This is a genomic window from Floridaenema aerugineum BLCC-F46 (assembly GCF_041929345.1).
GTDB classification, from domain to species: Bacteria; Cyanobacteriota; Cyanobacteriia; order Cyanobacteriales; family Aerosakkonemataceae; genus Floridanema; species Floridanema aerugineum.
This window is the reverse complement of the sequence record NZ_JBHFNQ010000169.1, coordinates 1-40,730: the sequence shown is the minus strand read 5'-3', so window position 1 is coordinate 40,730 and position 40,730 is coordinate 1. Positions and strand designations below refer to the sequence as shown.

General features: G+C 40.3%; 46 protein-coding genes. 28 read left to right on the top strand and 18 right to left on the bottom strand.

Annotation, left to right across the window (positions count from 1 at the left end; translation table 11 throughout):
* Positions 1-146: 146 nt before the first annotated feature.
* A complete protein-coding gene (clpB, locus tag ACE1CC_RS22170) occupies positions 147-2,780 on the bottom strand; it encodes an ATP-dependent chaperone ClpB (protein WP_413272608.1) in 2,634 nt (877 codons plus the stop codon).
* A gap of 117 nt (positions 2,781-2,897) precedes the next feature.
* The gene (locus ACE1CC_RS22165; RefSeq protein ID WP_413272607.1) at positions 2,898-3,164 is read right to left on the bottom strand and encodes a YciI family protein; all 267 of its coding nucleotides are present in this window, start codon (positions 3,162-3,164) and stop codon (positions 2,898-2,900) included.
* A gap of 36 nt (positions 3,165-3,200) precedes the next feature.
* Here ACE1CC_RS22165 and ACE1CC_RS22160 point away from each other — a divergent pair, with 36 nt between their 5' ends.
* The 6 genes from ACE1CC_RS22160 (at position 3,201) to ACE1CC_RS22135 (ending at position 5,907) form a co-directional block, all read left to right on the top strand.
* Positions 3,201-3,749, top strand: a complete 549-nt coding sequence (locus ACE1CC_RS22160; RefSeq protein ID WP_413272606.1) for a 2'-5' RNA ligase family protein — start codon at positions 3,201-3,203, stop codon at positions 3,747-3,749.
* A gap of 176 nt (positions 3,750-3,925) precedes the next feature.
* Positions 3,926-4,126: a hypothetical protein gene (locus ACE1CC_RS22155; protein WP_413272605.1), complete on the top strand. Its 201-nt coding sequence runs from the start codon at positions 3,926-3,928 to the stop codon at positions 4,124-4,126.
* Positions 4,127-4,190: 64 nt separating this feature from the next.
* On the top strand, positions 4,191-4,673 hold the full coding sequence (locus ACE1CC_RS22150) for a DUF29 domain-containing protein (protein WP_413272604.1): 483 nt from the start codon (positions 4,191-4,193) through the stop codon (positions 4,671-4,673).
* Positions 4,674-4,714: 41 nt separating this feature from the next.
* Positions 4,715-4,909 carry a hypothetical protein gene (locus ACE1CC_RS22145; RefSeq protein WP_413272603.1) on the top strand — a complete coding sequence of 65 codons (195 nt, stop codon included), beginning with the start codon at positions 4,715-4,717 and terminating at the stop codon, positions 4,907-4,909.
* Between the two features lie 247 nt (positions 4,910-5,156).
* The gene (locus ACE1CC_RS22140; RefSeq protein WP_413272602.1) at positions 5,157-5,471 is read left to right on the top strand and encodes a hypothetical protein; all 315 of its coding nucleotides are present in this window, start codon (positions 5,157-5,159) and stop codon (positions 5,469-5,471) included.
* A 1-nt stretch (position 5,472) separates the two neighbouring features.
* Positions 5,473-5,907: a type II toxin-antitoxin system VapC family toxin gene (locus ACE1CC_RS22135; RefSeq protein WP_413272601.1), complete on the top strand. Its 435-nt coding sequence runs from the start codon at positions 5,473-5,475 to the stop codon at positions 5,905-5,907.
* Between the two features lie 182 nt (positions 5,908-6,089).
* Here ACE1CC_RS22135 and ACE1CC_RS22130 read toward each other — a convergent pair whose 3' ends face one another.
* The 3 genes from ACE1CC_RS22130 to ACE1CC_RS22120 form a co-directional block, all read right to left on the bottom strand.
* Positions 6,090-6,329: a hypothetical protein gene (locus ACE1CC_RS22130; protein WP_413258741.1), complete on the bottom strand. Its 240-nt coding sequence runs from the start codon at positions 6,327-6,329 to the stop codon at positions 6,090-6,092.
* A gap of 2 nt (positions 6,330-6,331) precedes the next feature.
* On the bottom strand, positions 6,332-6,706 hold the full coding sequence (locus tag ACE1CC_RS22125) for a GIY-YIG nuclease family protein (RefSeq protein ID WP_413272600.1): 375 nt from the start codon (positions 6,704-6,706) through the stop codon (positions 6,332-6,334).
* 206 nt (positions 6,707-6,912) lie between these two features.
* Positions 6,913-7,158 (bottom strand): UPF0175 family protein, encoded by a 246-nt coding sequence (locus ACE1CC_RS22120; RefSeq protein ID WP_413272599.1) that lies wholly within the window; start codon positions 7,156-7,158, stop codon positions 6,913-6,915.
* A 154-nt stretch (positions 7,159-7,312) separates the two neighbouring features.
* On the opposite strand from ACE1CC_RS22120, the gene ACE1CC_RS22115 reads away from it, so the two are divergent.
* Positions 7,313-7,852 (top strand): Uma2 family endonuclease, encoded by a 540-nt coding sequence (locus tag ACE1CC_RS22115; RefSeq protein WP_413272598.1) that lies wholly within the window; start codon positions 7,313-7,315, stop codon positions 7,850-7,852.
* A 50-nt stretch (positions 7,853-7,902) separates the two neighbouring features.
* Here the strand turns inward: ACE1CC_RS22115 and ACE1CC_RS22110 are convergent, their stop codons facing one another.
* Both ACE1CC_RS22110 and ACE1CC_RS22105 read right to left on the bottom strand, forming a co-directional pair.
* On the bottom strand, positions 7,903-8,529 hold the full coding sequence (locus ACE1CC_RS22110) for a Uma2 family endonuclease (RefSeq protein ID WP_413272597.1): 627 nt from the start codon (positions 8,527-8,529) through the stop codon (positions 7,903-7,905).
* A 95-nt stretch (positions 8,530-8,624) separates the two neighbouring features.
* Entirely contained in the window at positions 8,625-9,896 is a 1,272-nt protein-coding gene (locus tag ACE1CC_RS22105) for a ribulose bisphosphate carboxylase small subunit (RefSeq protein WP_413272596.1), read from the bottom strand.
* 201 nt (positions 9,897-10,097) lie between these two features.
* Between ACE1CC_RS22105 and ACE1CC_RS22100 the strand changes: the two genes are divergently transcribed.
* From ACE1CC_RS22100 to ACE1CC_RS22090, 3 genes are all read left to right on the top strand, one after another.
* On the top strand, positions 10,098-11,009 hold the full coding sequence (locus ACE1CC_RS22100) for an RpnC/YadD family protein (RefSeq protein ID WP_413272595.1): 912 nt from the start codon (positions 10,098-10,100) through the stop codon (positions 11,007-11,009).
* Between the two features lie 389 nt (positions 11,010-11,398).
* The gene (locus tag ACE1CC_RS22095) at positions 11,399-13,231 is read left to right on the top strand and encodes an AAA family ATPase (protein WP_413272594.1); all 1,833 of its coding nucleotides are present in this window, start codon (positions 11,399-11,401) and stop codon (positions 13,229-13,231) included.
* Between the two features lie 4 nt (positions 13,232-13,235).
* Positions 13,236-15,029: a hypothetical protein gene (locus ACE1CC_RS22090; protein WP_413272593.1), complete on the top strand. Its 1,794-nt coding sequence runs from the start codon at positions 13,236-13,238 to the stop codon at positions 15,027-15,029.
* 91 nt (positions 15,030-15,120) lie between these two features.
* On the opposite strand, the gene ACE1CC_RS22085 is transcribed toward ACE1CC_RS22090, so the two are convergent.
* Positions 15,121-15,255: a hypothetical protein gene (locus tag ACE1CC_RS22085; protein WP_413272592.1), complete on the bottom strand. Its 135-nt coding sequence runs from the start codon at positions 15,253-15,255 to the stop codon at positions 15,121-15,123.
* Between the two features lie 457 nt (positions 15,256-15,712).
* Here ACE1CC_RS22085 and ACE1CC_RS22080 point away from each other — a divergent pair, with 457 nt between their 5' ends.
* A complete protein-coding gene (locus tag ACE1CC_RS22080; protein WP_413272591.1) occupies positions 15,713-16,633 on the top strand; it encodes a hypothetical protein in 921 nt (306 codons plus the stop codon).
* 105 nt (positions 16,634-16,738) lie between these two features.
* Positions 16,739-17,251, top strand: coding sequence for a GNAT family N-acetyltransferase (locus ACE1CC_RS22075; protein WP_413272590.1), 513 nt, complete (start codon positions 16,739-16,741; stop codon positions 17,249-17,251).
* A 12-nt stretch (positions 17,252-17,263) separates the two neighbouring features.
* Here ACE1CC_RS22075 and ACE1CC_RS22070 read toward each other — a convergent pair whose 3' ends face one another.
* The 4 genes from ACE1CC_RS22070 to ACE1CC_RS22055 all read right to left on the bottom strand — a co-directional run bounded on the left by ACE1CC_RS22070 (position 17,264) and on the right by ACE1CC_RS22055 (position 20,417).
* Positions 17,264-17,932: a Uma2 family endonuclease gene (locus tag ACE1CC_RS22070; protein WP_413272589.1), complete on the bottom strand. Its 669-nt coding sequence runs from the start codon at positions 17,930-17,932 to the stop codon at positions 17,264-17,266.
* Between the two features lie 121 nt (positions 17,933-18,053).
* Positions 18,054-18,389 (bottom strand): ribulose bisphosphate carboxylase small subunit, encoded by a 336-nt coding sequence (locus ACE1CC_RS22065; RefSeq protein WP_413272588.1) that lies wholly within the window; start codon positions 18,387-18,389, stop codon positions 18,054-18,056.
* Between the two features lie 65 nt (positions 18,390-18,454).
* Complete coding sequence (gene rcbX, locus ACE1CC_RS22060; protein ID WP_413272587.1) at positions 18,455-18,850, bottom strand: RuBisCO chaperone RbcX; 396 nt, start codon at positions 18,848-18,850, stop codon at positions 18,455-18,457.
* Positions 18,851-18,986: 136 nt separating this feature from the next.
* Positions 18,987-20,417: a form I ribulose bisphosphate carboxylase large subunit gene (locus ACE1CC_RS22055; RefSeq protein WP_413272586.1), complete on the bottom strand. Its 1,431-nt coding sequence runs from the start codon at positions 20,415-20,417 to the stop codon at positions 18,987-18,989.
* Positions 20,418-20,675: 258 nt separating this feature from the next.
* Here ACE1CC_RS22055 and ACE1CC_RS22050 point away from each other — a divergent pair, with 258 nt between their 5' ends.
* The 4 genes from ACE1CC_RS22050 to clpP all read left to right on the top strand — a co-directional run bounded on the left by ACE1CC_RS22050 (position 20,676) and on the right by clpP (position 24,391).
* Positions 20,676-21,800, top strand: coding sequence for a ligand-binding sensor domain-containing protein (locus tag ACE1CC_RS22050; RefSeq protein ID WP_413272585.1), 1,125 nt, complete (start codon positions 20,676-20,678; stop codon positions 21,798-21,800).
* A 265-nt stretch (positions 21,801-22,065) separates the two neighbouring features.
* Complete coding sequence (panB, locus tag ACE1CC_RS22045; RefSeq protein WP_413272584.1) at positions 22,066-22,839, top strand: 3-methyl-2-oxobutanoate hydroxymethyltransferase; 774 nt, start codon at positions 22,066-22,068, stop codon at positions 22,837-22,839.
* Between the two features lie 70 nt (positions 22,840-22,909).
* The gene (locus tag ACE1CC_RS22040) at positions 22,910-23,623 is read left to right on the top strand and encodes a hypothetical protein (RefSeq protein ID WP_413272583.1); all 714 of its coding nucleotides are present in this window, start codon (positions 22,910-22,912) and stop codon (positions 23,621-23,623) included.
* 129 nt (positions 23,624-23,752) lie between these two features.
* A complete protein-coding gene (gene clpP / locus ACE1CC_RS22035; RefSeq protein WP_413272610.1) occupies positions 23,753-24,391 on the top strand; it encodes an ATP-dependent Clp endopeptidase proteolytic subunit ClpP in 639 nt (212 codons plus the stop codon).
* Between the two features lie 66 nt (positions 24,392-24,457).
* On the opposite strand, the gene ACE1CC_RS22030 is transcribed toward clpP, so the two are convergent.
* Complete coding sequence (locus tag ACE1CC_RS22030) at positions 24,458-25,303, bottom strand: hypothetical protein (protein WP_413272582.1); 846 nt, start codon at positions 25,301-25,303, stop codon at positions 24,458-24,460.
* Positions 25,304-25,979: 676 nt separating this feature from the next.
* On the opposite strand from ACE1CC_RS22030, the gene ACE1CC_RS22025 reads away from it, so the two are divergent.
* The 4 genes from ACE1CC_RS22025 to purU all read left to right on the top strand — a co-directional run bounded on the left by ACE1CC_RS22025 (position 25,980) and on the right by purU (position 30,878).
* A complete protein-coding gene (locus tag ACE1CC_RS22025) occupies positions 25,980-28,322 on the top strand; it encodes a ribonuclease R family protein (RefSeq protein WP_413272581.1) in 2,343 nt (780 codons plus the stop codon).
* 109 nt (positions 28,323-28,431) lie between these two features.
* Complete coding sequence (locus ACE1CC_RS22020) at positions 28,432-29,067, top strand: flavin prenyltransferase UbiX (protein WP_413272580.1); 636 nt, start codon at positions 28,432-28,434, stop codon at positions 29,065-29,067.
* Between the two features lie 162 nt (positions 29,068-29,229).
* Positions 29,230-29,940, top strand: a complete 711-nt coding sequence (locus ACE1CC_RS22015; RefSeq protein ID WP_413272579.1) for a LapA family protein — start codon at positions 29,230-29,232, stop codon at positions 29,938-29,940.
* Between the two features lie 83 nt (positions 29,941-30,023).
* A complete protein-coding gene (purU, locus tag ACE1CC_RS22010; RefSeq protein WP_413272578.1) occupies positions 30,024-30,878 on the top strand; it encodes a formyltetrahydrofolate deformylase in 855 nt (284 codons plus the stop codon).
* A 114-nt stretch (positions 30,879-30,992) separates the two neighbouring features.
* Here the strand turns inward: purU and ACE1CC_RS22005 are convergent, their stop codons facing one another.
* Complete coding sequence (locus ACE1CC_RS22005; RefSeq protein ID WP_413272609.1) at positions 30,993-31,457, bottom strand: ABA4-like family protein; 465 nt, start codon at positions 31,455-31,457, stop codon at positions 30,993-30,995.
* Positions 31,458-31,686: 229 nt separating this feature from the next.
* Between ACE1CC_RS22005 and ACE1CC_RS22000 the strand changes: the two genes are divergently transcribed.
* Positions 31,687-31,896: a hypothetical protein gene (locus ACE1CC_RS22000; RefSeq protein ID WP_413272577.1), complete on the top strand. Its 210-nt coding sequence runs from the start codon at positions 31,687-31,689 to the stop codon at positions 31,894-31,896.
* A 77-nt stretch (positions 31,897-31,973) separates the two neighbouring features.
* Here the strand turns inward: ACE1CC_RS22000 and ACE1CC_RS21995 are convergent, their stop codons facing one another.
* Both ACE1CC_RS21995 and ACE1CC_RS21990 read right to left on the bottom strand, forming a co-directional pair.
* On the bottom strand, positions 31,974-32,399 hold the full coding sequence (locus ACE1CC_RS21995; protein WP_413272576.1) for a DUF4112 domain-containing protein: 426 nt from the start codon (positions 32,397-32,399) through the stop codon (positions 31,974-31,976).
* Positions 32,400-32,504: 105 nt separating this feature from the next.
* A complete protein-coding gene (locus ACE1CC_RS21990; RefSeq protein WP_413272575.1) occupies positions 32,505-32,792 on the bottom strand; it encodes a YkvA family protein in 288 nt (95 codons plus the stop codon).
* 183 nt (positions 32,793-32,975) lie between these two features.
* On the opposite strand from ACE1CC_RS21990, the gene ACE1CC_RS21985 reads away from it, so the two are divergent.
* Together ACE1CC_RS21985 and ACE1CC_RS21980 are read left to right on the top strand one after the other, a co-directional pair.
* On the top strand, positions 32,976-34,142 hold the full coding sequence (locus ACE1CC_RS21985) for a pyridoxal phosphate-dependent aminotransferase (RefSeq protein WP_413272574.1): 1,167 nt from the start codon (positions 32,976-32,978) through the stop codon (positions 34,140-34,142).
* 14 nt (positions 34,143-34,156) lie between these two features.
* Positions 34,157-34,762, top strand: coding sequence for a class I SAM-dependent methyltransferase (locus ACE1CC_RS21980; protein WP_413272573.1), 606 nt, complete (start codon positions 34,157-34,159; stop codon positions 34,760-34,762).
* A 284-nt stretch (positions 34,763-35,046) separates the two neighbouring features.
* Here the strand turns inward: ACE1CC_RS21980 and ACE1CC_RS21975 are convergent, their stop codons facing one another.
* Positions 35,047-35,238 carry a hypothetical protein gene (locus ACE1CC_RS21975; RefSeq protein ID WP_413272572.1) on the bottom strand — a complete coding sequence of 64 codons (192 nt, stop codon included), beginning with the start codon at positions 35,236-35,238 and terminating at the stop codon, positions 35,047-35,049.
* A gap of 351 nt (positions 35,239-35,589) precedes the next feature.
* On the opposite strand from ACE1CC_RS21975, the gene ACE1CC_RS21970 reads away from it, so the two are divergent.
* From ACE1CC_RS21970 to argB, 3 genes are all read left to right on the top strand, one after another.
* Positions 35,590-37,083 carry an NB-ARC domain-containing protein gene (locus tag ACE1CC_RS21970; protein WP_413272571.1) on the top strand — a complete coding sequence of 498 codons (1,494 nt, stop codon included), beginning with the start codon at positions 35,590-35,592 and terminating at the stop codon, positions 37,081-37,083.
* Positions 37,084-37,094: 11 nt separating this feature from the next.
* The gene (locus tag ACE1CC_RS21965) at positions 37,095-37,661 is read left to right on the top strand and encodes a shikimate kinase (protein ID WP_413272570.1); all 567 of its coding nucleotides are present in this window, start codon (positions 37,095-37,097) and stop codon (positions 37,659-37,661) included.
* Positions 37,662-37,756: 95 nt separating this feature from the next.
* Positions 37,757-38,662 (top strand): acetylglutamate kinase, encoded by a 906-nt coding sequence (gene argB / locus ACE1CC_RS21960; protein WP_413272569.1) that lies wholly within the window; start codon positions 37,757-37,759, stop codon positions 38,660-38,662.
* Between the two features lie 48 nt (positions 38,663-38,710).
* Here argB and ACE1CC_RS21955 read toward each other — a convergent pair whose 3' ends face one another.
* Entirely contained in the window at positions 38,711-38,875 is a 165-nt protein-coding gene (locus ACE1CC_RS21955; protein WP_413272568.1) for a hypothetical protein, read from the bottom strand.
* Positions 38,876-38,917: 42 nt separating this feature from the next.
* On the opposite strand from ACE1CC_RS21955, the gene ACE1CC_RS21950 reads away from it, so the two are divergent.
* Entirely contained in the window at positions 38,918-39,442 is a 525-nt protein-coding gene (locus ACE1CC_RS21950; protein WP_413272567.1) for a hypothetical protein, read from the top strand.
* Between the two features lie 30 nt (positions 39,443-39,472).
* Complete coding sequence (locus ACE1CC_RS21945) at positions 39,473-40,276, top strand: DUF3153 domain-containing protein (protein ID WP_413272566.1); 804 nt, start codon at positions 39,473-39,475, stop codon at positions 40,274-40,276.
* Positions 40,277-40,730 lie beyond the last annotated feature (454 nt).

Sequence of the window (40,730 nt, the reverse complement as noted above, 5' to 3'; positions counted from 1 at the left end):
TACGTTGTTGGGCTTTAGCCCTACTGTAGCGCTGAAGCGCAACAGGTACGTTGTTGGGCTTTAGCCCTACTGTAGCGCTGAAGCGCAACAGGTACGTTGTTGGGCTTTAGCCCTACTGTAGCGCTGAAGCGCAACAACGTACCTTGTCAATTTGTGATTGTTTGAGGTTGTAGTATGAGGGTTTCTTTCTTACTAAATGTCAGGCTATTATCCTGACAATCAACTACAATTGTGTCACCAGCAACAAACTTGCTTTCTAACAACAAAGTTGCCAAGGGATTTTCTAATTGTCGTTGAATTGCCCGTTTTAAAGGACGTGCTCCATAAACCGGATCGTAACCCGCTTCTGCTAAATGATCTTGGGCTTTTCCTGTTAGTTCAATGTTGATTTTTTGGTCAGCTAATAAGTAGTGAATGCGTTTTAATTGAATCCCAACAATTTGCCGTAATTCGTTGCGACTTAAGGTATGGAACAAGATAATATCATCAACGCGATTTAAGAATTCCGGGCGGAAATGTTTTCTTAATGCGTCCATTACTTGTTTTCGCATTTCTTCATAACGGGAATCATCGCCGCTAAAATCGAGAATGCGATCGCCGCCAATATTACTAGTCATCACAATTACAGTATTGCGAAAATCTACCGTTCTTCCTTGCGAATCTGTAATCCTCCCATCATCTAAAACTTGCAACAAAATATTGAAAACATCGGGGTGGGCTTTTTCCACTTCATCTAATAATACAACTGAATAAGGTCGTCTCCTAATTGCTTCCGAAAGTTGTCCGCCTTCTTCATATCCCACATACCCAGGAGGCGCACCAATTAACCGAGAAACGGCGTGTTTTTCCATATACTCGGACATATCAATTCTTACTAAAGCGTCTTCTGCATCAAACAGAAATTGCGCTAAAGCACGGGCTAATTCGGTTTTTCCGACACCTGTCGGACCCATGAATAAAAAGGAACCAATTGGTCTTCCGGGGTCTTTCATTCCCGCCCTAGCGCGACGAATTGCTGCTGCAACTGATGATACTGCTTCCTGTTGTCCGATGACTTTTTGATGTAATTGTGCTTCTAATTGCAGTAATTTTTGCCGTTCTGATTCCAACAATCTACTAATCGGAATTCCTGTCCATTTCCCCACAATTTCGGCAATATCTGATTCGGTAACTTGTTCTCTTAAAAGAGTAGAACCTTCAGCTTGGACTTTTAAAAGTTCAGTTTCTTTTGCTTCCCTTTCCCGTTGCAAACCTTCTAATTTTCCGTATTTTAATTGCGCTGCTTTGTTTAAATCATAAGCCCTTTCTGCTTGTTCGATTTGCACTCGCAGATGTTCTTCTTCTTCCTTCATGGCATTAATTGCTTCTAGAAGTTGCTTTTCTCCTTGCCATTGGGAAGAAAGGGTTTCCTGTTCGGTTTTTAATTCCAAAATTTCATCTTCAATTCGCTGCAATCTTTCTTGAGAAACTTGACTTTCTTCCCCTTCAATGGAAAGTTTTTCCATTTCTAATTGCATCACACGGCGATCGATCGCTTCCAATTCTTCCGGTTTAGAAGTAATCTCCATTTTCAATTTAGCAGCTGCTTCGTCTACTAGATCGATCGCCTTATCCGGCAAAAATCGATCGGTAATATAACGTTGAGAAAGAGTCGCCGCCGCCACTAACGCTGAGTCAGTAATTTTAACGCCGTGATGCACTTCGTAACGTTCTTTCAACCCCCGCAAAATCGAAATTGTATCTTCTACAGTTGGTTGATTAACATAAACTTGTTGAAATCTGCGTTCTAAAGCGGCATCTTTTTCGATGTATTTGCGGTATTCATCCAAAGTAGTCGCACCAATACAACGCAACTCTCCTCTTGCTAACATTGGTTTTAGCAAATTTCCCGCATCCATCGATCCTTGACTATTTGCACCCGCCCCAACAACGGTGTGTAATTCATCAATAAATAGGACAATTTGCCCTTCGGAATTAGTAACTTCTTTGAGTACCGCCCGCAGTCGATCTTCAAATTCTCCGCGATATTTTGCCCCCGCCACTAAACTCCCCATATCTAAGGAAATTAAGCGGCGATTTTTCAAAGATTCTGGAACATCACCATTGACAATTCTTTGGGCTAAACCTTCAGCAATTGCCGTTTTTCCTACCCCCGGTTCCCCAATTAAAACCGGGTTATTTTTCGACCTTCTCGATAATACTTGAACCACGCGACGAATTTCATCATCTCGCCCAATCACCGGATCGAGTTTGCCTGATTTTGCCTGTTCGGTTAAATCCCGTCCATACTTTTCCAAAGCTTCATAACGATTTTCGGGATTTTGATCTGTTACCTTTTGATTTCCGCGAATTGTTTTAATTGTTGCTTCTAACTTTTTGCCATCTACATCATAAGCTTTCATCAACCTGCGACCTACTCTTTCGTCTTCGGTAAAAGCTAAGAGTAAATGTTCGACAGAAATAAAAGTATCTTGCCAAGTTTCCCTTGCTGACTCGGCGCGATCGAGCATGACATCTAAACTTTTGCCTAGATATAATTGGTCTACTTTGGGAAGTTTTGGCTGAACTTTTGTATAAGATTCTAACTGTTGAAACAAGCGGTTAGGTTCCACACCTGCGCGGTTGAGAATGCGCTGAGTTAGTCCTTCTTGTTCTAAAAGTGCGATCGCTAAATGTTCTACCTCTAGGTATTGATTTTGAAAGCGTCGCGCCACTTCTTGAGATTTGACGATCGCTTCCCAAGCTTTATCGGTAAATTTAGTAGCATCAGTAGGTTGCACAGTAGCTCCTTTTATTAATAAAATTTTCCGTTATCACCCGCAAATACATCTTAATGAAAATTGGCGATATTTTACCTTCCCTTTTCTTTTTCCCAATCCCCAATCCCCAATCCCCATTCACTCTACTACTACACACCATTGATGCAATTTGTATTTAACACAACCGTTTTTCACCAAAGGATCTTGCTCAACTATTGATTTTGCCTCATCCATTGAAGCTGCTTGGAATAGTAACATTCCGCCGCCGCGTTCTCCCCAGTAACCTGTTTTCGCTTGGTGTCCTTTAGCGATTAAATCTCGGACAAAAGCTTTATGTGCGGGTATAGATTGGTCAAAGGTAACTTGATCGACAATTCCTTCTTCTATTTTGACAAACCAAGGCATATTAATGTTATGAGATGTCAGATTTGGTATTAACGAATGGTGAGTTCTAGAAGTTTGTTTTTTATTGCTTTGCTACCGCCTGTCAGTATTCAGGAGGAAGTTAATCAGATTAAGCAACACTTTAGCGATCGCTACGCCAGCAGTCATGCTCAAAAATCCCCTCCCCATATTACCCTACAACCGCCCTTTGAGTGGAACCGGGAGTCTGTCGGAGTTTTAGAAGAGTGTTTGAGTGGGTTTGTGAGCGATCGATCCCAAGTACCCATTACTTTATCAGGATTTGCCGCCTTTCCGCCCAGAGTCATCTTTGTGAATGTCTTAAAAACGCCCGAACTCTTGAATTTACAAGCAGATTTAGCTAATCACCTAAAGATAACCTTGGGTATTGTAGACGAAAGATCTCAGGGAAGACCATTTGCGCCACACATGACTGTCGCTTTTAAAGACTTAACTAAACAAAATTTTAAAGCCGCTTGGCCTGAATTTCAGGATAAACCTTTTCAAGCAGAATTTACTGCTAATCAGTTAACTTTGTTAATTCATAGTAATAGACGATGGAATATTTTCAAAGAGTTTCCCTTCTGAAAAAACCAGATTTATTAAGCTGTTACGCATTTAAAAGTCATATTGTAGGGTGCGTCAGAAGGGGATATTTTCCTTTCTATATAAGGCTTTACCGTCTGACGCACCCTACTCGTTAATAAGTGATTTAAATGCGTAACAGCTTATAATGAAATACAAGCTTATCAAGAGAGTAAATTATGAAATCAGAGTACGATTTTTCCCAAGCCGAACAAGGCAAGTTTTATCATCCAGATGCTAAATTTCATTATCCCATTTATCTCGAACCGGATGTGGAACAGTTCGTCACAAAAATTGCTGAAAATAAAAACATTGACGTGCAAGTTTTGGTCAATGAATGGCTGAGAAATAACATTAAATTTATTCAAAGTATTGAGTAAGTTTGAAAGCTGGTTTTAGGAGCTTATATGCTAAGTAATTTAGAACAGACAAATGGAGTAAAAAATGACAAATATTCAATCAATGACAATTGCAATAAAATCCCTTTACGAACAAGATCTTTGTCTGTGGATACAAGCAAATATAAACTTATTAAAGGAGGGAAAATTTGCTGAAATAGATTTAGAAAATCTTCTAGAGGAACTGGAAAGTACGGTGAGAAGTGAGAAAAATGCTTTAAAGAGTAATTTAAGATTACTTCTCATGCACTTACTCAAGTATAAATATCAACAAGAAAACCGAACAAATAGTTGGGTTTACACTATTAGAGAACATCGTAAACGCATCCGAGATGCCTTCAAAATCAGTCCCAGTTTATATCGGTTTTTTGAAGAGATTTTTAATGAATCTTATCAAGATGCTAGGGAACTAGCCGCAGATGAAACAGGGTTATCTATTAAGATATTTCCTCCAGAGTCTCCCTTTACTGTCAAAGAAGTTCTTAATCCTGATTTTTTACCAGATGATAATCCCGAAAATATTCAATAATTGAATGAGATGTCTTTTTGGGCGATCGCTTTTTTCAATAATTGAAAGTACAACGTACAAACTTGCTTAAGCAGTTGAAGTATGAGAAAAATGAAGATAAGATAAGCAAGCTTGAGGTTGAACTTGCTGATGTCGAAAATGAAATCGATTTGATTTATGTTGCACGAGAAGGAGAAGCTCATATAAAATGGCTGACCTCCGAATTTGGCGAGGATGTTTTTCCTGATCGTGACTAATTTATTGGATGATTTTAAGTGTTCTGAAGTTCAATCCTGGCGGTAGGTATCTTTGCCAACTCACCTGTAAATTGTAGTTGTTATTTGTAGTTAACAACTATTACAAAGTACAGAGTAGTAGGGTGAGTAATATTACTTAATTTGAGAGGCGATCGCACTTTACCTTTTTTCACCCAAAGAGCGATCGCCCTTTGCTATACAGTTAGAAAAGCTATAATGGCAAAAGCCATAAATATTGAAATTTAAAATGCCAGAACCAAAATTAGAAGAAAGAATTGCTCAATTAGAAGCTGAAGTAGCTCATCTCAAAAGTTTAATTTCCCCCAGCAGTACTACTTCAAATCCTTGGTGGCTAAAAATCACAGGAACCTTTGCTAACAGTAAAGCTTTTGAGGAAGCAATGCAGCTAGGTAAGGAGTATCGCCAGTCTCAGCAAGAGGATGACGAACAACGAATCCCACCCTATACAGGGGGGATAGTGTCATTATTACATGAAAAATTGAGTCAAGAAATCGCTCTTCAGTCTCAACAACAAGATTCCGAACAGTCTTCTATCGATTAAAATGTACCTTTTAGATACTGACTATCTGACCATTTTAGAACGGGGCGGACAGGACGCACAAATTTTACTAGCAAGACTATCCAACATCAATCCAAATGAAGTAGTCGCTACGACAATTGTTACTTATGAAGAGCAAACACGGGGTTGGCTTAGTTACATGGGTAAATCACGTTCTTTAGAAGCTCAAGTGGAAGCATATCAGCAATTACAACAACATATTGTTAACTTCTGTAGCATACCAGTGATAGGTTTTGAAACAGCAGCCGCCGCCATATTTCAAAATCTTAAAAAGACCTATCCTCGCCTTGGTTCAATGGACTTAAAAATAGCTGCAATTGCGATCGCTAATAATGCTACGCTACTAACTCGTAATATGTCTGACTTCAGTAAAATTAAAGATTTGAAAGCTGAGGATTGGACAATTAGTAGTCCGTAGGGTGCGTCAGACAATCAAACTATTGATTAGATATTTAACTTAAACATCTGACGCACCCTACCACTTTATTTAAAATGCGATATGCCTACGGCACGCTACGCTAACGCACTTTAGCTTTTTTTACTGAAAGAGCGATCGCTCCTAAGTTTTTTATTGATAGGCGATCGCTCTTCGATGCCCAATTATACAACCTCATTTTCGTTTAGAGGTAAACCAATCTGAGGCTTACAGTCTGTAAACGTCAATGAATCAGGGTCAAGGAAGTCGGCTAGTGCCATCTCTAGTACCATTTCGATGGAGTAGTCAATCTGTTTGGCATAATTCAAATAAGCATCGCGAATGCGTTCCGGTAACACTGCCAACAACATCAATGCGGCATCATGGCTGAGATGCTTCCTATCAGTTTGTGGGAGAGTTTGCATAGTTACGACCTTTCATCTCTACTAGGATATCTCGCATTGTATGGGGGCTGTGTCGCATGAATCAGAATGCTTTCTAGCTCATCTCCCAATTTTAGAACATCAACCATTGAGAGCGGTACGAACGCGATCGCAATGTCTCGATGGTCATAATCATCCAACCATGACCAGGTGCAGGCTTTGTGTCCGCCTCTAAATCGCTCTCGAAGTTTTTTAGCTTTGCCAATATAAAGTAGCCCATGCTCCCGATGCTTGACGGCATACAGTCCAGGTGACAATGGGAGATCTCGAAATTCACGGGTGATTAATGCACAGGACTCAAACGGCACAGATAAGAGCGTTTGCAGTAATCTTTCGGCTTGCTCCTCAATTTCATTCAAAATCAGCCCTCATGCTCTTCAACCGATCGACAATGTTCCATTTTAAGACTTACGTGCTGAATACCGTGCAGGTAAAACTCAAGAATTAGACCCCGAAACAACGCACTTTATCTATTCTCCAGCTAACCGCAAAGTTTCTGTATAAAGGTGATCGTGAATCCAAAACCCATTAGCTCTCATCAGAGGTGAAGTGTGACTAACAATAATCATCGCCATCTCTTAGCTGCTAAACTGTTCACATCCTCTCTCAGTTCAGTAATATCATAATGAAGGGGTATTTGACGACTGGCAAGAAGGCGTTGAAATTGAAGTTGATTCATCTGAGCAAAACGGCTGGCTTGTCCTAAAGTAAATCGCTCTTGTTGAAACAGTAATATGGCAATTTCTGCAAGCATTTCTGATTCAGTCATTTGCAGAGTTTGTAAGGTTTCATCGGAAATTACAATACTCATAGTTCTAGCTATTTACAAAATCTAATTAAAGAGATGTACATCTCTTCTATTTTAATCGGGTTAGCGAATGCCTCACGCACTTTTTAGTAGATAATCAATCCTAGTAAGTGCGTTAAAATTTAACCACTCACTAATATGAGTCAAAAGAATTCTTATGACTAGTTCTATGCAACAACTCACATTGCAAGACTTCTTGAAGCGTCCCAATATTGAGGAGTCGCCAGCTTGGGAGTTTGTGGAGGGACAAGCAAATCAAAAACCGATGCCAACAGCTTATCATAGCATTTTACAAAAACGACTGACTGCGGCGATCGATCTATCAAATTCACCCTATGAAGCTTTTCCAGAACTGCGCTGCACTCTCAGCAACAATTCTGTGGTTCCTGATATTACAGTTATCCACAAAAGTCGGATTCCTGTCGAGAATACTGCTGTTGAAGGCGCACCAGATTGGATGATTGAAACCCTCTCTCCTGACCAAAGTACTACTAAATTGATTGCCAAAATTCAAATCTGCTTGAATGAGGGAGCAAAGCTAGGATGGTTAATCGATCCTACAGAACAGCTGATATTAATATTGTTACCTGATGGTCGGATTTCTTTGCTCAAAAATAGCGATCGCTTACCTGTATTACCGAACATAATGTTAGATTTGACAGCTATGCAGGTGTTTGCTTGGGTGCGCGATCGATGAAGTTGTTGTAATCTGAAATCTGCCATAATAATCTACAATTGAGTTGCCAATTACCCTGGTTGCAATCCAAATCGAAAAACTTGTTCAGCAGTTAAATTAAAGTTAGGAAATCCTGGTGATTGAATCGGATTATTTTCCTGAAATTGACTAACTTGATACTCACCATCAACCAGTTGATAAACAGAAAAAGTCGGCTGTTTGGGATTACCAATAAATCGCCTACCACCTAAACCTAAATAATCAACTATCCAATATTCAGCAATTCCCATTTCTTCATAATCACCAGCTTTTGTAAGATAGTCATCGCGCCAATTAGTACTGACTATTTCGACAATCAAACGCACTGACGAACCCATTGTAATAATAGATCCTTTTGCCCAACGTGGTTCATTTGCCACAGCTTGTCGATCTAAAACAATAATATCCGGTTCGTAACCAGACTCATCACGAAAAGGTTTAACTACGCATTCTTTAGGAATGAAGTAAGGAAGTTGATTATTGCGACATTGAAGACCTATTTCTAAGCTGAGAAAGCCCCCAAGTTCTGAATGTTCACCTGTTGGTTTTGGCATTTCAATAATTACTCCGTTGTGCAATTCATAGCGGTGTTCTGATTTTTCGGGATACCAGTCTATGAATTCGTCAAATGTGACCTTTTTGCGGATAGATTGTGTCATAATAAAGCCTTTTTTATTACTATAACAGCAATTTTCAAGGTTAGCGATCGCTTCCTTTCTTGTAGTAACTTAGGAGCGATCGCATTAACATTAACTTACTTATTCGGGCGGTGAATAATTTTTTCCACTACCCGCTTTTTCGCTTTTGGATCGATACCAATTAAACGCACATATTCGCCATTATGTTCAGCTAAACATGATTCTACAGCTGCGATCGCCTCCGACTCCCCAACAATTCCCGAAGCACAACTTTGCCAAGAATTGATCCGAAACCTCCGTTCATCCACAAATTCCATTCCCAAACGATAACCTTGTGCCAAAATTTGTCGCACCTGTTCAACAGTTTCCGAATCCAATTTATTGCTAGAAACTTGCCCATTACCATTACCATAATTACTCTTAACAACTTCAGGTTTCGCAGCTTTCACTTCTTCTTTAACCACTTGCGGACTAACCGTTACCTTGGGCACCTCATTATTACTAAACCGCCGCAAAACATTATACTCTTGCACCAATTTTAAATCCTGAATTCGTTGCTGTTCTTGCGCCATTAAATTACCAAATTCAATCAGCCGAGATAAGCTAAAATTAGGCTTTTTAAAACTTGGTGGCCCTTCTACACTATTTACCACACGAGAAGAAACCTTTTCAAATCCAACTTCATGAATAAATTGGCGAATTTGTTCATCATAAATTCTCGCCCTCAAAGCACTAAAAAAGTCAACTGATTGATTCAAGAAAGTATCAACAAATTGTTCAATTTCTCTTGAAGAAAGACCATCTTCTGAAAAAATACCACCAACAATACCAATTTTATCTTCGCGGTTTGGTTCCCAGTAGAACTTCTCCATCCGTCCATCTCTAATTAATGGCGCATAGAGGGTAGAAAAGTCATTTCCAGTAACAATAATTGGCACGCGATGTAAAGGAGTCGAATCATAACTTCCGGGAAGTTGGACGTTAGTTGGATTATCAGCAATATTCATCAGTGTAGCGTTCACTAATTGAGTATTTACTGTATATTGAGTGCCTTCATCAAATCTACCTGCGCCAGCATCTAAATCATTAATCATTAAGGCAACCATCTTGCCTCGAACTTTAATTAATTCCGCTGCTTCTCGATAACGTAAGCGCAATAAACGTGCTGGATCTCCGGCATCTGGACTTTCTAATTCGCCGCCAGAAATGTGAATTGCTTCGATACCCATGCGCTCAAAAACTAATTCACATTGAAAGGATTTTCCTTCTCCTTTTCGTCCATGAATTCCTAAAATCAGGGGAACTCGCACCCCAGGAATTTCCAGAAAGTTTTTGGTGATATGAACTGCTAATTTGTCAAGGAACTTGGGAGAGATATAATAAGCCATTGGTCTGTTTTTTTCGGTTTGCGATTCGCGCTTTTGCTCTTTGTTAAAATTTTATAACAAATCGGCTAGTTGGGGAGATTTAAGTTTAATAATTTTGAACCGCAGAGACGCAGAGAACGCAGAGTAAGAGAGAGAAAGGTGTAAGGGATAAACGGAGTTATTGATGAGTATGATTGAGAGATAATTGAATTGGGGAATTAGATGACGCGCCAGCTTCACGACCAATTTGCTAAACAATATTTGCAGGAGTTATTAGCGCCTTTGGGACAGGTGGAAACTAGTCTGGATGTATCACCAGAAGTCCGTCAGGTTGATGTTTGGTTTGTTCCAGCAACTTCGCCTTCTATCCAACCACAAGTGTTGGGTTTGTTGGGACAAATGGCATCTTCTGCTTGTTCGTTTGAACCGTTTCGGAATCAGCCTAATCCTGTTGAGGTGCGAAATTGCTTGCTTAAATTGTATTCGCTACATGGCGAACTTTTACGTAAAGCGAGAAGAGAAAACAATTCTCTTTCCGAAGCGGAACTTCCTGTTTTGTGGATTTTATCGCCTACCTGTTCGACAAGTTTGCTGAATGGTTTTGGCGCAAAATTAGATAGTTCTGGAAATTGGGTTGAAGGGGTTTACTTTTTGCCAGAATATCAGAAAGCGGCATTGGTAGCGATTAATCAGTTACCAACTACGGGGGCAACTTTGTGGTTGCGAATTTTGGGACGTGGCGAAACTCAAAAACAAGCAGCACGAGAAATAGAAATGCTTCCGAATAACCATCCTTTTAGAAGGAATATTTTGGAAATTGTTGGTAGGTGGTACGTCAATTTGCAAATAAGTCAAAATTTAAATGATGAAGATAGGGAGGTACTTATGAACTTATCAGCAGCTTATCTGAAATGGCGAGAAGATACTTTACAAGAAGGACGGCAAGAAGGACGGCAGGAAGCACAGCGAGAGATGGTGGAAAATTTACTGCAAATTCGATTTGGTTCGCTGGATGAGGCGTTAGTTGGGGTGATACCGTCAATGTTGAAATTACCGTCACAAGAATTGACTCGGTTGTTGTTGACGCTTTCTCGTGAGGAGTTGTTGGAACGGTTTGGCGGGGAGTTTAATTGAGTGGATTTCAGTTGCATCAAGTAGACTCCAGAAACCCGGTTTCTTCAAGAAACCGGGTTTCTTTGTACCTCACTCACCTAAAAAGGGCTGTATTAATTTGAACGACGAATACAGGATAAAGTTTGAGGACGCGAAGGAATAGGGTAACAAAGGCGATTACACTGTTAACAGAAGAAATAAGTATATGGTGTGATTTTTAACTTAAGTTAGGGAACAATAAGTTTGATGAACGAGTGAGTAAGGTTTTTTGGAAGAGGTTAACAAGCCGTTAGCAAAAGATCTCAAGTTACACGAGATTAGGTAATCGCTCAGCTACTAACCACCAAGGACTAATCAACTCCCAGAAACCAGTAAATCAGAACCCAGTTATCACCAGTTGGAGTAATTCTATGGAAGCTCACCCCTATGAACCTTTTGCAAACGAAACCTGGATTATTGATCTAATTATTCTTGAAAAGCTTGAAATTCCTGGTCAAGTGCGCGAAAAATGGCGGGCCGGCCCCCTTGCTATTTATCCTTTAGTTGATTCTTTACGATTAAAAGACGGAACTTCTGTTAAGCAATTCTTTCTGGTTCCTTCTAAACTTGATATTTCCTGCGATCAATACGTCAAATTCTACTGGGATAAGCCCGGTGAACGAGGATTTGATAGCCAAGGAAAAGCAGGTGACCCAAGGGGTGTAGTTATTCAAATAGTCACTAAGGAAGAAGCAGAAAATCTTCAAAAGCAAATGCAGGAGAGTTTGGCCTATGAACTACGTTGTCAACTGCAAGACAAGCTAAATCAACTCCAGCAAGAGCAAAAAAGAGTAGCTCAGCAGGTAGAAGAGTTGGCACAAATCCGCACACAGGAGTTGAGGAATAAAATAAAAGCGGAAGAGGAGAATTTAGCACAAGAAAAGACATTACTTGATGCGGAATGTCAACGCTTGAATGAGCAGCAAAAATATCTTGAGTCCCTAGCTGAAGATGTAAAGAACGCTAAGGATATCTGGATTGCCTTAGAGCCATACCGTGCTGCTGTACCACTCGTTATTGACTCTAAGCTGTCTGAAACGACTGAGCCATGTCCACTGCCTGAAAATTTAGGGACAGAGTGGAATCAGATGCTGCATTCAAGCGGATTATCACTTCCTAAATACGTTTCTACAAGTTACCTGCTAGCACTGTTTAGTTCATTTTACTCAGGTAGCTTGATACTATTAAACGGTTCTGTTGGTGTTGGTAAAACCAGTCTAATTCAACACTCAGCCTCGTTACTTGGCGGCCAGAGTAGAATCATTCCAGTCCGTCCGGCTTGGCTTGACCCTTCTGATTTGCTGGGTTTTTTCGATCCGCTTAGCGAAACTTTTCGTCCCACCCCATTTTTAACAGCTTTGAAAGATGCTAATAACCACTATGACCGACTTCATCTAGTATGTCTGGATGAACTTAACCTGGCCAAAATAGAGAATTATGGTGCTGACTTACTATCTGCTCTAGAGTATTCACGTTCTGAGCAGGAAAAACAAGGGCTTCAGATCTATTCCTCAAACATTGAAACAGAGTTGTGGGAAGAGGCTAGGCTATTACATGAGGAACAACAAAGAGATTATAAGCAAATACAACGACTCAAACGGCTAGAAATCATTTTAAAAGATTATGCTTCAAACTTCCCGATTCCAAAAAACATAGTATTACTTGGTACTCTCAATTCCGATGAAACGACTTATGACTTGAGTCCAAAAGTCATTGACCGTTCATTTGTAATTACTTATCCTCTAGCAGACTTAACAGCCGAAATTTTTTCACAACCAGTCGATCCTAAGTCGATTGCAAGGAATATTTCCGTTTCTTCTTTGAGAGAAAGAATTAAAGACATGATCGGAAATACAATCGACGGTTGGGAGATAATCGTAAAATGGAATAAAGAGTATCTTACCAAACTAGGAATCCCTTTGGGACACAGAGCAAAAAAAGAATATACCGTCTTTAGTGCTACTGCAAATTGCTTGGGTCTGACTCAAAATGACTGCCTCGGTTACTTTTTATTTACCAAAGTACTGCCGAGAATCTCCTTCTTTAAAGGCACCGACTCCAATAATCTCAATAGAGAAGAACTATGTAGCAAGTGGTTTACGGAACTAGCAGTATATCGAGACTTTGGTGTAAGTGCGCTCCTTACTCAGATGCAAGACCAATTGGAGGATGATAGACGACGCAATGTTCGCTACTGGGGTTAAATTTATGATGACTGAACAGCAACTAACCAATATTAATGAAGAACAACTAAAGCATTGTATAGCTGAAATCGGGTTACTAGCACTTTCAACATCAAGTTGTGTCACCAGGCAAATGACAGTACATGAAGGAATAGAAAATAGTAGCTTAGGAATTTTATGGTGTCCTAGTGCTAAGTTATTGGCTACTGCAAATGCTTTGCTTGACTTAGCTAAAGTGGTCAAGGATAACTGGGATGTCCTAGAACAACGTCCTTTAAAAAGTTTTATTACCCAAGTTGCTTCGGTAGACATTAAACGGGTAAGTTCGTCTCCTCAATCCTTGATCCAAGCTAAGTTAAATCCCTTCAAGAGACAAACTCTTACTTTTACCCGTGTTGAATCGAATCAATGTACAGAAAATGAGTTTCTTTGTTATGTATTAGATGTTTATCTTAAGGATTTGGTAAATGGTATAGCAAAGGTATTAACCTCTTTAAAGATCGAGGAGATTGTTATACCTAATATTTCTCGAAAATTCCAAGATGAACGTCCTAATTTTATGACAGACTTAAGAAAGCGTGTCCAAAAAAGAAACTTTTTCATAGGAGATGAGAAAAGACGCATTACAGAAACCGTATCACAGCTTCATAATTGTGCGGAATGGGCAAGTCAAGCAAGAAAGGCTGGCTTTCTTGAAGAAGTGACAACTCCTGATGAACCACCCTCTCCATCTTTACGATTAACAGGCTCACCCATTTACGGTTCTATCTTTGAGCAATACTCAAACTGCCGTATCGGTAGCCTTGCTGCAATTGAACAAGTTATTTATTTATATAGATGCACTTATCAGGGTCAAGTGCGTCCTACATGGGAAATTTACAAAATTTGGTGCGTTGCTCGAATGTACAGCACATTTATAATATATGCAAATATGCAACCACCGAAAGGCGAACCTACCATATTTGAGTGTATCCAGACTAAAAGAGGAACACTTGAGTTGCCAAGAAATAAAGCCTTCAAACTCCAAGGAAAGTTAAATGATGGAACAGAGTTTAGTATTACTTTCTGGTACCAGCCTGAACTATTAACCCATAATGGTGAGTTGAGAATGCCAGATATTAAGGTAGAAGTAGCTACAAATGGATATAAACGACTCTATTGCTTTAATGCTGAAGATCGTAACTATAAAGAACAAGGCTCCGATCAATTTATTGACGATGTTCTTGAAATTGCTAGAAACAAATACTTAGCACCTCTGGGAATGACGGCTAGTTTTATCCTACATACGGATAGACAAGTTAATTATTGGGGTGAAGTACCTTTCAACAGAATCTTACAAGAGAAATTTAATCTTACTACAGAAACAGTCAATGCTAATAGATATGTGAATCATCAATATGGAGCAATTTCGCTGATACCTGGCTTAAATGCGGATGAGCAGTTTCAAAAAATACTCCAGCTATTATTCAAATACCATAACAATTCGCTGAAAACAGCCTGCCTTGCCTGTGGATATCAGCTTGAGTGGGGTAAAGATGTTGTACCTAGTTGGAAACCAAGTTTGATTAGTGAAGTAGAACTCATAAGTAGAACCCTAAATGGTAGTAGCAGAGCAGGAAACGGCACAGGCGTATATTGTTCCTGTCCTAAGTGCGGTGATTTTTGGGTAGTCCAGATTTGCTGGATAAACCATCACCCTCTTCTTAAGCTTATAGATTGCTTTCACAGACATTCTGACCATCCAGAATGGAAAGGCAAGTGGATGTACATTTGTCCTGTGTGTGGTAGCGATCCCTCTCCAGAAGATTTAGGTTATTAGCTCGAAATCATTTTCAAAGAACAAAAAAAGCGATCGCTTCTTTCCAACAGCTTGATTGTTGGAAAGAAGCGATCGCCCGACTGTTGATTACTTATTCGATGTTGCTCAACTCTTTCAGTTGGTTCATTAAAGCCTTGGCTATCTCAACAGGAAGTTGAATAACTACTTCATTATCCTCATAGACACCACGTTCAGTAACACCTTCTTCGTAGACAGCGTTAGTCACTTTGATTGCAACATAACTCTTGCCAGCCGCCGATTGTACCTCTATAGTGGTATCTATCTTACAGCCTGTGTCGAAAGTGTACTTACTATTAAAGCTTGCCATGAAAAAGTCTCCTTCTATCAGTAAGAACTAATTATTCCTAGCACTCTTTACTTGGCATTTTTATTGCATTTACTTTCCTATTTGCCAGGAATGCTATTGCCCCAAGTAGTTTCCCTATACTGACTTTAGTACTACCGCCTAACTCGAAAGCGTACTTTACCTGGAAGTTTGGCATTATGAAATCTTTCATCATTCAAAGTTTCTATCCGTTCTAGCATCTAGCTCACCACATTTTCTTAGCATCCTATCTCTTTTTTATACAGATGCGATCGCTCTCCCCATAGCCACAAATTTAGGCGATCGCCCTAAAATTGTATAATATTTAACATCTGCAAAAATTCCCCTATATCTAACAATGACTCGCTTCATCCACGATCAATTTGCCAAAGACTGTTTAGAAGAATTACTAACACCTTATGGACAAGTCAAACCCGCGCAAAAAGTCTCATCAGAAACCAGGAAAATCGATTTAATGTTCATTCCTAACACTCCCTCAGCCACCCTCTCACAAGATTTAGGATTATTAGGAAGATTGGGAGAAACAGCCGCAATTTTTGAACCGTTTCGCAATCCCGTTGAACCAGAAGAAATTTGTAGTTGTCTCCTGAAAGCTTTAGAAGTTAGAGAAAGTATTCAACGACAAGCAAAGCGCAAAAATTCTCCCAATGAAACCATCAGCTTACCCCATTTATGGATACTCACCCCAACTGCCTCAACCTCAATCTTAGAAGGATTCCGCGCTATACTAGAGGACAATTGGGGCGCAGGAGTTTATTTCCTACCTCATTATTTGAGAACAGCTATTGTCGTAATTCATCAATTACCTAAAACCCCAGAAACTCTTTGGTTGAGAATATTGGGAAAGAAAAAAGTCCAACAGCAAGCAATTGATGAATTGTCGGCATTACCAGCAGGCAATGTATGGCGAGAAAGAATCTTGGAATTGTTTTATCAATTACGAGAAAATTTAAACGTTAATCAAAGTTTAGAAGCAGACGATCGGGAGTTAGTTATGAGATTACAACCTTTGCTTCAGGAAAAGTTAGCCCAAGTTGAACAACAAGGCATTCAACAAGGTATCGGACAAGGTATTCAACAAGGTATCGAACAGGGAGAGCGTTTAATAGTGGAAAATTTATTAAAAGCAAGATTTGGAGAATTAGATACAGAATTATCTGCTTTAATTGACTCGATTTTGACTTTCCCTCCTGAAGAATTTACTCCTCTATTATTGCAATTGTCTCGTGAAGAATTGCTAGAAAGGTTTGGATCTTAACTAATAAAGTGCGATCGCACCCATCAGCAACTAAGACAACAACTACTCAAAAGTGCGATCGTCTACAATAAATACTATTAAATTTAGATAAGTTGATTTTTGTAAATGAACATTAAACCACTATCTTACGAAACACTTTCAGAAGCTATTTCCTTGGTAGATAATATTTTCCCCTACCAGAAAGATACCATGTATGAAAATGCTAGAATTGCTTTTTCTGCTAGCCTCGATCAAGATAACCCATCATCTAGATCGCTTCTTGAGCAAATGCAAATAACGGAAGCAAACTACTGGGTTGCTATTGATGAAAGTTCAGGTAAAGTAGTAGGAACTACTGGATTATATACCTACGCTGAAGACGAGGCGGAAGCATATTGGTTGGGTTACACTTGTGTAGATCCAGATTGTCGCGGTCAAGGAATCGGGGCGAAACTGGTTGATTTTGCGATTGAAAAAGCGCGATCGAATGACAAAAAATTTCTCCGCTTATACACTTCAAATGTTCCAAATCAAGCAGTTGCTCAAATTCTTTACGAAAAGCGTGGTTTACTGATTATTGGGGAAGAACAGATTCAGGGAAGTAAATTTAAAAAAATCTACCGTGAACTGAAGTTATAGCACTTTTATTGATTAGCGATTCCCCAACTGTTCAATAAAAGCTTGATGTTCCGGCGTTGCCAAACCTAACTGTAACGCTGAGTTAACTTCAACTAAATTACCCGCTAATAAAGCGGAAACTGCTAACCATAACCCAGGGAACACTTCACTTTTAATTATTCCAGCTTCATCTGCTTGTAAAGCAATATATTCTCCTTCTCTTAACCGAAACCAATCAATTCTCTGCTCATAAACTTGCCAAATTAAATATTCTTGAACTTGGTTACGACGATAGACTCTTAATTTTTCTCGCAAGTCATAAGAAGCACTACTTGCAGCTATTTCAGCAATGAATTCTGGCGCACCTTCAACATAACTATCTTCGCTAACTGTTGACTGTCCACCAACGTCAATTCGCAACAGTGCATCCGGTTGCGGTTCGTTATCTGGATCGAGGCGCACTGTAGTATCAACTAACAAATCAACCCCAGGCGTAACTATCTTATATGAAGATAACCATCCTACGATATCACCGTGAGGTCTACCGTGAATAACTCTAACTGGCGATCCCATGTATACAACTCTTTCGATTAATTCGGCTTTTTTTAGGTGCGGCATTGCTTCGTAGCGACTTTCAAATTCGGTGCGAGTTAGGCGATCGCCATTTTCCAAAGGCAAAATTTTCGGTACAATTCCTCTCATAGTTCGACCTCTATTATTTGCTTTCATTAATGGTTTCTATATTAACCAATAAAAAATCGGGGCAATTTAAAAATTACCCCTACTTAAAACTTGTAATTATTCAATTACGCAATAGCAGAAATTAGTATCTGCTGGTGGTTGGTTTGTGAACGATGAAGCTCAGTACTTGGCACTGCTTCACGTTATCAAAACCCATCACGCGAATGAAGCAATTGGAATATTCAGAACGGCAAGCTTTGATTTCGTTCAAAATTTCATTGGTGCTGGTAGCGTTGAACAAAGGTAGCTTCCACATTGTCCAATAGTGCTGTTCAGGTGCAGAGCTTTCGCTGAATTCTACACCAGGGATGAAGCCATTATCCAAAATGTATTGGAGTTGGCGAGTAATTTGAGCATCAGAGAGCGGTGGCAAGTAGGAAAGAGTTTCGTAACGACGCTCTTTAGGTAAAGTTTGCATGGCTGTCTAAAAATCCTTAATTTACGAATGTCTGGAAAACTGTTGATTTAGCGATCGGAATTTTCCTAATTTGGCTCAGAAGAATCCCTTTCCTGTTCTGGATATGTACTGGAGTCCGAAATGCTCAGTTGCGTGATTCGCTCTAAATGCCCGCGCCGATGTTCCATATTGGCTTGCTCAATATTACTGCGAACCATCTCCGGTAAAAAGTCTGTTACTTCCTCTGCAAAATGTTGTCGCAAAGTCATTAACCGTAAAGCTAAATCCTGTTTCTCATGCAGCAACGCTTCTAGAAACGCTTCTCCATCTTGAACGCTGTTCCTAGCGGCAAAGTCATTCAACCAATACGCTAGAGGAGGATTCGTTTCATTAAGCTGAGCCAATACAGTCCGCAGCGCTTGGTAAGTCAAATAACTACTCAGCACTTTAGCTGTGTCTTTCGCAACTTTTTTTAAGTCCATGTCGTGACTCCAGCCTGAAATATTTGAGATTTTAGATTTTAGATTTTAGTTTAGGTATTACTACTGAGCAACAAAAAATGTTGTCAGATCTAGATATACCAAAAACCGCCAATCTAAAATCCTGAATCCAAAACTATTACAGGGTGTCTACGGCTTGGAACTCGAACTTGATTTCTTTCCACAGTTCACAAGCAGCAGCCAACTCAGGAGACCACTTGCAAGCTTCGCGGATCACGTCGCCGCCTTCACGCATCAAGTCACGACCTTCGTTACGTGCTTGAACGCAAGCTTCCAAAGCTACGCGGTTAGCGGTTGCACCAGGAGCATTACCCCAAGGGTGTCCCAGAGTACCACCACCGAATTGTAAGCAAGAATCATCACCGAAGATTTCTACCAACGCTGGCATGTGCCATACGTGGATACCACCAGAAGCAACGGGCATTACACCAGGCATGGAAGCCCAGTCTTGGGTGAAGAAAATACCACGAGAGCGGTCTTCTTCAACGTAGTTTTCGCGCATCAAGTCAACGAAGCCCATTGTGATGCCTTTTTCGCCTTCCAGCTTACCTACAACGGTACCGGAGTGTAGGTGGTCTCCACCAGACATCCGTAAGCATTTAGCTAATACGCGGAAGTGAATTCCGTGAATCCGTTGACGGTCAATTACCGCGTGCATAGCGCGGTGAATGTGTAGCAGAACACCGTTGCGACGGCACCATTTTGCTAAGGTGGTGTTAGCTGTGAAACCACCTGTTAGGTAGTCGTGCATGATGATTGGGGTGCCGATTTCTTTGGCGAATTCTGCCCGTTCCATCATTTCTTCGCAGGTGGGGGCGGTAACGTTCAGGTAGTGACCTTTGATTTCGCCTGTTTCTGCTTGGGATTTTTCGATCGCTTCTTGAACAAACAAGAATCGATCGCGCCAGCGCATGAATGGCTGAGAGTTAATGTTTTCGTCGTCTTTGGTGAAGTCCAAACCGCCGCGCAGACATTCGTAAACTGCACGTCCGTAGTTCTTCGCCGACAAACCGAGTTTGGGTTTGATGGTGCAACCTAACAAAGGACGACCATACTTGTTCAACTTGTCACGCTCAACCACGATACCGTGTGGAGGGCCTTGGAAGGTCTTCAGGTAAGCGACTGGAATCCGCATATCTTCCAAACGCAATGCCTTAAGAGCTTTAAAACCAAATACGTTACCTACAATAGAGGTAAGCATATTGGTTACAGATCCTTCTTCAAACAGATCTAGAGGATAAGCAACAAAGCAGAAATATTGATTATCTTCACCAGGAACTGGTTCGACATCATAACAACGACCTTTGTAGCGATCTAGGTCTGTCAACAAGTCAGTCCATACTGTTGTCCATGTACCAGTAGAAGACTCAGCAGCCACAGCAGCGCCAGCTTCTTCTGGAGGAACACCGGGCTGAGGCGTGACACGGAAACAAGCGAGAATATCTGTATCTTTTGGTGTGTAATCTGGAGTGTAATAAGTTAGCCTGTAATCTTTTACCCCTGCTTGATACCCAGATTTGCTCTGAGTCTTAGTTTGAGCGTAAGACATAATCTACTGTTCCTGGGAATGACTTGAATTTTTATCTGCCTTATTTGGCTGTCGTTTTAAACTATATCAACAAATGTATTCTTTAAACTTCAAATTTTTTTTAGATTTTCATAACCTTAAGTTATATTTTGATTCAAAGTATAAATTTTTGTTGCAACATTGATCCAAAAAGTAACATTTTATGTTTAGTTGATTGCCTGTCGATCGCAGTTTTTCCCAGACTAAAGTAGAAAGCAACGTAAAACAGATGGTGAGGAAATGATACTTAAGAAGGCAGAAGGCAGAAGGCAGAAGGCAGAAGGCAAAAAACAAAAATTCCTCTTGTCACCTTGTCCCCGTGCCTTTCTCGGTAAAGGGTTCAGCTTAAGCTTGCTCTTGTTAGGAGTACTTTTAGCAGGAAGCAGCTTTGGAGTATTTGCTCAATCGGTATCTAGAGATCGATCGGTTCCATATTATATAGATGGGGCACCACCACCGGGAGCAGCACCTTTGCCAGTACAACCCTTACCCGCTCAAAGGGAATATCGAGTCGGGGCACTGCAATCAGATTACACGGGAAATCTTTGGGTAGGTTCTTGGCAAGGTTTGGCGCGAATCGACCCCAACACCGGGCGAATTTTGGCTAGAGTTGCTTTACCGGATTATGCGATCGGTGCTTTAGCTCAAGATAAAGTCGGTAGAATTTGGGTGGGAACTTATCAGGGTTTACAAAGAGTAGACCCCCGGACTAACGAAATTACCGCGCAAAATTATGTCATACCTTCTAAAAGAGTTTTATCTTTATTAATTGACAAAAGAGGCTATTTGTGGGTAGGAGGCGATCGCGGTTTAGCCTTAATTAGTCCTGACCAAGGATTATTAATGACAACTCTGCAAAAATTACGCGGTGTTAGTGCTAACGCCCTCAGTCTCGATCCTGAAGGTCAATTATGGGTAGGAACGCTAGATGGGTTAGTCAGAGTTGATACTGCCAGTGCTTTCCCTATTGGTGACGTTAAGGATCTTCCAGGTACTACCGTACAAGCTTTAGCTTTAGATACTAGAGGTAGTCTTTGGGTAGGAACACCCAGCAGTTTGATTGAACTCGATCCTATTAATGGCAGGGTGATCCGTGAGGTTCCAGAGTTTAGCCAGCGCAATGTTACAGCCTTAGCAGTTGATGAATTGGGTAGTCTCTGGATCGGTACAGATAATGGTGTATTTCGCTATGACCCCTACCGAGGTAGATTAGCTGGTCAAGTCTCAGGTTTACCCGCTGCTAGAGTTCTTTCCCTTTCACCAGATACAGGCAATAAACTTTGGGTGGGTACAAGCGAAGGTTTAGCTTGGGTAAGTGTAGATACAGGTTTCGCTACCGCCCATCGTGGTTTTAGTCGCCAGTAGAAGCAGGGGGGCAGGGGCGCAGGGGGGCAGGGGGGCAGAGGGGCAGAGGGGCAGAGGGGCAGGGGGGCAGGGGGGCAGGGGGGCAGGGGGGCAGGGGGCAAGGGAGAAAATTAAGTGTAGATTTTAGTGCGATCGCATAATCTACAAATGAAAAAAACTAACTCAACTTGATTGCTACGGTATCCTTAAAGTTAGCTAAATTGGGTACAAAACTTCTTTATCTCTAACTCAAAACTCAAAACTTAAAACTCAAAACTTTATTTCAATGGCAGTGACAACTCAGCAATTAATTCAATATAAACAGCAAGGTCGTTCAATTGTAACGCTCACAGCTTGGGATTATGCGATCGCTCAATTGTTGGATTTAGCTGGGGTAGATATGATTTTAGTTGGTGATTCTTTGGCGATGGTGGCTTTAGGTTATGAAACTACATTGCCAATTACTCTTGAGGAAATGATTCATCATGCTAAAGCGGTTCGTCGGGGGGTAAAACAAGCTTTAGTAGTTTGCGATTTGCCGTTTTTAAGTTATCAGGAAAGTCCGCAACAAGCGATGCGATCGGCAGGCCGAATCCTCAAAGAAACGGGAGTACAAGCAGTAAAATTGGAAGGGGGATATCCAGCGATCGCGCAAACAGTTTCCTACTTAGTTGAAGCGGGAATTCCGGTGTTAGGTCATGTTGGTTTAACACCGCAATCTGTACATAAATTAGGATATCGAAAACAGGGGAAAACGAGTGAGGAAGGAGAGCGAATTTTTCAGGAAGCGATCGCCCTAGAAGCAGCCGGAGCTTTTGCCATAGTATTAGAACATATTCCGGCAGAATTAGCATTAAGAATTACCGAAAAACTCTCAATTCCTACTATTGGAATTGGCGCAGGTGTTCACTGCGACGGACAAGTTTTAGTGACTGCGGATATGTTAGGAATGACTCTCAAACAGCCACCTTTTGCCAAAGCTTATGTAAATTTACAAGAAATAATTACGCAAGCTGTACAGAATTATAGCAATGAAGTCAAAGAGCGAAAATTTCCTTGAATGTTGACTAATGTGTTGGCAAACCTATAACTATCAAAATAATTCTCTAGTAACTAAGGAGAAATGAACAATGATTACTGCAAAAAAACGTCCGGCAACACTCGACAAACGAGTATTTTTTTGTGATGATTACCTTGGACTCTCCAGCATTCAGCAACGTAACCTACTTGACTTGCACCTAAGCTCTAGACATGGTTCAGCAAAGTACAGATGGAAATTAGTATTCGATCTTTTGAATAGTGGGAAAGGCTTACATGGAGTGAATTTCACCAAAGAAGAATTTACCACTCTAATTCAGCTATTTGAATCGAAACCGTTTGACTGGGAAAACCGAATTTTTGATGAATTTACTAGTTATTTTGATTATCGCTATTTAAGTTTAGATGACGCGATAGCTGTTGCAAATCAGGTGGCTGAATTTGCATATAAACTCCATAATGATATTTTACATTCTGTTTCAAAAAATATAAGAACTCAACAGAACTCAAGTTTTAGAATTTATATATGTGGTGAAAGAAATAGTCAATACCAATTATGTGCAGATCAAGAGTGGAGACTGGAAATTTTACTATTTAAAAAGGGTCGAATTTCTACTAAACGCGGAAATAAAGATATGGGATTAATAAACGGATATCCACGCGATCGGGCAATTGCTACTCTCAATCCTAACCGAGAAGATGGTGTTTTACTGATTAATCATAATGTCCACCATGCAGAATTTTTCCCAACAGATTGGAACAGATTTTGTTTACAAGTAGATCGGCGTGCATTTCCGAGAAAATAGTTATAGTTATCGTTTTTCTTGATTCCTCACTCCTCAGTCCCCAGTACTTAGTCCCTAGTCCCCAATCCCTAGTCCCAAATCCCGCTTTCGGTTATCCACACAGAGCGCGTTACCCGACAAACCGATAAAATCAAATTAAGAAAATTAACAAGAAAGCAGGCTCAGATGATTCCTACCGTTATTGAACAGTCTGGTCGCGGTGAACGCGCCTTTGATATTTACTCCCGACTCTTGCGGGAGAGAATCATCTTCTTAGGTAAACAAATTGACTCAGACTTGGCTAACCTGATTGTGGCTCAGTTGCTTTATTTAGACTCCGACGACCCGGAAAAACCTGTCTATATTTATATTAATTCTCCGGGTGGTTCGGTAACGGCAGGCATGGGTATTTACGATACCATCAAGCAAATTCGTCCAGAAGTCTACACTATTTGTACTGGATTAGCTGCCAGTATGGGCGCATTTTTGCTGAGTGCTGGTACTAAAGGGAAACGGATGAGTTTACCTAATTCTCGGATTATGATTCACCAACCTTTGGGTGGCGCACAAGGTCAAGCTACTGATATTGAAATTCAGGCGAAGGAAATTTTATACCACAAACGTCGTTTGAATGAAATGTTAGCCGAACATACAGGTCAACCTTTAGAGCGTATTGAAATTGACACAGAAAGAGACTTCTTTATGTCAGCACAAGAAGCTCTAGATTACGGCTTAATTGACCAAGTAATCGATCGCACTGCTGCTGGGAGCAAACCTGTAGCTGTCTAATTAAAGAGGTAAGTTGTTGCGCTTTAGCGCTTTTCTTTAGCGCTAAAGCGCAACTACGTACATAAATTAAGTGGGGTTGGGTTGTGCTTCTAGGTATTGTAGGAAGTCTTCCAACTCTTCTTTTTTGAGGTCGTTACGAGTTTTTTTGCCGTAGGTACGAAATAGATGATCGCTTCCTTGTTTTTTTGTCCAACCTAAGCGTTTAATTTGGACGTTGGTACGAGCAATTAAATCAGAGAAATCATCGGGACTGGTGTCTTCGGTCGTTTCGCTAGAATGATCGCTAAACTCAGTCTCGAATTCTCTTGGTGATGCGATCGCCATTTCCTGATCGTGACGACGAGAAGCGATCGGTGTTACTTTACTAAACGTCACAGGTGGTTCGTCTTCATCTGCAAAAGAATTGATCGGAGTTAGCTTGGGTGTTTCCAAAAAGCGATTTACTGGGCGCTCTGAAAATGGCAAATCGGGTTTTTCTTCTGTATCTTCTGTAACTTCCAGATGAGATTTTGTTGAACCAGTTGTTGCTTTACCAGTGGAAAAAGTAGTTCTTTCCGAGAAAGATGAGTCTAAATTGGCATGATTTGACCAAGTAGGGTCTGTAGTCGCTGGTTCTATATGGGGAGTTTCCCGTTTTTCGGAAGCAAAGACCGAAGGTTTGGAATATTCAGGAGAAATTGGGTTCGCGCTGGTTTCCTGTCCCCAAGATAAATGAATACCCATGAGTTCCAGCGCTCGAATTCTCGCTTGGTCTTCGGCTAATTCAATAGTGTCAGCAATTGCCATCCCAGTTGCTTTTGTGACACCATCAATTTGAACTAAGGCGCGAACGACGAATTTGCCGTTATAAATCGTTAATAATTCAGAAATCAGACTGCCTGTGGGATAACGAACCCGAAATTGTGCAAACATAGTTATTATTATCCTGCTTTAAACATTAAGCATAGCTATTTTCTTCACGACCGCTCTAAACCTACAATAGTGAAAGGATTGTTTATCCGCACGCTATCAAACCGGAACGCTTAATTGTTGAAGCACCCACCGTGCTTTACCGCTAACACGCTACTAATCGCGATCTGCCTACGGCACGCTGACGCGAACGCCAATTAGAATGTAGATTCAAGGCTCTGCACTGGGTCTAAAGGCGATTTATCACCGGAAAAAACTCGCGTGTAACAGCGTAAAGGTGGCTCAAAGCATGGATATCGGGCGCACCAGCAACGCGATCGAACATACAGAGTGGATGCCCTTGGTGAGATCACATATATGAGTAAAACATCTTGGGGTCAAATTTGGGAACAGTTTTTCTGACTTTTCCCATTAAATGACATCATCATCACTATCAGTATGTACTGCATCTACCCTTCCTTTGTATCTGGCAAGGAGATGGCCTAAGTTTAGCGCAATTCTCGTAGGGCTGGGGTTGAGTGTTTAACAATTTTGGATTGAGAAATTATCTGATTTTCGATTTGACTGAGCAATTGTAAATAATCTAAAATCGGCAATTTCAAATCTAAAATTGATCAAGCGTGGAGCGATGGCGAAAAGAAAACACAAATAAATTGAGACGCTAAGGACTAGTCGCTACATGGAATTTTCAATCGCTACATTACTTTCTAATTTTCCCGATGAAAAATTGGTAGCTGCCAAAGTGTTGGAGAAAAAACTGGGTTGTACTGATGAACCTAGTTTACGTAGACTACAAATTATTTTGGATGCCTTAGAAAAAGTTGGGATTTTAGTCAAAGAACGAGGCAAGTATCGGCGGGTTTTTGAGGCGGGAATAGTGGAAGCAAAACTCCGCTGTTCTAGCAAAGGCTTTTGTTTTGCGATTCAAAATGTCGAAGGCGCAGCTGATATTTACGTGCGGGAAAGTCATCTGAGTACGGCTTGGAATGGCGATCGCGTTTTGGTAAAAATTACTAAAGAAGGCAATCGCAGGCGGAGTCCCGAAGGGGAAGTCAAACTAATTTTAGAACGTGCCAATCCTAGCGTTTTAGCTAGGATAAAACAAGGCATGGATAATACAGGAAAAGTAATTTACAAAGCTGTTCCTTTAGACGATCGCTTACTGTTTGAACTGGATTTAGTAACCAATGGTGATGATTTAAGTGGAGCGATCGATCATCTAGTCCATGCAGAAATTGTTCGCTATCCTTTAGCATCTTACCCTCCCCTTGGTAGAGTTGCTCAAGTCCTTGGTAGTGATGCAGAAGCAGCCGCCGATATTGACATCGTATGCTGTAAACATGACCTACCCCGGAAATTTTCCGCGACGGTACTCTCATCACTGGAAAAATTTTCCCACAAACTTAGCAAAACAATATTAAAAAGTCGCCTTGATTTACGTCATTTAATTACTTTAACCATAGCTCCGGCGGCTGGCGGTTATATTGACGAGAAAACTTTGCTGGTAGAACAAGCTTTTACCTTAGAAAAAATTGAGGGTGATTTATGGCGAGTGGGGATTCACATCGCTGATGTTGCTAATTATGTACCAGCTGATTCTCCCCTAGATCGAGAAGCAAAAAAACGTGGCAGATCGACCCATTTAGGTGATACAATATTGCCGATGTTGCCAGAAACTTTGCTGGCTCATTGTTCCTTATTACCAGGACAAGATCATTTAGCTATTTCGGTGTTACTCTCTTTATCGAGTGACGGTGAAGTAGTGGAGTTTGAGATTCAAAAAAGTGCCATTCAAGTAGACTTTCAATTAACCGAATCTCAGGCACAGGATATTCTCTTACGTCATCATACAAATTTTGATTTGCAGCAAGCTGACCTAGAAGAATTATCCCCGGTTTTTGCTACTTTAGATCAACTATTTGTCTTAAGTCAAAGTATCAAAGAAAAACGTCTGGCGAGGGGTAGTTTTGAATTAAATCTGCCTTATGAAGGCAACCAATTTAATGATGAAGGAATAGCTGAGGCTGCGATCGCTTTACCAAATCACCCCGCTGGGTCAATGGTCAGGGAATTAATGATTTTAGTCAATCAAATGGTAGGCAGTCATTTAGTAGCTTTGGGTGTGCCTGGTCTTTACCGAGTACAACCAGCACCCGATCCAGATGATGCGGTAGAATTGCATAAGTTGGCAAGTAATTTGGAAATAGATTTGCAACTAGAAAATGAAGATACTGTCACACCTTTTGATTTCCAAAAATATATTGAGGAATTTTATCAATCTAAGGCGGAAAAGGTTTTGAATTCTTTGTTGCAATCAACTTTAAGACCATCTGTTTACAGCACTACTTCGGGTTCTCATTTTAGTTTGGCTTTGGGAGGGGGCTATACTCATTTTGTTTCCCCAGCCAGACGTTATGCAGATTTAGTGGTGCAAAGAATACTCATGTTAGTATTCGACGAAGGACGCGATCGCCGAACTACTCGCGTTAAAGAAAAGGTAGATTTGCATCATAGTTCTTGTCACGGACAAATTAATTGGAATGTTTTGCCACCCAATGTCCAAGAAGAATTAGAAGAGCAATTAGCATCATTAATTGTCCCCCTAAATGAACGAGAAAAAGAAGTGCAAGAAGCCGAAACAGATTTGGCTGGATTGAAAAAAGCTGAACTGATGAAAGAACGCACTGGAGAAATTTTCCAAGGCGTAATTACAGGCGTTCAATCCTACGGTTTCTTTGTAGAAATGGAAGTATCAGTGGCTAATGGTACGCATTTTTATCCAGAAGGTTTGGTTCATGTATCATCATTAAAAGATGATTGGTATGAGTATCGCTCTCGTCAAGAAGCACTGGTGGGACGCAAAAATCGCAAGCAATATCGATTAGGCGATCGCGTAGAAGTGCAAGTAAAAAGCGTAGACTATTACCGTCAGCAGATAGATTTAGTAACTGTCGGTAGTGAAGCTGCTCTCGACGATGACGATCGAGATGAATATCCATTTCCCAATTTTGATGATGAGTAATGTTAGTAGTCATTTGTCAAGAGGTCATTGGTCAACAGGTTAACAAATGACTAATGACTAATGACTAACCACAAAGAACTAAGAACAAATGACTAATAACAAATGACTTATGAATAAACCTTTAATTTTGGGAATTTCTGGGGCATCGGGCTTAATTTATGCTGTCCGAGCCATAAAATTTTTGCTAGAAGCTGATTATGCGATCGAACTAGTAGCGTCTAAATCTACCTACATGGTTTGGCAGGCAGAACAAAACATCCGACTCCCAGGCGAACCAGTACAGCAAGAACAATTTTGGCGCGAACAAGCAGGAGTATTAACTCAAGGAAAATTGCGTTGTCACCCTTGGGGCGATGTCGGCGCAAATATTGCCAGCGGTTCCTACCGCACTCTAGGAATGATCGTCATGCCCTGTAGCATGAGTACAGTAGCAAAGTTGGCAGCGGGTTTAAGTTCCGACCTTTTGGAACGAGCGGCAGATGTCCAACTCAAAGAAGGTCGTAAACTGGTATTAGTCCCCCGTGAAACTCCTTTGAGCTTAATTCACCTGCGGAACCTAACCAGTTTAGCCGAAGCAGGTGCCAGAATTGTCCCCGCTATTCCCGCTTGGTATCACAATCCCCAAACCATTGAAGATTTAGTAGATTTTGTAGTAGCCCGTGCCCTAGATCAATTCGATATTGATTGTGTTCCTTTGGAGCGATGGCAGGGAGGCTCAAGAGCTCTTGAGCAGGGGAGCTCTTGAGCGAGGAAACTCTGTAGGGGCGGGTTTTGTTGTTAACTCTTCTGCTGTGAACAGAGATTTATCTGCTCTCACCCGCCCCGATAAACTTAAAACTCAAAACTCACAACTTAAAACATGGTTGTTCGCATCGTACTACTATTAATGGCTCTCGGAGGGTTGACAGTGTTTGCCCTTCAGAATTCTATATCTTTGAGGCTGGTATTTTTGGGGGTAAAAACCCAGGCGCTACCCTTGGGATTTTGGATATTAGCAGCGGTTGTAGCTGGAATATTGACAGCTTTAATTGTGGCTTGGTTGTTACAAATAATTAATTCTTGGGGTAATGCTAACTTACGATCGCGAATTCGCCATTTAGAAGCAGAAAAACGTAGTTATCAAGGGCAAAGTCGAGAATCTGCTTCTTCTACCTCTCAAAGTTATTCTTATTCTTCGGCAAGTAGTAGTTCTGCGAGTGCTGCTAACGCTTCATCAAATGTTTCTGATAGTGATGAAGAGTGGGAAGAAGAGGATGAGGAAGAAGATTCTAATTATGATAGTTCTGGTTCTAGGGTGGCGAGTGATGTGAGCGATCGCAATTACGAAGTCAAACAAGAACCAACTAGTAGTTATCGATCGGGTTCAGTTTATTCTTATGGCTACAAAAACCCCAGCAATTCCGCAGTCGGCAAAACAGAATCCGTTTATGATGCAGAATATCGGGTAATTACTCCACCTTATCGCCCTTTGGATCAAGAGGAACAAGAGGAACAGGATAATACCCCGGAACCTTCACCAACTAATCAACAGAACAAGGATGATGATGAAGATTGGGGTTTTGTTGATGACGATGATTGGGATTTTGACGAGCGAGAGAAAAAACCCCGATCCCGATAATAAGCTAAAAATTTATTTAGGTGTCGCAATTTGAATTGTATATTTTGAGCAATTGTTCTTCATTTTGAGTTAATAAATAGCTTATGAATAGCCCAACTGCAACCTTGCTGATTTCTTGCCCCGATCAAAAGGGATTGGTAGCTAAATTTGCTAACTTTATCTACTCCAATGGTGGCAATATTATCCAAGCGGATCAGCATACTGATTTTGCAGCCGGGCTATTTTTAACGCGGATTGAATGGCAATTAGAAGGATTCAATTTGCCCCGGGAAATAATTGGGCCTGCGTTTAATGCGATCGCCGCACCTCTACAATCTAGCTGGCAGTTACATTTCTCTGATACAGTTCCCAAAATTGCCATTTGGGTAAGTCGGCAAGACCATTGTTTATATGATTTAATTTGGCGATATAAAGCCAAAGAATTTCCCGCCGAAATCCCTTTAATTATTAGTAATCACCCTGACTTACAAGAAATAGCCGAGCAATTTGATATTGATTATCATCATATTCCCATTAATAAAGATAACAAAGCTGAGGCAGAAGCCAAACAATTAGAAATATTGCAAAAATCTAAAATAGATTTGGTCGTTCTAGCCAAATATATGCAAATTATCAGCCAGGATTTTGTCAGTAAATTTCCTAAAATTATTAACATTCACCACTCATTTTTACCCGCCTTTGTCGGCGCAAATCCCTATCACCAAGCTTACCAAAGAGGCGTAAAAATTATCGGTGCTACTGGTCATTATGTCACCGCAGATTTAGATGCAGGGCCAATTATTGAACAAGATGTAGTAAAAGTTAGTCACCGAGATGATGTGAATGATTTAATTCGCAAAGGTAAAGATTTAGAAAGAATAGTTTTAGCCAGAGCAGTTCGCGCTCATTTACAAAACCGTGTATTAGTTTACGGCAATAGAACCGTAGTTTTTGAATAAAAAATTACTTTTCCGGGTGCTTTTGTAGGGTGCGTTAGCGACAGCGTAACGCACCATCCCACTATTTGTAGGGTGCGTTAGCGACAGCGTAACGCACCTTAAAGATGATTACTCTTATGCTTGTGATGTGGGAGAACTAGACACAGAAACATCCTCCTTGGGAGAGAAAAATGCCTGTTTTATCCAAGTAGTAAAAATGTGAGAAAGTAATCCTAAAGGGCCAGCAAATAAACAAAGTAAAATAGAATGAGTGGTGAAAATGCCTGTCTTTTGTCCTTCCCAATAAATCCACCTACCCACAAACAAATCCATCACTAAAAAGTGAGTCCATCCAGTCGCAGCTGCTTTTTGGTCGGCAAAAAAGCGGGCAATATCTGCTAACTGGGGATTCGCTAATGCTTGAGCAGATTCGGAAGTAATTGTACCTGTGAGTAAATACAAATACAATCCAGCTAACACTACAAACGGAATGTAAGATTCCATTACTCGCCTGGTAATACTCCAGTTCGGTAAGAGAATCATCAGTGCCCAAAAGGGTAAAACAAACAGGTTAGAGAGGCTAAAAAGTTGAGTCAGCATTAAAATAGAAAAAACTAGGTTTAACAATTCTTAATTATCTTACCTGGATTCCCAGGAAATTGCATCCTGTAAAATGACCCGGACGCAGGATGCCAATTGTTTTAAGATAGGTAAAGCTAGTTTTAGTTCTTACTTGATTAACCAAGAGGTCAAAAACCAATAAATCAGCTTCCGGCTGATTTTAATGTTTTGTCACATCCCAAAGGAGACTGGCAAAGGAATGATTGTTATGTCTGTAATGAATTTAGTGATTTCTTTAACTTTAGGAATTGCTGCTTTTTGGACTTATTCCCACTCAAAAGCAGAACCCCCGACTAAGGAGATTGTTTGTGCTTGCGCTGTGGTCATTCTTCTAGTCAGTTTTGTTTGGTTTGTAGTCAGTGCGCCCTGGTTTTTAAATCTTGCCCTATTGCTAGTTTTAATGGCTATTGGGAGATAGGGTCAGGGTAATTTTTATAACAAAAAAAGAGGTGAATTAGTCCAAATTTTGGATTAATTTCACCTCTACTTAAAGGATTATTTAATTGTTAAATCTGGCTCTTTTGGTTGAGTAATTACTGAGTTAATTTGCTCTGTTGTTTCGGGATCGTCAATTCCCAAATGTTGCTCCAAAAGTGCTAAGTTGCGAATATTAGATTTATATACAGCATCGAATAAGTCACCTACTAAGGGTACAGTACCTACTGCCGCTTCTAATGCTACATTAAAGATCATTTTTCTCAAGATTTGTGGGGGAAGGTGGAAGCGAGCAGCTAAATAAATTAAATAAGCAGAAAAGGCGGTGCTGACTAAATCTCCGGCACCTGGAACTAAACCAATAATGGGGTCTAATCCAAAGCGAAAACCAATAATGGGGACGCGAAAAGCGCTATCCATTAAGTAGGTGAATTTGCGAATGCGGTTAAGGGTAGCAATACGTTGGACAGTGTTAGTGGTGTTCATGTTTTGATTTTGATGCGATCGCCTTAATTAATCTTCTACCCCCAGTAAGATCGAGTTTTTCCATCTTAGGGGGTATCACTGGCAAAGATAAATTAATGTTGCTACTTAGTTACTGGAAACTGCTTCCACATCTACAGTATTAGGAGCGGAATTCGACTGTTTTTCTTTGTTATTTTTCCGCGCTTCTAGTAACATTTGCGAAACTTCTGTTACTAACAAAGTGGCAACTACAGTGTCATCAATCCAACCAACTATGGGGAATACATCAGGAGAAATATCCACAGGGCCGACTAAATATAACAATGTACCCAGAACTATTAACCAGCGATATTTAGAATTGCGAATAGTTTGACGATACCAGTTATATACGTTTTCTACGATAGTCTTTTTCATGGCTAATTTTTCTTACTCTGCCCTTTGAGTTAACAAGATCATCTTCTCTAATCGCTCAAAGATTTACGAGTGAAAATTACCGTTAATTTGGTAGTATAAATCCCATCCCGGAAAACCGAATACTATTGAAGGGTTTACCGAATGGATATAAAATTATTAATTAACTAACCTTGCCACAAACCAATGAAAAGCGAAATAGAAAGAATGCAAGCTGTACAGTTACCGATTATTCCTGTGGTTGGTGAGTTAATTCGCAGTTCTCCGGGAACTATTTCTTTGGGGCAAGGTGTGGTATATTATTCCCCACCACCGGAGGCGGCAGAACAAATTTCTCTATTTTTAGCCCAACCGCAAAATCATAAATACCAAGCTGTGGAAGGTATTAGTCCTTTGTTAGAGGCAATTGCTGCTAAATTGTCAGCAGAAAATCAAATTCAAATTGATCGGAATAACTGTATTGTGGTAACTGCGGGTAGCAATATGGGGTTTATGAATGCGATTTTGGCAATTGCTAATCCGGGGGATGAAATTATTTTGCAAACGCCTTATTATTTTAATCATGAAATGGCGATCGCAATGGCTAGCTGTCGTCCAGTATTAGTCAGAACTGATGAAAATTACCAATTGCTTCCCGATGGGATTTCTTCAGCAATTACTCATAAAACTAAAGCAGTAGTCACAATTTCTCCCAATAACCCCACTGGCGCTGTTTATCCACAAGAAACCCTACAAGCAGTCAACGAAATTTGTCGGGAAAGGGGAATTTATCATATTAGCGATGAAGCTTACGAATATTTTACTTATAACGGAGTCAAGCACTTTTCTCCCGCAGCAATTCCCCAAAGTAGCGACTATACAATTTCCCTGTTTTCCCTTTCTAAAGCTTATGGTTTTGCTTCTTGGCGCATTGGCTATATGGTAATTCCCCAGCATTTATTAGTGCCAGTTAGGAAGATTCAAGATACTATATTAATTTGTGCGCCAGTGATTTCTCAATACGCTGCTTTAGGTGCTTTGCAAGCGGGAGTTAATTACTGTCAGGAAAAACTGAAAGCAATTACCGAAGTGCGCGAAATTGTGCTTCAGGAATTGCAAGCTGTTTCGGAATTTTGTATAGTTCCCAAAGCTGATGGCGCGTTTTATTTCCTGCTAAAAGTGCAAACTGATATGGCGGCAATGGAATTAGTAGAAACTCTGATTCGTGAATATAAAGTAGCAGTAATTCCCGGAACAACTTTTGGCATAGATGATGGTTGTTATCTGCGTGTTGCTTATGGCGCATTGCAAGCAGAAACAGCGCAAGCAGGTATTAGTAGATTAGTGAAAGGTTTACAAAATATTTTGGCTTAAATTTAGGAGGAATTATGACTCAAGAACGATCGCTCCCCAATTGGGAAGAATTATATCAAGAACAAGAGGTTGAGTCTATGCCTTGGTTTAATCCTAATTTAGACCCAGACATAGAAAAAAGTTTGACTAAGTTAAATTTTACTACAGGAAATGTGTTAGATATTGGCACTGGGCCGGGTACGCAAGCAATAATTTTAGCAGAAAGAGGTTTTCAAGTTACTGCTACCGATCTTTCAGAGACAGCTATTCAGAAAGCCGCTGCTAAAGTGCAAGGAAGAGGGTTAAATATTAACTGGCAACAGGATGATATACTTAATAGTAAGTTGCAAGGAGAGTTTGATTTAATTATCGATCGCGGTTGTTTCCACGTCTTCCCCCCAGAAAGTAGACAAACCTACGTTAACGTGGTGTATAGTTTGCTGAAACCCCAAGGTTATCTGCTGTTAAAATGCTTTTGTTATTTAGAAACTAGAGAAGGTGGGCCATATAGATTTACACCAGAGGATATCGGAGAAATTTTTAGTAGTAAATTACAAATAGTTTCTCTTGAGGAAACTGTTTATTTCGGTAATATAGCTCCTCATCCTTTAGCTTTATTTAGTGTTATGCAAAAATCTTAAGGGTTAATGCGATCGGGCTTTGCTAGATAGCGAATTATAAATTTATGGGCAACTTAATTGATGATTTAGGTTGAGATTTGACTGGGGAAGGGCGAGCGAGTTTTCTCAAGCTGTAATTGCCATTTTTGGGTGATAACTTCACCGATTAAACTGCTATATCAAACAATTAAAACAGCTTTGAAAACTCGTCAATCTTTGTTAGTTTACTTTCTCGGCTTAGGCTACAACTATTAAGTTACTTAACTTTACGCTATCTCACACAGCCATCCCACAATAGTACAAACCTAAGAACAGATTAACTCGCGAGACTCTTGCTTGACTTGACCAGACACAGCCGCAAATTGCAGGTTCATAAAAGCATCAAGATCTTCGGAATCATACTTATTTTTTAACAAATGACGCAGCTGTTCTTCTGCCGCCACACTAAGATAACCAGTTTTGAGAGCTTGTTGAACTACTTCACGAATCAGGTACATGATAAATCACCCATACAAATTATTGATTCAAATTAAATGCGGTAAAAACACTGAACTACAACAAGTCATCACGGGGAAAACAAGAGTTAAATTAGCGTAAAGCCTACAGTACTGGGCGTAACACTAAGCTCATTAGCTGAGCTAGCTACAGACTATATATTACTTAGTTTTGCCGATTGCTTTACATGGAAATCATGAATTTTTCATGAGCTTTTCATGAAGTTAATGTTAAGCCATGTTTAGTGAATCCGTCACTATACGGTTGTTAGTAATTATGTTAATGTTTATAATTGAAATGATAAAAAATGCTAACAGTTAGCAGATGTTAAATAAACGTTAGTCTGCTTAATAATGTTATTTACATTAAAACAAGTGCAATCAGGGGAATTCAGAGAAGCTGCCGATAATTGGAAGCTAGAGAAATTATATGTAGATCTTGCTTCAGCTAAGAATAAAGGACTGACACCTGTGGAGAAGAAAATTCTTCGCGGGTTACTTTGTGGTTACAGTCCGGGAGAGATAGCAGATATTATTTATAAAACTTCTAGTAGTAGTTCAGTAAGAGTTTACCTTTCCAATGGTTTGTATAAATACATTGAAGTAATGTTATATTCCCAGACTAGCCAACAGGTAAAAATTAACCATTGGAGTCGGGTAACGAAAGTTTTAGAAGAAGCTGGTTATAAATTAACTTCAACTTTACCACAGCAAGTTGCGCCAACCTTTATTGAGAAAAGTCATCACCCAGAAATTAGACAAAATTTTGATTGGGGAGAAGCCGTTGATGTCAGTATCTTTTATGGAAGAGATAAAGAATTAATTCAATTAGAAAATTGGATTATTAGAGATCGTTGTCGCTTAGTGTCACTGCTAGGTATGGGTGGAATTGGTAAAACCACTTTATCGGTAAAATTAGCCCAACAGGTGCAGCATAATTTTAAATACTTGATTTGGCGATCGCTACATCACACACCACCACTAGCAGAACTTTTAGCCAATTTGCTGCAATTCTTAGCCCAAGAGCAAGACAGCGAATTCATTTTAGCAGCAACTATTCACCAGAGAACTACCCAATTATTAGAAATTTTCCGTAAATCCCGTTGTTTGTTAGTATTAGACAACGTTGATACCTTGTTGCAACCCCGGACTTACACAGGAAATTTTCGCCCGGAATACGAAGATTATCGAGAGTTTTTTCAGCGAATATGCGAAGTATTGCATCAAAGTTGCTTGGTGTTAACTAGTCGAGAAAAACTGAAAGAACTAGCAGCTATTGAAGGCGTAAATTTACCTGTGCGATCGTGGCAATTAAAAGGGTTAAGTGAAGTTGATTGCCAAGAAATAATTAAGGCTAAAGGAGTAACTTGTTCTGAATATGAATGGCGCTTACTAGTTAACCGCTATGCAGGTAATCCTTTAGCATTGAAAATTGTCTTAACCACAATTTTGGAATTGTTTGACGGGAAAGTTTCCCAGTTTTTAAAGCACAATCTTTTGGTGTTTGGAGGAGTGCGAGAGTTGATAGAAGAACAATTAACTCGCATTTCAGAAGCCGAAAAGCAAGTATTGTACTGGTTAGCCGTTAAACAAGATATTTTACTGTTAACACAAACGGCAGAAGAAGATCTGCCACCAGGAATGACTAAAGGGGAGTTATGGGAAACGCTAGAATCCTTGGTTAGGCGATCGCTAATCTACAAACATAGCACTACTTTCAAACTGCTACCAATATTTAAAGAATATCTCAATCAACAACTGAGCAAACAAAATAGTCTCCAGACAGAGGTCATTCCCAACCCAAACCCAGGTAAACTAAGTAGCAGTCCTAAAGTAACTGAAGCTTAGAATCTCAACGAGTGAACAATATTCTCAAAGACATAAGTATTTTTTTAATTGGCATGATGGGTGCTGGGAAAACCACTGTAGGACACTTACTAGCGCAGGAACTAGGTTACAGCCGTTTTTTCGACACCGACAGTTTAATCGAACAGTTAGCCAAAGGTCAAACCATTAACGAAATTTTTACAACCGTTGGTGAAGAAACCTTCCGGGAATGGGAAACTCAGGTCTTAGCAGAACTCTCCACCTACAAAAAAACCGTAATTTCCACAGGTGGGGGTATAGTGCTGCGGCAGAAAAACTGGAGTTATTTGCGACATGGTTTGATCGTCTGGTTAGATGTGTCAGTAGAATTACTGATAGAACGCCTGACAGAGGACAATACCCGACCCTTGTTAAAGGATGTTGATCTTAAGAAAAAGCTGCAAACTCTTCTAGAACAAAGACAGTCACTTTATAATCAAGCCGACTTACGTATTACAGTCCAACCCCAGGAAACACCCGAACAAGTAACAAAACGGATCTTAGAGGCAATTCCCTCGGTCTTAAAACAACCAGCCATTCCGCCCTCCTATTTTAATTGATGAAAAAACTAGAAACTGTCGCAATTGACATCTTTTTGGCAGTACAACCTCAACTAAACTGCATCTAAAACCTTTTAGGATGACAAAACAAACTCATGGTTAGAGAAATCGATTACACTCCCACTAATGATGCGACTCGCGTGCGAGTACTCAGCGAAGCATTACCTTATATTCAACAATTTGCTGGACGCACTATAGTAATTAAGTATGGTGGCGCGGCGATGAAAGATAGTTCGCTCAAAGATAAGGTAATGCGCGATATTGTGTTTTTATCTTGTGTCGGCTTGCGTCCAGTTGTGGTGCATGGTGGAGGGCCAGAAATTAATTCTTGGTTAGATAAACTAGGAATAGAACCACAATTTAAAAATGGTCTGCGAGTTACAGATGCACCCACAATGGAAGTTGTGGAAATGGTTTTGGTGGGTAAGGTAAATAAAGAAATTGTCACTTTAATTAATCAAGCTGGCGGTTTAGCAATTGGTTTGTGTGGCAAAGATGGTAATTTGATCAAAGCACGTCCTGAAGGTCAAGAAGGAATTGGCTTTGTGGGAGAAGTGAGTGCAGTGAATATTAACATCTTAGATTCCTTACTCAAAAGTCGATATATTCCAGTAGTTTCCAGTGTCGCCGCTGATGAAACTGGACAAGCTTACAATATTAATGCTGATACCGTAGCCGGGGAATTAGCAGCAGCATTGGGCGCAGAAAAGTTAATCTTACTAACAGATACTCCGGGAATTTTAAGAGATTACAAAGACCCTTCTACCTTAATTACTAAGATGGATATTCAAGAAGCAAGGACTTTGATTACTTCTGGTGTCGTTGGTGGGGGAATGATTCCTAAAGTGAATTGTTGTGTGCGAAGTTTGGCTCAAGGTGTTCGCGCTACTCACATTGTAGATGGTCGGGTTCCCCATGCGCTGTTGTTAGAAATTCTCTCTGATGCGGGGATTGGTTCAATGATTGTTGCTTCTGAGTTTATGAATAACCGAAGTAAGTAATAAGAACTCTCTTGTACTTGTGTAGACCTGATGCAAGGGGACTAGGGACTAGGGACTAGGGACTGGGAATTGAGGTTCTTTGTAATCAAGTATTCCCCGAAGGTTTTCTGGTACTTCTGGTGATAAGTAAAGCGGATTAATTTTTGGCTCGATCGGGAATCCCAGTCCCCAGTCGCCAGTCCCTAGTCCCCTTTCACTCTTGTTTTCCGCCATAAGTACGAGAGATCCATCTTTAAAGTCACAAATAGTTAAGTTATGAGTGAAGAAACTGTAGAGATTATTAAGGAACAATACCTTGCTGGTAAGGCTGCATTTGAACGTGGTCAATATCGCCAGTCGGTACAATGTTTAGAAAAGGCTGGTGCTTTGGTCGATCGCAATACCCGCTTTGGTGGCGAGGTGCAAATTTGGTTAGTTACTGCTTATGAAGCAGCCGAACAAAGGAAAGAAGCGATCGCTCTGTGCAAACAATTAGACCGTCATCCCAGTTACGACATTCGCCAACAAAGTCGTCGCTTACTCTATATTTTAGAGGCTCCCCAACTGAATCGTCGCCCAGAATGGCTGACCCAAATTCCCGATCTGGGTGCGATCGCTGATCATGAAAGTAAAACTCGTTTGGGTAGTGCTGCGCCGGGAGGAAAATCCTCCTCTCGTTCTTTTTCTCCCCCGGAACCTGTAGACTTAAGTCAGGTAAATACAAAAGATAATCGCTTTATTTGGGTAGCTTTGATTGGCGTTCTGTTAATATTGGGTAGCCTAGTTTGGTGGGGATTTTAAAGTTTTATCGTTAAAAGGAATAGGGAAAAAGTGAAGGATCAAAAACTAAAGAGAAAAAATAAGCTTCTCGGAATTTTGCCGTTGATTTTGTGTATTTTAACTTTCCTTACTGGCTGCGTGCAGTATGATGTGGGAGTTAATTTTTCTGGCGCTCATCAAGGTGAAATTGTCCAAAAGATTAAGTTAGGAGAACGGCTAAAAACTTTCAGCAATGAAACAGTAGACGAGTGGTTAAATAGTATTACTACTCGCGCCAAAAACTTAGAAGGAAAAGTGCAAAAGGTTTCCGATCGAGAATTAATTGTGACGATTCCTTTTAATAATGGCAAGGAATTAGAGGAAAAGTATAACAAGTTCTTCAATCCAGTTGCCGAGCAAAAATCCCCAAATGTAGCTAATCAAGATGCTGATTTGCCTGCGTTTAAATCTGACTTGAAGTTAGAGCAAGGTAATTTTTTGTTTGGGATACGCAATCATTTGATTTATGATTTGGATTTGCGATCGCTTTCCCTAACCTCTGCCAATGGTAACATTATAATTGACACAGGTTCCTTACTACAGTTAGAATTCCACCTGAATACTCCCGCAGTTGCACGAACCATTATTAAAGGCGAAAACGACCTAATTCCCCAAATCCAAGCCGAAGGAAAAGAGTTAACTTGGGAATTAAAACCAGGAAAAGTTAATCATTTAGAAGCAATTTTTTGGCTTCCTAGTCCCTTGGGAATCGGGGCTTTTTTAATTGTTTTGTTGGTGCTAATCGGCAGATTTGTGAAATATCAAATATTAACTAATCCCGCCAAATCTCAACCACGCCAAATCAGGCAAACTTAACTTACTAAAACCTGTGAATAATTCTTTTGGTTCTCTGCGGTTTTAGATACAGATTATTTATAAACCACAGATGAACGGCTCGACTGAGCGCTCGCCGAAGTCGCAGATGAACACAGATGGACACAGATGATGGGATTTGGTTGACACTCTCCCCTTAAGCTAACGCTCTCCAGGGGAGATTCTTGTTTCATCGAGCGTCGCTTTCTAGCACTAGTATTTCTACTTTTGCCAGCGAGTCTTACACCCTCTCCACAAGCTTGAAATTCGGTATGTCCTACCGTATTTGTTGACAGTATTCGTATCCCTTCTTCCCTGATAATTAAAGTCAACGACTCTCTCACGAGAGCCGTTGCTCTCCAAAACCGTACTTGATACTTTTCGCATCATACGGCTCCTCAGTGAAATAGTGTTTGTCACACAAACGTCATTACCAGCATATCGTTAACCCATTTAA

Excerpts from the sequence above, each read along its gene's own strand:
- ACE1CC_RS22005 (WP_413272609.1), bottom strand. The coding sequence starts at position 31,457 with ATGCTGACTCAACTTTTTAGCCTCTCTAACCTGTTTGTTTTACCCTTT.
- ACE1CC_RS21950 (WP_413272567.1), top strand. The coding sequence starts at position 38,918 with ATGAGTGAAGAAACTGTAGAGATTATTAAGGAACAATACCTTGCTGGT.
- ACE1CC_RS22115 (WP_413272598.1), top strand. The coding sequence starts at position 7,313 with ATGACTAGTTCTATGCAACAACTCACATTGCAAGACTTCTTGAAGCGT.
- ACE1CC_RS22100 (WP_413272595.1), top strand. The coding sequence starts at position 10,098 with ATGACGCGCCAGCTTCACGACCAATTTGCTAAACAATATTTGCAGGAG.
- ACE1CC_RS22160 (WP_413272606.1), top strand. The coding sequence starts at position 3,201 with ATGGTGAGTTCTAGAAGTTTGTTTTTTATTGCTTTGCTACCGCCTGTC.
- ACE1CC_RS22040 (WP_413272583.1), top strand. The coding sequence starts at position 22,910 with ATGATTACTGCAAAAAAACGTCCGGCAACACTCGACAAACGAGTATTT.
- ACE1CC_RS22135 (WP_413272601.1), top strand. The coding sequence starts at position 5,473 with ATGTACCTTTTAGATACTGACTATCTGACCATTTTAGAACGGGGCGGA.
- ACE1CC_RS22140 (WP_413272602.1), top strand. The coding sequence starts at position 5,157 with ATGCCAGAACCAAAATTAGAAGAAAGAATTGCTCAATTAGAAGCTGAA.
- ACE1CC_RS21995 (WP_413272576.1), bottom strand. The coding sequence starts at position 32,399 with ATGAACACCACTAACACTGTCCAACGTATTGCTACCCTTAACCGCATT.
- ACE1CC_RS22070 (WP_413272589.1), bottom strand. The coding sequence starts at position 17,932 with ATGAGAGGAATTGTACCGAAAATTTTGCCTTTGGAAAATGGCGATCGC.
- ACE1CC_RS22050 (WP_413272585.1), top strand. The coding sequence starts at position 20,676 with ATGATACTTAAGAAGGCAGAAGGCAGAAGGCAGAAGGCAGAAGGCAAA.
- ACE1CC_RS22155 (WP_413272605.1), top strand. The coding sequence starts at position 3,926 with ATGAAATCAGAGTACGATTTTTCCCAAGCCGAACAAGGCAAGTTTTAT.
- ACE1CC_RS22025 (WP_413272581.1), top strand. The coding sequence starts at position 25,980 with ATGGAATTTTCAATCGCTACATTACTTTCTAATTTTCCCGATGAAAAA.
- ACE1CC_RS22150 (WP_413272604.1), top strand. The coding sequence starts at position 4,191 with ATGACAAATATTCAATCAATGACAATTGCAATAAAATCCCTTTACGAA.
- ACE1CC_RS22055 (WP_413272586.1), bottom strand. The coding sequence starts at position 20,417 with ATGTCTTACGCTCAAACTAAGACTCAGAGCAAATCTGGGTATCAAGCA.
- ACE1CC_RS22095 (WP_413272594.1), top strand. The coding sequence starts at position 11,399 with ATGGAAGCTCACCCCTATGAACCTTTTGCAAACGAAACCTGGATTATT.
- ACE1CC_RS22065 (WP_413272588.1), bottom strand. The coding sequence starts at position 18,389 with ATGCAAACTTTACCTAAAGAGCGTCGTTACGAAACTCTTTCCTACTTG.
- ACE1CC_RS21975 (WP_413272572.1), bottom strand. The coding sequence starts at position 35,238 with ATGTACCTGATTCGTGAAGTAGTTCAACAAGCTCTCAAAACTGGTTAT.
- argB (WP_413272569.1), top strand. The coding sequence starts at position 37,757 with ATGGTTAGAGAAATCGATTACACTCCCACTAATGATGCGACTCGCGTG.
- ACE1CC_RS22030 (WP_413272582.1), bottom strand. The coding sequence starts at position 25,303 with ATGTTTGCACAATTTCGGGTTCGTTATCCCACAGGCAGTCTGATTTCT.
- ACE1CC_RS22090 (WP_413272593.1), top strand. The coding sequence starts at position 13,236 with ATGATGACTGAACAGCAACTAACCAATATTAATGAAGAACAACTAAAG.
- ACE1CC_RS22020 (WP_413272580.1), top strand. The coding sequence starts at position 28,432 with ATGAATAAACCTTTAATTTTGGGAATTTCTGGGGCATCGGGCTTAATT.
- rcbX (WP_413272587.1), bottom strand. The coding sequence starts at position 18,850 with ATGGACTTAAAAAAAGTTGCGAAAGACACAGCTAAAGTGCTGAGTAGT.
- ACE1CC_RS22120 (WP_413272599.1), bottom strand. The coding sequence starts at position 7,158 with ATGAGTATTGTAATTTCCGATGAAACCTTACAAACTCTGCAAATGACT.
- ACE1CC_RS22080 (WP_413272591.1), top strand. The coding sequence starts at position 15,713 with ATGACTCGCTTCATCCACGATCAATTTGCCAAAGACTGTTTAGAAGAA.
- ACE1CC_RS22130 (WP_413258741.1), bottom strand. The coding sequence starts at position 6,329 with ATGCAAACTCTCCCACAAACTGATAGGAAGCATCTCAGCCATGATGCC.
- ACE1CC_RS21985 (WP_413272574.1), top strand. The coding sequence starts at position 32,976 with ATGAAAAGCGAAATAGAAAGAATGCAAGCTGTACAGTTACCGATTATT.
- ACE1CC_RS21955 (WP_413272568.1), bottom strand. The coding sequence starts at position 38,875 with ATGGCGGAAAACAAGAGTGAAAGGGGACTAGGGACTGGCGACTGGGGA.
- ACE1CC_RS22110 (WP_413272597.1), bottom strand. The coding sequence starts at position 8,529 with ATGACACAATCTATCCGCAAAAAGGTCACATTTGACGAATTCATAGAC.
- ACE1CC_RS22165 (WP_413272607.1), bottom strand. The coding sequence starts at position 3,164 with ATGCCTTGGTTTGTCAAAATAGAAGAAGGAATTGTCGATCAAGTTACC.
- ACE1CC_RS22105 (WP_413272596.1), bottom strand. The coding sequence starts at position 9,896 with ATGGCTTATTATATCTCTCCCAAGTTCCTTGACAAATTAGCAGTTCAT.
- ACE1CC_RS21990 (WP_413272575.1), bottom strand. The coding sequence starts at position 32,792 with ATGAAAAAGACTATCGTAGAAAACGTATATAACTGGTATCGTCAAACT.
- ACE1CC_RS21970 (WP_413272571.1), top strand. The coding sequence starts at position 35,590 with ATGTTATTTACATTAAAACAAGTGCAATCAGGGGAATTCAGAGAAGCT.
- ACE1CC_RS22000 (WP_413272577.1), top strand. The coding sequence starts at position 31,687 with ATGTCTGTAATGAATTTAGTGATTTCTTTAACTTTAGGAATTGCTGCT.
- panB (WP_413272584.1), top strand. The coding sequence starts at position 22,066 with ATGGCAGTGACAACTCAGCAATTAATTCAATATAAACAGCAAGGTCGT.
- purU (WP_413272578.1), top strand. The coding sequence starts at position 30,024 with ATGAATAGCCCAACTGCAACCTTGCTGATTTCTTGCCCCGATCAAAAG.
- ACE1CC_RS21980 (WP_413272573.1), top strand. The coding sequence starts at position 34,157 with ATGACTCAAGAACGATCGCTCCCCAATTGGGAAGAATTATATCAAGAA.
- ACE1CC_RS22075 (WP_413272590.1), top strand. The coding sequence starts at position 16,739 with ATGAACATTAAACCACTATCTTACGAAACACTTTCAGAAGCTATTTCC.